The sequence below is a fragment of the Chryseobacterium sp. VD8 genome, from assembly GCF_037149975.1.
Classification (GTDB): domain Bacteria; phylum Bacteroidota; class Bacteroidia; order Flavobacteriales; family Weeksellaceae; genus Chryseobacterium; species Chryseobacterium indicum.
Map to the genome: position 1 here is coordinate 1 of NZ_JBBCQL010000002.1, position 57,671 is coordinate 57,671.

Sequence of the window (57,671 nt, forward strand, 5' to 3'; positions counted from 1 at the left end):
TCATTCTGGGAGTTTTTCTTATCGGAAAGGTGAGTTACAATGTATTTTTCAATTCGGATATTTACTGGCTTTCGTTTTATCTGTTTTTCTTTATTTTCCTTGCGAAATCTTTGATTTATTTTGGAATTAAATACTTCAGAAGTCTCGGAATCAATCACAGAAATGTTATGTTCCTGAGTGAAAACAGCTCTACAGAAGTTTTAAAGAATATTTTAAAGGATAGACGAGATTACGGTTATAAAATTTTCGACTATCAAAATGCAGAAATAAATGCTGAGGAACTGATTGATTTCTGGAAGACAAACGGAATTCATACTTTATTTATTCCGACTGAAAACAGATATGATGAAAAGCAGGAAAGGGAAATTTTTAAATTGGCTGAAGCCAACAAAGTGCATATTTCTCTGATTCCGAGTATTATTCAGAATAATTTTTTTCTGTATGATATTGGCTATATTCAGACACAACCGATTCTCAATCAGGCAAAATATCCTCTCGATTACTACTCCAATTTTTTACTGAAAAGAACCTTTGATGTTATTTTTTCGGTAATAATTTTAGTGGGAGTCTGTTCGTGGCTTTTTCCGATTATCGCCATTTTAATACGGTCTTCATCGAAAGGTCCCGTCTTTTTTATTCAGGAAAGATATGGTTTTCATGAAGAAGTTTTTAAATGTATTAAATTCAGAACCATGGTTGTGAATGATGAATCTTCCACGAAAACCACTTCAGAGAATGATTCAAGGATTACAACGATCGGGAAATTTTTAAGGAAAACCAGTCTGGATGAAATGCCACAGTTTATAAATGTTCTGAAAGGTGAAATGTCGATTGTAGGACCGCGGCCGCATATGTTGGCTGTTGACGATTATTACAAACCTAAAATCGGAAGATACAGTTTAAGAAGTCTTGTAAGTCCCGGAATTACCGGGCTTGCTCAGGTAAACGGGCTTCGCGGAGATGCCGGAGATGTGGAAGTGGAAATGAACAAAAGGGTTTTAGCAGATGCCTTCTATGTAAGAAACTGGAGTTTTGTGCTGGATCTTGTGATTATTTTAAAAACAGTTTTGCTGGTTCTTACAGGAGATAAAAATGCAAAATAATGTTTTTGGTCTACATTGTGATATACTAAAATTTAATGTTGAAAGTGAGGCTTCGTTCGGGTCTCAACTTCAATCTAATTCAATAAAAAAAGTCTAATTTAGCAGAATGTTAAAAAAGTTTTTTACAGCTGTAGGAGAATACATCCTTCTTCTTGGTAAATCTATTCAGAAGCCTCAGAAAATGAGGGTTTTCTGGAAGCTGTTTATGAGAGAAATAAACGATTTGGGAGTCAACTCTTTTGGGTTGGTGATCTTCACTTCAATATTTGTGGGAGCAGTTGTTGCGATCCAGATGTTCAATAACTTCGATGCTTCATCTTTCCCGATTCCTCCTTCTTTCGTAGGATATGCCACGAAAGCGGTTTTGGTTCTGGAATTTTCCCCGACTATTATCAGTCTGATATTAGCCGGAAAAGTAGGCTCTTACATTGCTTCCAGTATCGGAACAATGAGGGTTTCCGAACAGATTGATGCTTTGGATATTATGGGAGTAAATTCTCCCAACTTTCTGATTTTCCCTAAAATTATTGCCTGTGTAATTTTTAATCCTTTATTAATTGCCATTAGTATTGTTTTTGGTATCGCAGGAGGATATATTGCAGGAATTTTAACAGGAAACTGGACGACAAACGATTATGTTGTGGGTATCCAAATGTATATGCCTAATCTGTTTATTTATTATGCATTTACCAAAACTATTGTTTTTGCCTTTATCATTGCAACAGTTCCTTCTTATTTCGGATATAATGTGAAAGGAGGATCGCTGGAAGTTGGTAGAGCAAGTACACAGGCTGTAGTCTGGACAATGGTATTTATTATCCTTTCGGAATTGTTATTAACCCAATTAATTTTAAGCTGATGATTGAGGTAAAAGATCTTAAAAAGAGTTTTGATGAAGTTGAAGTACTTAAAGGAATTTCAACCACTTTTGATAAAGGAAAAGTAAACTTAATCATCGGACAGAGTGGCTCCGGTAAAACGGTTTTCCTTAAAAGTTTATTGAATGTTTATCAGCCAACATCGGGAGAAATTCTTTTCGACGGAAAAGATATTAACGTAATGACGCGTGAGGAAAAACAACATCTTCGTTCAGAAATCGGAACCGTATTTCAGGGAAGTGCCCTATTTGATTCTTTAACGGTGGAAGAAAATATTATGTTTCCGCTGGATATGTTTACAAATTTAACATTCAGAGAAAAGAAAAAAAGGGTGTTTGATGTTATCGGAAGAGTGCATTTGGATAAAGCCAACCGAAAATTTCCATCTGAAATTTCCGGAGGAATGCAGAAGCGTGTGGCGATTGCAAGAGCTATTGTAAATAATCCGAAATATCTTTTCTGTGACGAGCCCAATTCAGGTCTTGATCCTTATACGTCTAATGTAATTGATGATCTTCTGCTCGAAATTACCAAAGAATATAACACGACAACGATTATCAATACCCACGATATGAATTCTGTAATGACAATTGGCGAGAAAATTGTTTATCTGAGGCTTGGTATCAAAGAATGGGAAGGAAATAAGGATGTTCTGATTACGGCAGGCAATAAAAATCTCATTGATTTCGTTTATTCATCAGAGTTATTTAAAGAACTAAGAGAATATCTGCTTGAGAATAATAAAACGATTGATAACACAATTACAAAAATAGAAGATAATGAAAAAGGCATTTAGTATAGCGTTAATAGGTTTTTCTATGTTGGCTTCCGCGCAGATTTCACTTGCGGGAAAAGCAAATTTAATTTTTCCTACAGGTTCTCCTTCGTGGAAAAATATTAAAGGAACCGTAAATCAGGCAATTGAAGGAGAGGGCAAAAATAATGTAGGTTTCAATATTGGTCTTTCTTTAAAGGCAAATCTTCCTGCCTCGTTCTTTCTAATGCCGGAATTGTATTATACTACTTTTAAAAGTGATTTTACAGATCCTGCATCAAATACCACTTTCGATATTAAAAATAACCGTCTGGATTTACCTGTATTAATCGGGCATAAAGTTTTAGGTGATTTTCTGGGAGTGTATGCAGGTCCGGTAGCGAGCTATAATTTGAGTAAAGAAAATACCTATAACGATTTTCAGGAAAACGCAAAAGACAATTTTACAGTAGGTTACCAGTTCGGAGCTCAGCTGGAAATTAAAAAATTTCTTGTGAATGCAAGATATGAAGGTGCTTTCAGTAAAGATTCCAGAAATTTTATCAACAAAGTTTCCGGACAGGAAATCCGATATGATAACAGACCGAATTTATTTATGGTAGGTGTCGGATATAAATTTTAACTGACGAAAATAACAACTTAATAAAAAAATCCTCAGATCATTAGATTTGAGGATTTTGATTTTCACGACTGCGAAGTTCTGCTTCACGTCTTGCAATTTCTGCCGCCTGTTTTTCCAGATCTTCTTTATCTTTTTGCAATTGTTTAAATTCTTTTCTTTTCTGCTCAGCTTTTATCGCACTTCCTTTACTTACATAGCCTACCATTCCTCCGATAATTAAACCAATTCCGATTCCGCCCAGAATTCCCATGATATGAGACATCTGAAGATCATTTATTGTAAAATTATTAGATGTTAAATAAAACAGCAGTATAGACAAAGCTAAGAGCACAAGTCCGATGATGGTTAAATTTTTCATAGTGTTGTGTTTAAGTGGTTTAAATTAAAAAGCCCTATCAAATTTATTAAAATTCAACAAGGCTTTACTCAAGATTAAAATTTTGTATAATTTACATTTTACCTCCTGCAGCCTTGTAATATTCCAAAGCTTTAGGCAGGTTTTTATTAATATCTGAAATTCTTGTCTCAGGATTCGGGTGAGTAGAAAGGAATTCCGGTTGTCTGGCTCCGGTAGATGCAGCTTCCATCCTGTTCCAGAACGGGATTGCTTCTCTAGGATCGTAACCAGCCATTGCCATCAGATATAATCCCATCTGATCTGCCTCAGACTCCTGATTTCTTCCGTATTTTAATAAGGCTACCTGAGAACCGATAGGGTAAACCTGCTGAAAAACACTTGCCCACTGGGAATTTGAGATAGATCCTCCCAAAATCTGTCCGCCGTACTGTGCAATCATAGCCTGAGAAATTCTCTCATTTCCGTGTCCTGCCAAAGCGTGAGAAACTTCATGTCCCATTACGACAGCCAGTCCGTTTTCATTCTTTGTAACCGGTAAAATCCCTGTATAAACGGCAACTTTTCCGCCCGGCATACACCATGCGTTCAGTTCGTTACTCTGAAGAAGATTAAATTCCCATTTGTAGTTCGCAAGATCTGCAGAACGCCCAATTTGCTGATAATATCTTTCGGCAGCAGACTTTATTCTGGAACCTACACTTACCACTCTTTTTGCATCTGCAGTTCCGGAAATCACTTTGGATTTCCCTAGTGTTGTTTTGTATTCCTGAGCAGACATGGTCATAATTTCCGAGTTATTTGCCAACTGCAGAGAAGATCTCCCCGTAATAGGGTTTGTAGTACAGGCAGCGACCGACAGAGCTATGGCTCCGATTCCAAAAATGTGTTTTATTTTCATAGTGCGAGTGTATAAGTTCAAGCTTTACAATTTTTGTTCCAAAATAATTTTAAAGAATATATTTGCATATAATTTGCTATCTAAATTTAACAATTATTTTAGTAACATGAAAAAGTATATTTCAATCATATGTATTTTTGGATTTCTGATGATCTTTCAGAACTGTTCTTCCCAAACCGCTACCGATTCTCAGAGTGTAACAGCCCTTATTAATTCTGATGATTTTTCTTTCCGTGCAGAAAGAGCAACACCCACCAATTATGACGTTATCAACATTATGAGCTCTATGCCGAATGCTACGGCAACCAGAATTCTGGATCTTTCGGGAAGTAATTATTCTATTGATCTGAGAAAGGATAAACTTGAAGTAACACTTCCTTATTTCGGAAGAGTTTTTAACCCTACTTATGGAAACACCACTCAAAACAGTTACAGATTTACTTCAAAAGATTTTACAGTGACTAAATCTCAAGGAAAGAGAGGAAAATCGCTCATCAAAATTAAAGTAAATGACCAGAGTTCGGTAGATGAAATTAATATTGAGGTTTTCAAAAACGGAAAGGCATTTACATCCATCAGAAGCAACGACAGACAGCCGATTTCTTACGACGGATACATTACAAAAAATGAGGTGCAGAAAGAAAAGCTTTAATTTTACTGCTCAGATAAAAATTTTTCAACAAATAATTTTGCTTCGGTACTGGGATTAGAAATCATGGCTGAAGCATTTTTTTTGTGCTGAATGTAGGCTTCTTCGATAGAATTATTTTTTTTCATCATTGTTAAAATATATTCCTGAACCCAATACTCAAAACGCTTTTCTGCCTGTTGAATTCTTACTTCAGCAAATCTTTCGGTTTTCTTTTTGAGGGTTATAAAATCATTAATTTTATTAAAAACATCGTTCAGACCTTCGTTATGTAAAGCAGAACCCAGCAAAACAGGAACTTTCCAGTCTTTTTCTTTTGGCGGAATAAAATCTAAGGCTCTTTTTAATTCCAGTCTGGTATTTTTGGCCTTCTGAAGATTCTCCTGATCGACTTTATTGATGAAAATAACATCTACCATTTCCATAATTCCGCGCTTGATGCCCTGAAGTTCATCTCCGCCGCCAATTATTTTTAAGAATAAAAAGACATCCGTAATATCGGCAACCAAAACTTCAGACTGCCCTACTCCAACGGTTTCGATGAGAATGTAATCGTAACCTGCCGCTTCGCAGATCATCATGGTTTCAAAAGTTGTATTCGCTACTCCGCCCAAAAATCCGGAGCTCGGGGAAGGTCGTATAAATGCATTCTCTTCTTTGGCAAGTTCTTCCATTCGGGTTTTATCGCCCAAAATACTTCCTTTATTGATGGCTGAACTCGGATCTATAGCCAAAACCGCTACTTTTTTACCATTGGCAATGGCAAGTCTCCCAAAATTTTCAATGAATGTAGATTTTCCGGCTCCCGGAACACCTGTTACTCCTACTCTAACCGAATTTCCCGTGAAAGGCATGATTTGTTTGAGGAGTTCTTCTGCCTGTGTTCTGTGTTCGGCTTTTTTACTTTCGACTAATGTTATGGCTTTTGCGATCAGGCGTTTATTACCTGATCTTATTCCTTCTATTAGCTCTTCTGTAGAAAATTTCATTGTTTCAAAAATAAGGATTAAAGAGTGAATGGTCAATAGTGAATTCATTTCATTTGTCAATTTTTTTAATGCTGAAAATTGACTTTTTTCTTACAAAACCTGCAGTTGGAATTTGAAGGAAAATTCTATGAATTGATGACTGTACACCTAGCCCCGATTGACGCGACATCCTTTTTTTGTAAGGGAAAGAGTAATGGCAAAAAAAGATATAGCAGAAAGCGGGATTAAGCTTCTAAAACTGTAATGATAAAATTGTTTTTAATCACCATTCAAATGTAGTGAGAATTTTCGCTCATTTTAAAAATTCACAATTTACAAGTGAAACGGATTTCACGATTTACACTACTATTATTTGTATTTCTTCTAAATTATGTGCAATTTCATCAATGGAAACGGGAATTTCCTACATTTGTTTGAATAAACAGTTAAAAAACATGAAAAAACTTATCGCTGTAGCATCATTTGCTGCCGTTTTACTGGCTTCCTGTACTCCAAAAGCTTCCACAGCAGCCACTCCCGTAGCTTCCACTTCTACAGCAGAACAAATTGCACAAGGAAAAACAATTTTCGAAAACTCTTGCGGAAGATGTCACAAATTACCAAATCCTGCTTCTCATACTTCGGTTCAGTGGGTAGGAATTATGAATTCGATGGCGCCGAAAGCGAAGCTTACAGATGAACAGCATCAGTGGGTTTACGATTATATCGTATCTGCTAAAAAGTAAATCACAACAAAATATTTTTATGAAGAAACTGATTTTAGGTATTGTTTTAAGCGTTGCGGGAATGTTAATTTCCTGCGGACCAAAAAGTACAGCGGTAACAGGACCGAAATATACTTCATCCGAACAATTGGCACAGGGGAAAACAATTTTTGAAAACTCCTGCAACAGATGTCATAAATTGCCGGATCCTGCAAAACACGACGATCAGGGTTGGATAAAAACATTAAGCAGAATGGCTCCGAAAGCGAAATTATCGGAAGACCAGCATCAAATGGTTTATGATTATCTGATTTCAGCAAACAAAAAATAGGCTTCACATGAAGTCTATTTTTGTTTTTGATTCTTCTTTATATTTTTAACACAAAAAGCGCGAAGTTTTTTGATTTCTAATCTGTTTATTTTTCGTTCGCAAAAGCGTTTCACTCAGCGAATGAAAGCACTGAGAGAAAAAATTGATAAGCAAAGCGGATTGACGATTTATTGTTCACTTATTTAATCACAATTCCTAAACCTGGTTTTGTAGATAAAATAATTTTTCCGTTTTTAACTAAACTACCTGTCGCATAGTCATTTGAGATTAAATTCGCGCCGTCCAGATCGGCATAATCAACAAGTCCGGTAAGATTGCAGGCAGCAGAAATTCCGACGGTAGATTCTGTCATACAGCCGATCATGATTTTGTAGTCTAATTTTCTGGCTTTTCTGATCATTTCCAAAGCAGGGGTTAATCCGCCACATTTCATTAATTTGATGTTGATGCTTTTATAATAGGGAGTTAATTTGTCTAACGATTCTAAATTCTGACAATCTTCATCTGCCATCCAATTGGCAAAGCCTTCTTTTTCTAAAATTTTATAATTATTGATTGGTCTTGGCTGTTCGAGATAGGAAAATTTTTGATTTTCAGAATGATTTTGAAGCCAAATACAGTCCTCATCGGTAAAACTTGCATTGGAATCTAAAGCAATATTTCGGTTTAACTGTAATAATTTTTCAACTTTGTTTTTATCTAAGCCTTTGCATTTCACTTTGAATTTATTCCATGAGCTTTTTTCGATTATTTCAATCTGATGATCGATTTCTCCAACAGAAATGGTAATGGAACTTTCAACTAATTTATCTGACGGAAAATGATTTAATTCAATAAAACTTTTGTTTTCCAGCTTACCGAAAAGATCCCAATACGCACAATCCAATGCAGAAAGTAAAAACGGAGGCAGATTTAAATTCGATAAAAATGTAAAAAAATCTTTCGGATGAATTATCTCCTGACTTTCAATGAGAATCTGAATTTCTTTTAATTTTAAAACAAAACTTTGAAGATCAATCCTGTAATAATCGATGGCTACACATTCTCCGTAACCTTTACATTTCTGATGAGATAATTCTATGAGCAAGGCTTCTCTTTTATCATAGTTCCCGTAAGCAATTGAAAATGTTTCTTTTAAATATAACGGTCTGCGTTCAAATCTTAATTCCATTATTAAAAATACGAAAAAGGAGACTTATTTCGTCTCCTTCTCTTTTTTAGTTTTCTTTTTTTTCGGCATTTTTGATTTGACGAATTTCTTGCGGTCTTTCACCACATTCAAACTGTATTCTGTAAAACAGTATTTTGCAGATTCATCCAGAAATTTCAAAGCATTGGCAAAACTTCCTCTTTTTTCGGAAAGTAAAGCTCTGTAAAACCATAAGGTTGCTTTGTCAATTCCCTTGATTTTCAAAGAATAATGGATCAGTTTTTCTGCTTCCTGATAATCTTCGTTGTCCAGAAGACATTTAATATAATATTGCGGTGTATTAAGATTCGTCACGTCACACTGCATAGCTTCTTCAAAGTACAGTTTTGCCTTTTCATAATCGGATAACATTTCGCTGTAGATTCTCCCCATCAGGCATAGGCTGTCTGCATCTTCAGGATCATAAGACAACGCATAGTTTAATGCTTCCAGACACTCCGGCAAACTGTACGGATAGTTGTCTAAAGCCTCAAAATAGTATTTATTTTTAGTTAAGGTCATTTTTGTAGTTTTTTAATTCATTTTTGAGCTGACTTCTCTGTTTTTTGAATGATTTGTCTTCATAATTCTTTTTGAAATCGGTTCCGGAAAATGTACGGATCGGATTTCCGCGCTGAACATTCAGATGATTGTTCCATGTTTCCTGCATTCTCTTTTGAAGCTGAATGATGTTATGTTCCAGGACTTTTGCTTTAAGTCTTTCAATCGAAAGTTTTTTATTTTCCAACTGTGAACGCGAATCCTGAACGAAAACACTTTGTCCTGTCGGAATATGCGTTGCCCGAACCGCGGTATTCACTTTGTTTACATTTTGCCCGCCGCTTCCCTGACTTCTCGTGGTCTGAAACTGTATCTCTTTTTCATTAAAATTAATTTTATTCAATCCTTCCAGTTCAAAAACGCCGATAAACCAATTGCTTCTTTTATGCAGTTTCCGGAATGTACTTTTCCCGATCCAGCAAATGCTTCCTAACCAGCTATCTAAAAATTCATTAAGATTTCTTGATCGTAAAAGCAGGGTCACCGATTTCAAAGTGAGGTTTTCATCGCCATTTTCACGGTGAATGATTTCGTAATCTATATTGTTATCTTTTGCCTCTTCGAGAAAGGCCTTCAGAACTTTTGCAACTACCCATTGGCATTCTAAAGGTCCTCTTCCTGAGGTTATTTGTATGAGTTTTTCCATTTTTGTAAAATTTTTAAAATTGCCTCTCTGTTTTTGGCTTCTTTAATAAATGTTGGTAATCTTTCTACCATCCGCATTCTGTACGGCAGTCTCGTTCTTAAATCTGATGAAACATAATTTTCCATTTCCAATACATGCTCTCTGTTTCTCGCCCAAAATAATTTCCCTTTAAAATCTGCCTGAAAATAATACGGACAACCGAAAACAGAATCGTGAATTAAACCTTCTTCTTTAGGAAAAGAATTCAAATACTTTTCAGTTTTTGGCTGAATCTGAAATTGAGAATCACATGCATCACATTTTACATTACTGATTTTAGGTTTCTTTTTTAAGTTGCCTTGCTCATAACGAATGGGATGTGCACAAATCGGACAGTAAAGGTTGACAAAAGCTTTGTAAACCACAAGATCTAATGCATTCTTCTGTAAATCGCAGTGTCTGCATTTCAGAGTTGCCTCTTTATAATTGTGTTCATTTTCTACAACAGCATCTTCACCACAATCCGGACAGACTACGAGAAGATTTTCGTAATATTTGAAATGTTGCTGTTTGTATATTTTTTTCATTTCAATCTATTTTGGCATTTCACTTAATTTCGGATGACCAATAGGATTAATTCTTTTCTCCAGTAAATCTTTTGCAGCCATAACTGCCCAACATTTATCGCTGGAATGAATGTTTCTGTAGAACGTGAGCAAAACTTCAGGCTTTACAACGGTAAATCCATTGGCTTCAACAGTTTCAAGATCATTTCTTTCAAAGAAATCGATTGTAATCCTGTGGAATTTTCCGTTTTTCAGCTCAACTGTTTTCTCATATCTTCGGAAATTCTCTTCGCTCTGAAGATGATCGTATCTTGTCCAGACCTTTTGGAAACCTTCTTGCTGTAGGATGATGACAACTTCTGCAACGTTTTCTTTTTTCACAAAAACATCAATATCCTTATGGTCGTGCGCGTGTTTGTATTCCGTATGTCCGGGTTTAGACATAAAATGCCACGCCCAGCCTCCTGAAATAATAATTTTATCTTTTAATTTTTCTAAAATTTCGAGTCCGCTTTGAATCCTGAATTCCGGCCAGACTTCACCGTATCTTTTTATATTATGAGGTGCTCCCATTTCTTTTGTTTTTTGTTGATTGTTACAGAATGATAGTTGCTGGTTAAAAATCTATCAACCAACAACTAAAATTCATAAACTATTTTACCTGTCCATCCTTACAATTCTCGGTTGGAAAGTTCCCAGAATATCCACCAGTTCACTTTGTGCATTCATCACTTCGTTGATGTCTTTGTACGCCATCGGTGCTTCTTCTGCATTTCCGCCCATTAAGGTGACATTCTTTAATTTTAATTCTTTTTTAATGTCATTTTGAGTAAAAAGACTTCTGCATTCTCCTCTTGAATGCGCTCTTCCGGCTCCGTGAGAAGCGGAATTCAGAGAATCCTGATTTCCTTTTCCGCGAACGATGAATCCTTTTGCCGTCATGGAACCGGGGATCATTCCCAATTCGTTTTCATTTGCCGGAGTTGCTCCTTTTCGGTGAACGATTACTTCTTTTCCGTTGTGGATTTCTTTCCATGCAAAATTGTGATGGTTTTCGATCTTTGCTTTTACTCTTCCTCCGACCACTTTTACCAGTCTTCTGTGAATATCGTCATGACAGGCTGAGGCGTATTCTCCAGCCAGATTCATTGCCGTCCAATATTCTAATCCGAGATGAGTATTGAGATCCAGCCATGCAAACTGTTGCGCTTCTTTCGGCAACGGACACTGTTCTGCTGCAACTCTGGAATAATACTGGGCGATTTCTGCTCCCAATCCACGCGAACCGCTGTGCGAAAGAATTCCGAGGTATTTTCCTTTCGGAAGCCCGATCTGTTCGTCTTCTTCCGTAATTTCAACTTCTCCGAATTCTACAAAGTGATTTCCGCCGCCGGAAGTTCCCATCTGTTTGATGGCTTTTCCTTTTAATCTTCTTAAAATCGGAATGAGATCGAAGGTATCTCTGTCGAAAATCTCGTGGTCGACGTGAGATTTGTGGGTTTCGTACATTCCGAATTTTGTATGTTCGGCAAGGGCTTTTTCGTATTTGTCTCTTGCGCCTTCAAGATATGAAATCGGCGTATCCAAAATACTGAGACTCATTCTGCAGCCAATATCCATCCCGACTCCGTAAGGAATTACAGCATTTTCTACCGCAAGAACGCCTCCGATCGGAAGTCCGTATCCGCTGTGCGAATCGGGCATCAAAGCTCCCTGTGTTGAAATTGGAAGCTTGAGCGCGGTGTATAATTGATTTTTGGCTTCATCTGAAATATTGTTTCCGAAAATATTGAATGTCGCCCGATGTGTATTGAGCATCCTCTTTTCAGTTTTCTTGGATGAAAGCAAAGCTTCAGCAATCTGTCCGAAGGTTAAATCTTTTTCAAAATTTTCCGGATTCACCAGAATATCTTTTAAAATGGATTTGACGTGATGGATGTTTTTAGTGGCAAAGTTCCTTTTCATCACTTCCAGCGCAATGTTGACACTCTGGTTGTTCGGATAGCCTAATTTTAATATATCTTTTCCTTTAAGTTTTAAATTTCCCATTGTTTTTTGTTTTAATTGTCTTCCCAAATGACAAGGCATTTCTTATCCTGCCAGAATTTTTCTAATGTCATATTGGGATTTCCTGTTACTTTAATGGTAAGAGGACTAAGTCTTACACTGAGTTTATGAGATCTGCTTCCATACGTTCCTATGTCTACCATCTCATTACCCAAGAGTGTAAGATTTTTATTTTTTAAATATTTATAAATAGCAGGAATCTGTAAATCTGTTCCTCCCGTCATTTCCGCATGTGGATTCCGTAAGGCTTTGGCTGTATGAATAAGCTCTGATAAATCTTGTGGATGATTTTCGAAATGTTCTTCATAGCTTTTGTAATAGATGATTTCCAAAGCATCTTCCTGCGCTACAAATTCATTGTTTATAAAATATCCGATCTGCCAGTTTTCGCCATATTTACGGTTCCAATCCTGCTGTCTTTTCTGCTGCTGTTTTATATTTCCTGCTTTTCCTATTTTTCTTTCTGCAACTTTCCAGGTCATGCTTACTTTTTGTTGTTTAATGATTTATCTGAAAAATTAAAATTCTCCGTCTGTAAATATTTCTGCGATCTCTTCTGCGGAAATCCTGCAATGAAAATATTTTCTCACGTTAGTTTTCCTTTTGTATTTTTCCCTCCATTTATTGGGTTTCCCATAAATATTTTTATGAATAATTCCTATTACTTTGTGCTGATTTAAATAGGAATCTAATGCATTATATTCTCTTTCTAAATCCTCATCTAAAGGTTTATAGTGTGTAATCATATTGGGTTTTACTCTCAATACAAATCTCCACGGCTCGATGAATTCATAATATTCTTTAATCAGTCTTTTGTTATGAGCGTAATATTCTCTTTTTACAAAATACTGCCTTTCGCGTTCCGTTAAACCAAACTTCGGATTATCCCATTCCCAGGGCAGAACATTTGCTGTTTTTTGTTCTTTTTCCACGTATATTCTCCGTCCGGATTTTCTTTTCTTTTTTAGAAATTTTCGGGTGTCGGAGTACATTTCCGTATTGATTTTCTTTAAAAGATTTTCGAAGAAATCGCCGTCTTTTGAACGTTTTACATCATCTCTCACAACAAAGAATCTTACAAATCCTTTCTGGTAAGGTTTTTCCAGCGGAATGATCGGAATATTCCTTTTCTGCTTCCAGACTTCTCTATGACGTTTATATTTTTTACGTACTTGTTTTTCTACATCTTTTCTTATAATTCTTTTTCTGCTTCTCAGACTTCTTATCCGGAAATACAGAAGGTTATCTTTTTCCATTAATTTAGCATTAGAAGTGAGGTTCAGAAATGTTATTTTCTAAACTTCATATTACATTTCGCCAGGCAAAATATTGGCTGACTTTATCTAAACCTCATAGGTTTTAAAAACCTATGAGGTTTCTTCAATGGCATCTCTTTCTAGCCCAGATTGCAGCGGCATCCTTTTTTGTGGCGACCTGCGCTTCGCTCCGGTCGCCACAAAAAAGATACAGCGGAAAGCTGGAAATAGCTTCAGATAAAAATCATCTGCTAATTCGAAAGAAATCCTAAATACTAAAAAGATTTTTCGGGAAAACTGTTTTTGAGTTTGAAATATTGCGCAATAAAAAACCCGAAATCTCTACGACTTCGGGTTTTGATATTTCATTGTACTGTTATTCTAAGAGTGTACCAAACCACGAAGCCTCGCCTTTGCAAAAGGCAATCCTACTGTTGAAAGCTGATTGGATATGAACATTGCTTCGTTGTTTTTAAATGGTTAAACTTTATTTTACGTTGCAAATATATACATTTTTCTGAATATCAAAATTATTTTTTAGTTTTTTATTAAATCTATAATTCTTTTTTAATCGAAACTCCTTTTTTCATCCATCTCTTTTTCTGAATTAAAAGATAAACTGACATAAAAAATTAAATTTATTTTACTAAAATAAATAAAAAGGTACAATATTTGTCTATGTGTTTTTACATCTTAACAAATAATATTATGAGAAATTTCTTTAAACCTCTACTATTTTCGGGAGTTGCCATGCTGTGCATTATCTCCTGCGACGACAATGATGACAACATGATGACTGAGAAGACCACGTATGAACTGGTTTCTTCAGACAGTAATTTAAGCAGTTTAAAAGCTGCCATCGACAAAGCAGGTCTTTCTGCAACCCTTAACCAAAGCGGAACTTTCACATTATTCGCCCCAACAAATGCCGCTTTTGCAACTTTTTTACAGGCAAACGGATATGCAAGTCTTAATGACGTTCCTACGGCGGCATTAAAAACTTTGCTGATGAACCACGTTTTGAATTCTGAAGTAAAAGCAGCAGCAATTTCTACCGGCTATGTTTCTACTCTTGCTATGGGATCTGCTTCTTCCACAAGACCGATCAGTATGTTTATCAATACGAATGGCGGCGTAAAAATTAATGGGGTATCGAATGTTGTTGCCACAGACATTGATGCCAACAACGGAGTGATCCACAAAGTAGATGCGGTAATCGGTTTGCCAACTATTGTTACTCATGCAACGGCAAATCCTCAGTTTACGTCTTTGGTTTCTGCTCTTACAAGAAGTGATATGCCAAATTTTGTTGGAATTTTAAGCGGAACTGCCAATTCTCCGTTTACGGTTTTCGCACCTACCAACACAGCATTTTCTTCTTTGCTAACAGAAATCGGAGCGGCTAATCTTGCAGCCATTCCAAAAACGACTTTGGAAAATACTTTGAAATACCACGTCGTTACCGGAGCCAATGTAGGATCTAATAATCTTACAAACAATATGATAGTTCCAACTTTCCAGGGTGGAAGTTTTAAGATTACCACAACGGGCGGTGCAAAAATTACAGATAACAACAACAGAGTTTCTAATATTATTGTAACCGACGTACAATGCAGCAACGGAATTATCCATGCAATTGATAAAGTTTTGCTACCCTAATTGTTTTTTTTCATATAATATTTAGCAAAATAAGCTGCCTCATTTCTGAAGCAGCCTATTTATTATCGTATTTTTTAGCTCTTAATCTTTAGATCCCAGATCATCCATCGGGTCATCCATTCCTTTAATGATATTGGAATGATAAACTCTTTCTGATCCTAAGAAGTAAATATTGTGTCTTGCTTTTGCAATAATTCCGTTGTATTCCTCTTCCGTCATTCCTTCAGGAATATCTGTTTTTTCTTCCGCTGGTTTTCTGTATACCTGCAAAGCTCCGTTTTTATTCAGGATTGAATTTGCAGAAACGGCCTCTTCCAGATTATCCGCATATACAATCACATTGTTTTTTCCGATGCTGTGCTTTCTGTACGCATCAAGCATTTCATCATCATGCGCAAAAGTATATTCGAAAAATCCTTTGGTCTGCTCATCTTCCTGATAATTATCCGTTGACAGTCCGCTTTCAAGGTTTGATCTGGAAATAATGATATTTGCATCGTCAAAACCGTTGTTTTTTAAATCTTTTTTAATTTCTTCTGTATCTACCGTTACAGGAAATACCGAAACTACTGTATAAGCCATAATATTTTGTTTTTTGATTATGGATTACAGTACAAAAGCTGTGCAACTTATCGGCTGAAAAGGTTAATTTAATTTAAAAATTTATCCAGAATATCTACTGCACACTTCGGAAGATTGGTTCCCGGACCAAAAATAAAATCGGCTCCGTTCGCATACAGGAATTCATAATCCTGCTGCGGAATTACCCCTCCCACAACAATGGTAATATCGTCTGCTCCGAGTTTTTTAAGCTCCTCAACAACCTGTGGAACCAAAGTTTTATGACCTGCTGCCAAAGAAGAAACTCCCAGAATATGAATATCATTTTCTACCGCCTGTTTTGCCACTTCTTCCGGAGTCTGGAATAATGGTGCCACATCCACATCGAATCCCATATCTGCAAATGCGGTTGCGACTACTTTTGCTCCCCTGTCGTGACCGTCCTGTCCCATTTTAGCGACCATTAATCGCGGACGGCGTCCTTCTTCCTCCTCAAATTTCTGAGTAAGGTGTAAGGCTTTTTCAAAATATTCGTTTTTCCCTGCGTTCATGGCGTAAACTCCTGAAATTGTTCTGATATTGGCTTTGTATCTCCCGAAACTTTCTTCCATCGCATCGCTCATTTCTCCCAGCGTTACTCTTCTTCTTGCCGCTTCAATACATAACGCCAAAAGATTTCCTTTTCCAGATTTGGCACTTTCACGGATCTTATTTAAAATCTCATTCACCGCCTCAGAATTTCTTTCTGCTTTTATTTTATTTAATCTTTCAATTTGCTTTCTGCGGACTTCTGTGTTGTCGATATCTAAAATTTCAATGGCATCCTGCTTCAGGTCTGATCTGAAAGAATTAACCCCGATGATAAATTCTTCACCACTATCAATTTTTGCCTGTTTTCTCGCTGCCGCTTCTTCAATCCTCATCTTTGGAATTCCGGCTTCAATGGCTTTTGTCATTCCGCCTTCCTGCTCTACCTCATCGATGTATTTCATGGCTTCTTCAATCATCTGCTGCGTAAGACTTTCCACTAAATTACTTCCCCCCATCGGATCTACTACATCGCAGATTCCGCTTTCCTGCTGGAGAATAATCTGTGTATTTCTTGCAATTTTTGCTGAATAATCTGTAGGAAGGGCAATGGCTTCGTCCAAAGCATTGGTATGAAGAGACTGCGTTCCGCCCAGTGCAGAAGACAATGCTTCAATTGCTGTTCTCGTAATATTATTAAATGGTTCCTGCTCCGTTAAAGACCAGCCTGAAGTCTGTGAGTGGGTTCTTAAAGCTAAAGATTTCGGATTCTGAGGATTAAACTGCTTTAATAATTCTGCCCAGATATATCTTGCTGCCCTCATTTTGGCAATTTCCATAAAATGATTCATCCCGATTGCCCAGAAAAAGGAGAGTCTCGGTGCAAAATCATCGACATTCATTCCTGCTTTTATTCCTGTTCTTACATATTCCAATCCATCGGCAAGCGTGTAAGCCATTTCCAGCACCGGAGTTGCTCCTGCTTCCTGCATATGATAACCGGAAATTGAGATGGAATTAAACTTCGGAATATTCTGAGAAGTATATTCAAAAATATCTGCGATGATCTTCATGGAAGGTGCAGGCGGATAAATGTAGGTATTTCTCACCATGAATTCCTTCAGAATATCATTCTGAATGGTTCCTGAAAGCAAATCCTGAGAAACGCCCTGCTCTTCTGCCGCGACAATATAGAATGAAAGAATTGGCAGAACTGCTCCGTTCATCGTCATGGAAACCGAGATCTGATCCAAAGGAATTTCATTGAATAAAATTTTCATATCCTCCACAGAATCAATCGCTACTCCCGCCTTTCCAACATCGCCCACAACTCTCGCGTGATCGGAATCATATCCTCTGTGTGTCGCCAGATCGAAGGCAACGGAAAGCCCTTTTTGTCCCGCCGCCAGATTTCTTCTGTAAAAAGCATTGGATTCTTCTGCCGTAGAAAAACCTGCATACTGACGGATCGTCCAAGGTTTCTGAACATACATTGTAGAATACGGACCTCTTAAATAAGGCGCAATTCCGGGAGAAGTCTGCGTTAATTCCTGATTTTTAACGTCTTCTGCCGTATAAGAAGATTTTAACTGCAAGCCATCTTTCTCAAAAGGATAGACCTCTGTTTTCTTTTCGGTAATAGTGAATTGAGGAGTTTTATTCTGAACTGCCCTTCTCATAATTTCAGATTTAATAGATGGCTAAAATTACACATTTTTGAGGGAATATTTTTTTAAATAAAAAAAGCGAAACTGCAAAACTGCAAAATCGCTTTTTATGTACTCATTAATCGTCATTTTCCAATATCAATTAAAGAAATAAGTCAAAACTACAAACAACAGCTATAACCTTCTTCTGAAATTTAATGAAAGTGAAAAACTTTTCCTATCTGTAATGGCGGTTTTCATATCTGTACGTTATATTCTTGCGTCAGTAAGTTATATTCTCGCACCCGTATTTAATATTCTTGCACCAGTAGTTAGATTCTTGCGTCAATAAGTTAGATTCTTGCACCCGTATTTAATATTCTTGCACCAGTAAGTTAGATTCTTGCATCAATAAGTTAGATTCTTGCACCCGTATTTAATATTCTTGCACCAGTAAGTTAGATTCTTGCACCCGTATTTAATATTCTTGCACCAGTAAGTTAGATTCTTGCACCAATATTTTATATTCTCGCGTTTGTAAGTTATATTCTTGCACCAGCAGGTTTATTTCTTTTGTCTTGAATGAAGATCTGTACAATACTACTGAATCAACGTAGTAATGAATAATACATTAATTCAGTAGCTGTTCTCATGACTTATTTAGAATCTTAAGCAGAGAATTTTTATTTCTGTAGTTTTTTAATCCCCATTTCATACAGCGCAAAAGAAATCAGATCTGCATTTTCTCCGATCACCTGTTCTGTAGATCTTCCGGCTCCGTGACCTGCGTTTTTCTCAATTCTCAGTAAAATCGGGTTGTTACAAACCTGTTTTTCCTGTAATTCTGCACCAAACTTAAAAGAATGTGCCGGAACTACCCTATCATCATGATCACTGGTAATAATCATGGTTGATGGATAACACGTTCCTGCTTTTACATTATGAACCGGAGAATAAGATTTTAAATAGTCAAACATTTCTTTGTTGTCTTCCGCAGTTCCGTAATCATAAGACCAGCCTGCTCCTGCAGTGAATTTATTATACCTCAACATATCCAGAACGCCCACTCCCGGAAAGGCAACCCTGGCTAAATCCGGACGCATCGTCATTGTTGCTCCTACCAGCAAACCGCCGTTTGATCTTCCTGAAAGTGCCATAAACTGTTTGGAAGTATAGCCTTTGCTCTGTAAATATTCTCCTGCAGCGATGAAATCTTCAAAAACATTTTTTTTCTGCATTTTTGTTCCTGCATCGTGCCATTTTTTACCGTATTCTCCACCACCGCGAATGTTCGGAACGGCATAGATTCCGCCATTTTCCATCCAGATCGCATTTACCACAGAAAAGGCAGGCTGTAAACTGATGTTAAATCCTCCGTAAGAATAAAGAATCGTAGGATTTTTACCATTCAGCTTTGTTCCTTTCTTATAATTAATCATCATCGGAATTTTAGTTCCGTCTTTTGAAGTGTAGAAAACCTGTTCAGAAACATAATTTTCGGGATTGAATTTCACTTTTGGCTTCTGATACACTTCCGATTTCCCTGAATCTGCGTTAAATTTATATGTTGTTCCGGGAGTGATGTAATTCGTAAAAGAGAAGTACAATTCTTTCTCAGTTTCCTTCCCTCCGAATCCAGAAACGTTTCCTTTTCCGGGAAGAGAAATTTCACGGATCAGTTTTCCGGTTCTGTCATATTGTTTTACCTGATCAATCGCATCAATCATGTAGGTTGCAAAGAAATATCCTCCTCCTGTTGTAATGCCTAAAACATTTTCGGTCTGGGGAATAACATCTTTCCATGTTTCGGGAGCCGGATTTTTGATGGAAGTTTTTACCAGACGCATATTCGGAGCATCTTTATCCGTAAAAATATACAGATCATCACCCTGCGTATCAACAATGCTCACATTGATATCAAAACCTTTATTAATCTGAACAAAATCGCCGCCTTTTTTAAGATCTTTAATGTAAAGTTCATTTCCGTTGGTTGCGTTGGCTGCGGAAATAATCAAATATCTCTGATCTTCGGAAACTCCCGCCCCTAAATATCTTCTCGGTGTTTTGTCTCCTCCAAAAATTAACTGATCTTCAGATTGTTTGGTTCCCAGTTTATGAAAATACACTTTGTGTTTATCCGTCATTCCGGAAAGTACCGTTCCTTCTTTTGGCTTGTCATAGCTTGAATAATAGAAACCTTCATCACCCTGCCATGAAATTCCGCTGAATTTTACATCAACCAAAGTTTCATCAATCTGCTTTTTTGTAATTGCATCAATAATGATGATTTTGTTCCAGTCGCTTCCTCCTTCTGAAATGGAATAGGCAGCCAGATTTCCTTTTTTGTTGAAAGAAAGCTGTGAAAGTGAAGTGGTTCCTTTTTCAGAAAATTTATTGGGATCCAGAAAAACTTCCGTTGCCTTTGTTTTATTGTTTGTTCTGTACAATACAGACTGCGCCTGCAATCCGTCATTTTTATAATAATAGTTATACTCTCCTTCTTTGAAAGGAGCCGAAATCTTTTCATAATTCCAGATGTCTCTTAACTGATTCCTGATTTCGTCTCTGAAAGGAATTTTCGAAAGATAATCCTGACTGTGTTTTACCTCATCATCTACCCACTTTTTCGTGGCTTCAGAATCGTTCTCCAAATCTCGGTACGGATCTGCAACGGCAGTTCCGAAATAGGTATCGGTTTGTGTTCCTTTAACTGCTTTTGGGTAATTCATTTTTTGTGCATAAAATGTCGCCGAGAAAAGAACTCCGGCTGTTAGTAAAATGGGTGTGATTTTCATATTAAGCTATTTTCCCAAAAATAAGGAATCTGTTTCGAATAAAAAAAGCCGTCTGAAGACAGCCTTATATGATTAATTGAGATTTCTCAGATAAAATTCATTCATTTTCCAGTTCAGTTCCTGCGGTCCACCGTTCCAGTAATAAATATTTTCTCCAACTTTCACCTGATATAGATTGAATTTCTGTTCTGTAGAAACCAATTTGTCCGCTTTTTTTATTTCGTTGGTAACATCAATAAGGTATTTCTTCATTTCTCCTGCACCAATATTTTTAATATCTCCCATATTGAGCATCAGGTTATGAGAAGGCACATTAAAACTCGCTTCATAGGTCACCTCAGAAAATCCGTTTCCTTTCAATCGTTCATCATTTATGATTTTAATTTCTTTCACTCTGTATTTTGCATTGGCAAAATTCTGCATCAAAGCACTGAAATAATTTTTAACCTCAACCGAACATTCAGATGCTACGTTTACAGGAAGACCCGCAAGAAAAAGTTTCGTATACTCATCAATCTTTTCGTTGTAGGTGTCTTTAAGTTTCATTTTGTGGGTACTTTCTTTCCCAAGAAAATTAATAAGATAGCTGTTCAGTTCTTTTACAGACTCATCATCATATTTTACAAAAGAATTAAAATAAAGATTAAAAACATTCTCAGGTTTTAGAATATTTTGGGATTTTAAGCTCCCAAAAGAGAAGAGAAATATTGCCAGACAGACAATGTTAAGCATTTTCATAAGTACGGTACATTTTCAGTTTTAGTGTATAAAAAAACTCCTGAACCATCAAGAGTTAATATAAAAATACATTATTTATACCATGTAAACAGATTTTCACAGAATTATTTTTAAACAAGCATTACACACAAGATGTAAAATACTGATTAAAAGAAATTTAAGCCAACAATATTTTAAACATTCAGTTAAGCTCAAAATAAAAGTCTCCGAAATACTCCGGAGACTTAAAAAAGATTTTATGGTAAAGATTTTATAAACTTTCTTCTTCGCCTTTCATTTTTTCGGCGTTTTCTGCCATGATAACGGCATCGATCATCTCAGAAATATCTCCGTTCATGTATGCATCTAAGTTATACATAGATTTGTTGATTCTGTGATCGGTAACTCTTCCCTGAGGATAATTGTACGTTTTGATCTTTGCAGAACGGTCTCCCGTAGAAACCATGGTCTTTCTCTGCGCTGCAATATCTCCCTGCACTTCCTGCAACTTGATGTCGTACAATTTCGCACGAAGCATTTCCATCGCCAGTTCACGGTTCGCTAACTGGGAACGTGCCTGCTGACAAACCACCACCAATCCTGAAGGTTTGTGCGTAAGCTGAACTTTAGTTTCCACCTTGTTAACGTTCTGCCCTCCTGCTCCACCGGAACGCGAAGTCTGCATTTCGATATCTGCCGGATTAATTTCCACATCCACTTCTTCAGCTTCCGGAAGAACCGCAATGGTAATGGCAGAAGTGTGAACTCTTCCCTGAGATTCTGTTTCCGGAACACGCTGTACACGGTGAACTCCGGATTCGAATTTCATGATTCCGTACACGCCTTCACCTTCCACTTTCATGATGAGTTCTTTATACCCTTTCGCCGCTTCGTTAGAATCTGTAATCTCGTGTCTCCATCCTTTCGTTTTGAAATACATGGAATACATTCTGTAAATGTCTTCCACGAAGATGGCTGCTTCATCACCTCCTGTTCCGGCACGAAGTTCCACGATAACGTTTTTGTCATCTGCAGGATCTTTAGGAATTAATAAAACTTTTAATTCTTCCTCCAGTCCCGGAATTTTTTCCAGCGCTTCGTTTTTTTCGATTTTTGCCAGTTCCACGAAATCTTTATCAGATCCGTCAGCAATAATTTCGTCGGACTCTTCAATGGTATCCAACGCTCCTTTATATTGATCGTAAACTTTTACAATTTTCCCCAAATCGCTATATTCTTTGTTCAAAGAAGAATATCTTTTTTGGTCTGAAATAACATCAGGCTGTATAATAAGGTCTGCCACCTCATTATATCTCTGTTTTATAGCTTCTAATTTTGGAATTAATGATTTAGACATTATGAAAATTTTGTGGGTGCAAAGATACGGATTATTAATTCAATTTTAAAACTAATAGTTTGTCATCCTGAACGAAACATATGCGTATTGAAGAATCTTTTTTAACGAAATGTTCGCAATAGTTTTTGAATTAACCGCTTTCTCAAGCGCAAAGTTCTCAGAGTTTGTCTTTTAAATGATGATGATTTCGTTCGCAACGGCGTTTCACTCAGCAAGTGATAAGAACGTTTAAATGATTCTTTGTGAATGATACCTTCTTTAAATTAAGACGTCTCAAAATGATTTTAAAAAATATAATTCTACTATCACTTGCTGAGTGAAACGTCGTTGCGAACGGATTCTTTTCAAAGCTAGTCCAATTATCCTTGCGAACATTGCGTTAAAAACAATGATTAATTGTAATAATTTAACGTCAAGATTTACAAATCAAAAGTTCAAGTAATATTCTTAATGATTCAATTTTTTAACGCAAGGTCCGCTGAGACTTTATTTTTAAATAATTGCAATTACTTTTCGGTCGCAAAGGCGTTTCACTCAGCAAGTGATAAAAATGTATAAATGATTTCTTCGTAATAGCTTCTTGAAATTAAATCGCCTCAAATGATCTAAAAAATATATTCAGCTATCATTTGCTGAGTGAAACGCCCTTGCGAACATTTTTTTTCAAAGCTAATTCAATTACCCTTGCGGACTCTGCGTTAAAAACAATGCTTAATTGTAATAATTTAACGCCAAGATTTACAAATCATAAGTTCAAATTCACAAAACTTAACTTCTTAAATAATCTTAATGGTTCAATTTTTTAGCGCAACGTCCGCAAAGATTTTCTTTTAAATGATTGTAATTACTTTTCGGTCGCAAAGGCGTTTCACTCAGCGAATGATAAAATGTATAAATGATTTCTTACGTAATAACTTGTTGAAATTAAATCGCCTCAAATGATCTCAAAAATATAATTCTGCTATCACTTGCTGAGTGAAACGCCGTTGCGAACATTTTTTTCAAAGCCAGTTCAATTATCCTTGCGAACCCTGCGTTAAAAACAATACTTAATGGTAATGATACCTTCTTTAAATTAAAACGTCTCAAAATGATTTCAAAAATATAATTCTGCTATCATTTGCTGAGTGAAACGCCCTTGCGGACGGATTCTTTTCAAAGCTAATTCAATTACCCTTGCGGACTCTGCGTTAAAAACAATTTGTAATTGTTTTACAATTAATCTAAATCAACGGATAATTTCTTATCAATTAAATACAAAACAATTCCCACAGCAACAATTCCTAATCCGATGATGCTTTCTTTAGGATTATGAATCAACGTGAAATACAAAATGTATATACTGAATAACAAAAAAACCGTCGGAAAAATATAAAACAGATTGGATTTAAATATTTTCCGGTCTTCTTTTTTTATGAAATATGCCGTAGAAATTGCCAGAGTGGCAAATAACTGCAGAATAAAAGCGGTATAAACAAAGATCTCCTTAAAACTTCCCGTTAAAATTATCAACGTTGCAATCACGGCATGGGCAAAAATCGCACGGACAGGAATTCCCTTTTTATTTCCGACCGATAGAGATTTCCAGAGTCTGTTTTCTTTTGCAAAAGCCTGCGTCAAACGGGAACCTACCCACAAATAACCGCTGATTGTAGCGACTAACTGTAAAGCAATAAAAATATTAACTATTTTACCGAAAGTATTTCCCAGCATATTATTGGCGGCTTCCCCCATCACATCTTCTTTTCCCGCCAATTGATTTACCGGAGCATGTTTCAGCATGATAAAATTAACCAAGAGATAACAAACAGTTACGAAAACAGTTCCTACAATGAGTGATTTCGGTAGGTTTTTCTGAACATCTTTTATTTCTCCCGCAATGTAGGAAGCAGAATTCCAACCCGTGTAAGAATACGTTACAAAAACCAAAGACGTGGCAAAAGCAGGAAGCATGATTTCTTTCTGCCATGAATCATCAAACTTCAGGCTGTTTCCGATAGCTTCCGAGTCTGAAATTCCGATTCCTATAATGATGAGAACAATGATGAACGCAATTTTTATCAGTGTAAAAAAATTATGAAATCTGCTTGAAGCTTTTAAGCTGAATGACAAAAAAACGGAAACCAGAAAGATGATTCCGATGGCAAAGCTGTTTCCAAAAGAAACATCGAAAGCAGAAAGGTATTTCGACATTGCCAAAGCAGCCAGTGCAACGGGAGATGAGAAACCGATGATGAGAGAAATCCAGCTTACCAGATAGCCTAAAAGCGTATGATAGGTTTCTTTCAAATAAATAAAATCTCCGCCGTTCCCTTTGAAATGCGAACCTAATTCGGCATAGCAAAAGGCTCCGAACAAAGCAAGAATTCCTCCAATGAACCAAAGGAGGAATATGCTGTAAGTATTCGTAATGTCGGTAAGCTGAAAACCGAGTGTTGTAAAAATTCCGGTTCCGATCATATTCGAAACAACAATTGCCACTGCGGTTTTCCAGCCGATCTGATGTGAAGTTGAATTCATTAATTAAAATGTAAAATTAAGCCTTCCGAAAAAATAGTTTCCGAGAGTTCCCATCTGCACCGGAGCATATTTGAAAACCCCAAAATACGAATTTTCATAAATCTGAAGATCCGGAAAGACATCAAACACATTATTAGCTCCGACGGTTAAGTTAATATTTTTTGTGAAATCATATCCTATACTCACATCGGTTATTACTTTCGGATTAAATTCCTGAACTCCTCCAAACGGATATCCGTCACGGATTACTTTCCCGAAGTAAGTATTTCTTACCAGAAAATTAAATTTTCCGACTCCGTAATTCAATCCTAATGAAGCTTTGGTTTTGGGAGACAGGCTTTCGATGATATTAATCTGATCCGGTCCGAAAAATTCATTCTGCGGTGTCTGAAGATTAGCCGGGAAATGAAAATCTGTAATTTTTGTTTCGGTATAATTTCCGGCAAGATTGATATTTAAATTGCCTCCTCCAATTTTCCAGTCGTAGGCAACTACCAGATCTACTCCTTTGGTTTCCGTATCCACGGCATTGGCAAAAAATCTTCCGCTTTCCACCCCATAAACCGCCAATCGGTCGTCTGTAATATTACTTGTAATCACGATCCGGTCTTTTACTTTAATTAAATATCCGTCAACCGTAACAGAAAGTTTACTTATCGGCTTTAAAGTAAATCCTACGCTTCCGTTCACCGAAGTTTCCTGTTTTAATTTGTCGAAGCCAAGTGCTTTTGCGGCTTCGCTGTCGTTGTTAAAAATTCCTTTGGTAACAATTGAATTTCCTGTGGTGGAAATATCTGCATAAGAATTGTTAAAATACTGCTGCTGAAGAGATGGTGCTCTGAAGCCTGTTCCCACCGCAGCACGGATTGCATAATTTTTTGCAAACTCATATCTTACCGCTAATTTTCCGTTCAGTGTACTTCCAAAATCTGAATAGTTTTCGAATCTTCCGGCAAGATCTACATTTAACTTCTTATCCAGATCATAAGAAACGTCGGCATACACCGCAGTTGAATGTCTGGATTTTGAAAGTGCGTTTTGTGGTGAAAATCCAATAAACGACTGAGCTCCTCCTGCTCCGGTGATATTATCCGGATTAGCAGTCGCCGTTACAGGATTTCCGAAAATATCATATCTCATATAAGAAGCCTGATCTCCAGCTTTGATGTCGTACTGCTCAAACCTGAATTCTCCACCGAATGCAACATTAAAGTTTCTGATGTTTTTTGAAACGTCAAGATTAATTGTATTCTGAAGAAAACTGTGTGCTCCCGCATAAAAATCTGTTGGTGACTTAGCTCCTAAAGATGCATTGACGGTATTGCTTACATCATAATTGAATGTATTGCTTCCGAATGTATTGCTAAGATCAAAAAACCAGTCGTTTTTATTATATTTTGCTCCGATTGCATAAGAAATGTCATAGATTTTCGAGCCTAAAGTCGGCTGAAAACCGTTCGGATAAATAGAATACACATTGTTTGAAGTTTCGCTAGGCAATCTTCTGAAACCGTAACCCTGCCCTTCTTTGATACTGAAGCCTCCGAAGGAATATATTTTAAACTGATCGTTCAAAGGATATTCGGAATTAAAAAATAACTGCGCCTGCTTTATTTTTGCATCGCCGATCTGGAAATTAAAATCATCCCGTGTTAAACCATTGGCAAGAATTTTCTGATCGTCCAGCGCTTTTGCAGCATTAAAATCCGGAGCAAAATCATACGCGAAATTATCTCCGTAAATATCGAGATTATGATTCTGCGTTCTTGTTGTTTTTCCTCTTTGGTTTAATTGCAGGGACAAACTGATATAACCGTCTTTCTTCCCTAAAGAAGTTCCGTAGTTCGCTGCTGCCTGATACGTTTCACCATCATTTCTTCCGGAAATTCCGTAATTAAGGCTGGCTGTTCCGCCGAGATTCTTTTTAAGGATAATATTAATAACTCCTGCAATGGCATCAGAGCCGTATTGCGCCGCTGCGCCGTCTCTCAGAACCTCAATTATGTCGATTGCGATTACCGGAATAGTACTTAAGTCTGTTCCTACCGAACCGTTTCCGACTGTATTCTGATAATTAACTAAAGAAGTAGTATGTCTTCTTTTTCCGTTAACGAGAACCAGAACCTGATCGGGCCCCATTCCTCTCAAAGTAACAGGATCGATATGTTCTGTACCGTCTGAAGCCGATTGCCGGACTGAGTTGAAAGACGGGATAACATAATTCAGTAAATCCTGAACGGTAGTTTGCGGTGAAGACTGCTGTATTTTTTCGATGTTGATGATGTCTACCGGAACCGGAGTTTCCAGTTTTGTGCGTTTTGCATTTCGGTTTCCTACAATTACGACATCTTCTATCTGCTGTTCTTTTTCCTGTGCCGATAAAAATCCTATTGCCAAAAGGAGTACGCTTACGCTGAGTTTTTTCATTCTATTCAGTGCTTTAAAAAATTAATTTAAATGGTTTGCCGAAACAAACATAAAGACCTTCAAGAAGCTGGAATTCATACGGAATACTGACTCACTTATCTTCCCCCAATCGGGTTGGAATTAGCACCTTTTCATCAGAAAATGTAGGTTGCTAAGGTTTCTCTGGGCCAAATCCCTCCACCTTTCTCGATAAATCTACTGCAAAAGTAGACTAATAATTTTAATCTGCAAAAAAATTTGGAATTTGAATTTTTCAGAGTCATAAAAATTGTGAATAAGATGTGGATAACGCGTGAATTACCTATTAGCAATGCGTGAATTGGATGTTAGTATAGAAAAATTAATTGTCGATAAATAATTTTTCAATTGTGAGTAAAATATGAATAACCTATGAGTAAGGTATGAATAAGATATGAAAAACCTTCTTTTTTAATGTGGAAAAAATTGTGAATAAGGTATTGAAAAGCCGTTAGTATCATATTAACAACCTCTATTTTTACTGCGGATAAAATATGAATAAACAAAAAAAGAGACCGCTTTCGCGATCTCTTATTATAAACTTTTGAAGTTATCCACAGGTTATTTTACCATCATTTTCTGAATCGAAACTCCCGTATCTGATTTTAAATGAACCAAATACGTTCCTACCGGATAATTTGTTTTTAATTCGTAGGTACCGTTTTCATTATTCAATTTAAATGAATCCATTTTTTTACCGCTCATATCATAGATAAAAATCTCTCCGTTCTTCGCTTTGTGGTAAATTAATTTTGCCAGACCATTTTTCACAGGGTTATCCACAATCTGTAAAGAAAGCTTATTTTCAGCATTCACATCCACTGCGGATAAACTTCCCACATAATTTCCGAAAATCCTGAATTCTCCCGGCTGTAAAGTAATCGGAGCCGTTGTAGATGTTATATTAGATAAAGAATTATCCATTAAGTTCTGCCATTGCCCAACATATGGGAAATACGGAACTACACTCTGAACAGCCGTTGTATAATTTGCCAACACGACCACATTTTTCACTCCGTTAGTAATTGCGTTGTCGTACACATAAATCCTTGTAATTAATCCATTCGGATCATTTGCCAGATTATTTGATTCTACAGTATATGTTTTTGATTTGAAAACAGGATATACATTTCTTAAATTAATGATCTTCGCCCAGGTATCATAAACCGCTTTTCTGTTCACATCCGTATCGTATCCTAAAGTAAATGCAATTGGCTTTTCGTCGGTTCTGCAACCACTATTAATGGTTCCGTTTGCACATCTGTTGATACTGAATTCATAACCAAGCTCTCCGAACTGCCAAATCATTTTAGGACCGGGAATCGTGAAGAACGTTGCTCCGAAAGCTTTCATTCTGTCTAAAGCAGTATTAAGATTTTTAACATCATAGCTTCCGTTTACCGCTCCATAAGCAAGATTTTTAAACATTAACCTTTCCTCATCGTGACTTTCTCCGTAACCTACCGCTCTCATTTCAGAGAATCCATGCAGCGTATGATTCATTCTGTCGAAATTACTGTTTTCTTTATACCCCATTGTATTCTGGTTATAAGATCCGTTCTGGTTATTCCACATCATCACTCCTTTTCCTTCTGCAACTCTGTAGTTTGCCCACTGCTGCTCTTCCGCATCGGTTCCCAAATGTTCAAAAATCATGTAAGAATTCGGATCAAGAGCCCATTGCTTGTCTGCATAATATTTAAGGATATCAACTCTGTCCTGCTGATAAGCGTTTGTACAGGCTTCGTCGTTTTCAGAACAGCTTTGTGTAAATCCTTTGGTTAAATCCCAACGGAAACCATCTACATGATATTCCGTTAACCATTGCTGAAGACATCTTTCAACGTAATATTTAGTTGAAGAACTTGTATGGTTAAAATCATTAAACACATTATAAGAGTGTTTAGGAACCTGATTGAAGTAAGGATTATTGGCAGCGATGTCTCCATAACCATCTCCATCCGGATCAATATTCCAGAGTCTTGCGAGCGGAGAACGTCCGGTTGCATGATTGAAAGCAATATCCAGAATTACAGCAATTCCATTCTGGTGACACAGATCAATAAATTCTTTGAATTTTTCCGGTGTTCCGTACGCTTTATCCAATGCATAATGGAAAGAAGTATTATAACCCCATGAAAGATTTCCTTCGAACTCCATGATAGGAAGCAATTCAATCGCATTAATATTCAGATTTTTAAGGTATGAAATCTTATTAATTAAAGACTGCCAGTTTTTTTCCTGCGTAAAGTCTCTTAACAACAATTCATACACCACAAGATTTTCTTTTGCCGGACGCTGGAAATTCGTAACCTGCCAATTATAAGGAGTCTGCCCTGTTTTAAACATAGAAACCTCAAAACCCTGCCCAGCCGGAAACGCAGGTAAGTTAGGATAAGTTGTAGAAGAGATATACTGGTCATCGTAAGAAGACAGGATCTGTGGAGAATACGGATCTGCCACTTTTCTTAAATCATTGGTTCTGTACTGGAAAGTATACAATTGCTGAGGTGTTAATCCGCTTAGTTCAATCCAGTATAGATCCGGATTTGTTGTGTCTCTTTTCATTAAATAAGCATCATTCACCGCCCAGTTATTAAAACTTCCGATCACATGAACGAAATTTTTAGACGGAGCATACAAAGCCAGTCCCACTTTTGTGTTATCTGTAGGATGATAATTAATCCCTTGTCTTATCCATGATGGAATCGCCTCAGAAACCACATTTCTAGGAACCTGAAAAATAAAGGTAGAACTCTTTGAATTCCCTCCCTGCGTTGCGATCAATTCCATATTGGCATCTCCGGTTACCGTGTAATTGTAAGAATATGAAGTTGAAGCCGTAGAAGTCGAATTTACAACAGTCCCGTTAGCTTTAAGCTGAAAAGTTGCATTCACATTGGTGGTAGCCGTGATGTTAATAGAATTCCCCGTCGGAACAGACGTTAAGCTGTTTGCAGCAGGATTTGTCATCGTTAAATTAAGAATTCCTACGTTGACAAAAATATCCGGACTCGTCTGATGCGCACCGGTTTTATCTTTCAGTAAAAAGCCAAATCTACCGATTCCCGTTCTTGCGTAAAAAGTTGTGGGTGTAAAAGACAATGAATAAGTGTCTGTCGCAGCGTTATAACTTAATCGATTAAGTTCATTGGAATTGTTCCAACTCCCGTTTGTCGGGCAATCCTGACTGTTCTGATAATTGGTATCCAAAGACCATGTCCAGATATAAATAGCATTGTTTGAAACTCCCCACGCCGATTCATCAATCTGATTTCCGGGTACGGTTAATGTTATTGCATCCGTTTCATTAAACGGATTCGGGGTAATTGTATAGCTGATCTGCCCAAAGACATTGGCTAAGATAAACAACAATATACCGGAATAGAATTTTTTCATATAATTCGTCCTTTTAAGTTTAATTTAATACTAAAGTAATTTATTTTTTGAAAAATTTTCACCTTTTCATAAAAAAACAAAACTTTAAGTCAATTAAATACTATGCTTAGAATAATACCTGACAGGTGAATTATATGCACAAAAAAACCACTTAAAAAATTTAAGTGGTTTATATATGTTGTTTTGCTTTGATATTGCTTTCTCAGAATTCAGGTGAGAAAACAATGACAATCAATTAATGATGTCCGTGTCCGTGACTATCGTGTAAGAAAGGTCCGTTTCCTTTAGGATTGCTGTAGATTACTTCTACTCCTTTCTGCTCATTCAGCTGCTTGCTTCTGATATCTTCCGGATTGAAAGGTTTTACTTTTCCGAAATACTCTTTCAAACCTTCTGTTAGCCACATTGGAATTACCAACCCGAAGAACATGAAGATACACCAAAATCCTACAAGGAACATTGTAATGAAGAAAATTGTCCAAAGGAACTGGTAAAACGGCCAAAATGCTGATAAAATCGTTATCATTTTCTTAAAGATTTTAGGCAAAAATAGGACTTTTTATTTTTTTACACAAAAGATATACGTCCTATTTTATTATTTATTTTGATTTTAAACTAATTAGTGCGCAAGATCTGCAAAGAAATCATTCCCTTTATCATCCGTAATGATGAACGCCGGGAAATCTTTCACTTCGATTTTTCTTACGGCTTCCATTCCTAACTCCGGAAAATCTACCACCTCAACAGAAAGAATGTTGTCTTTCGCTAAAATAGCAGCCGGACCTCCGATGGAACCTAAATAAAAACCTCCATATTTGTTGCAGGCATTGGTAACATCTTTTGTTCTGTTTCCTTTTGCCAACATAATCATACTTCCGCCGTGGCTCTGGAATTCATCTACATAAACATCCATTCTTCCCGCAGTAGTCGGTCCGAAACTTCCTGAAGCCATTCCTTCCGGAGTTTTTGCAGGTCCTGCGTAATAAATCGGATGATTTTTAAAATATTCAGGCATTGGCTGTCCTGCATCCAGTAATTCTTTAATCTTTGCGTGGGCAATATCTCTGGCTACGATTAAAGTACCGTTCAGCTTCAGTCTTGTTTTGATCGGATATTTTGAAAGTTCTGCTAAAATATCAGACATCGGCTGATTCAAGTTGATTTCTACGGCTTCTTCCAAATGCGGCGGTGTTGCCGGTAAAAATCTTTTCGGATCCTGTTCTAATTGCTCTAAGAAAACTCCGTCTTTTGTAATTTTTCCTTTGATATTTCGGTCTGCTGAACAGGAAACTCCCATTCCAACCGGACAGGAAGCTGCGTGACGCGGCAATCTGATTACTCTGACGTCGTGTGTTAAATATTTTCCGCCAAACTGGGCTCCGATTGCACTTTCCTGACAGATTTTCTGAACTTTCGCTTCCCACTCCAAGTCTCTGAACGCCTGTCCTGCTTCATTTCCTTCTGTCGGAAGATTGTCGTAATATTTTGCTGATGCTTTTTTAACCGCCGCTAAATTGGCTTCCGCAGAAGTTCCTCCGATTACCAAAGCCAAATGATAAGGCGGACAAGCAGCCGTTCCTAAATCTGAAATTTTCTCTTTAATGAATTCTTCCAGAGATTTTTCGTTCAGTAAAGATTTTGTCTTTTGATACAAGAAGGTCTTGTTTGCTGAACCTCCTCCTTTTGTTAAAAATAAGAATTCGTAATAATCTCCCTTTTTAGCATAAATATCGATCTGCGCCGGAAGATTGGAACCTGAATTTTTCTCATCAAACATCGTTAAAGGAACCACCTGAGAATATCTTAAATTTCTTTTCTGGTACGTATTGTAGATTCCTTTGCTTAAATATTCTCCGTCATCAACGCCTGTGTAAACGTTTTCTCCTTTTTTACCCATTACAATTGCAGTTCCGGTATCCTGACACGAAGGTAAAGCTCCTTCCACAGCAACCGCTGCATTCTGTAATAAATTGTAAGCTACAAATCTGTCGTTGTCCGTAGCTTCAGGATCGTCGATAATTCTTCTTAAACTTTCAAGATGGGAAGAACGGAGCATGAAAGAAACGTCTGCCATTGCTTCTTCCGCCAGAAGCTCAAGACCTTTCGGATCAATGGTTAAAATTTCTCTGTCTCCTAATTTTTCAACTTTTACGTAGTCTGAAGTCAATTTTTTGTATACCGTATCATCCTTTAGAATCGGATACGGATCCTGATATCTGAAATCCATTTTACTTTTTTCTTTGGGTGCAAAAATACGGCTTACTCAAAAATGCATGAGTAAAATCAGTAACTTAGATTGATATTTATAATGATTATAAATTGCGAGGGTTTTCTTTTCTCATTAACTTTATATAAAGATATTTTAACCACAAAAGACGCAAAAGCTTTTAAACACTTTAGCTTTTTAAGTTTAATAAATAATGTTTTAGAAGAACACATTAGTTTTAAAAATCTTCGATTTTCATTTTGTGAAATTTGACATTTTTAAATTTAATAAATCTCTGTGCTTTTGGGGTTAAATCAAAACTAAACAAATTTCAATCACATGAATTACAGAATAGAAAAAGACACGATGGGAGAAGTGCAGGTTCCTGCAGATAAATTTTGGGGAGCCCAAACGGAACGTTCGAGAAACAATTTTAAAATTGGTCCGGAAGGTTCCATGCCTCATGAAATGATCGAAGCTTTTGCTTATTTAAAAAAAGCTGCTGCATTTACCAATACAGATTTAGGAGTTCTTTCTGCTGAAAAGAGAGATATGATCGCTAAAGTTTGTGACGAAATTTTAGAAGGAAAACTTAACGATCAGTTTCCTTTGGTGATCTGGCAAACCGGTTCGGGAACACAGTCGAATATGAACGTAAATGAAGTGATTTCCAATAAAGCACACGTCAACAACGGTGGAAATTTAGGCGAAAGATCGGAGATTCATGCGAATGACGACGTGAATAAATCGCAATCTTCCAACGACACTTATCCAACGGCGATGCACATCGCGGCTTATAAAAAAGTGGTGGAAACTACTATTCCGGCTGTTGAAAAATTAAGAGATACTTTAAAAGAAAAATCGGAAGCGTTTAAAGATATTGTAAAAATCGGAAGAACACATTTGATGGACGCAACGCCTTTAACGTTAGGTCAGGAATTTTCAGGGTATGTCGCTCAGTTAAATTACGGTTTAAAAGCATTAAAAAACACGTTACCTCATCTTTCTGAATTGGCTTTAGGCGGAACTGCGGTGGGAACAGGATTAAACACTCCTCAAGGTTATGATGTAAAAGTGGCGGAATATATTTCAAAATTTACGGATCTTCCTTTTGTAACCGCAGAAAACAAATTTGAGGCTTTGGCGGCTCATGATGCGATTGTAGAATCTCACGGAGCTTTAAAACAATTAGCCGTTTCTTTGTTTAAAATTGCTCAGGATATCCGATTATTAGCTTCCGGACCTCGTTCGGGAATTGGAGAAATTCATATTCCGGAAAACGAACCGGGATCATCTATTATGCCCGGAAAAGTAAATCCTACCCAAAATGAAGCAATGACGATGGTTTGCGCTCAGGTTTTAGGAAATGATACGACCATTTCTTTTGCGGGAACACAGGGAAATTACGAACTGAATGTCTTCAAACCTGTGATGGCTTATAATTTTTTACAGTCTGCCCAACTGATTGCCGATGCCTGTATTTCTTTTAACGATCACTGTGCAGTCGGAATTGAACCCAATCGTGAGAGAATTAAAGAACTGGTTGATAAATCTCTGATGCTGGTAACAGCTCTGAACACACACATCGGTTATGAAAATGCTGCAAAAATTGCTAAAACCGCCCATAAAAACGGAACTACCTTAAAAGAAGAAGCGGTGAATCTGGGACTTTTAACCGCAGAACAGTTTGATGAGTGGGTAAAACCTGAAGATATGGTGGGAAGCCTGAAATAAACTAAGAATTAAATTATTAAATATTGTAAAACCGCAGGATAAGTTTGTCCTGCGGTTTCCTGTTATATATGAATGTTACGTGTTTTTACCATTTGTAAGCAAGGCCAATAACCAGAGCTTTGTCATTTTCAAATTGGTTATCCTTGAAAAAATTGCCGAAATCTTTCTTCACGAAAATGCTAAAATCGCTGTAAGAAACGGTAAACTGCGCTCCGTAAATGAAAGGATTCACCTGATAATTCCCTCTTTCTCTCTGGCTGATTTCTTCGCCTTTAATAATGTTATTAGTAGACATTCTTACTCCTCCATAAACATTGGCACCTACTTTAAAACCTTTCTGATAATCTCTGTACTGGACATCCATTCCTGCACTTTTCAGTTTAGAAAAATTATACTGTAAACCCAAAGGAACGATAACGTAGCCTGTCCGCAATTTGCTTTTGCTTAAATTTTTATCATACGCCGAAAGATAAACATCCGAATTCATGTCTTTGGCAAAAAACCTGTTATTATCAATGTTTAAGGTTCTCCATGAAAATCCAAGTCCGGAAATTAATCCCCAATGACTGGTTCTGCTGAACTGATAATTGAATTTCAGCCCAAATTCAAGATTTCCCGCGTATCCTAAGTTTTTATCCAGATCATTATCTGCTTTATTGTTGGTGAGCATCATGGCTCCGTAAGAAAAATAGGCGGTGAAGTTCTTAGTCGGACGGAATTTCTTTAGAAGTTTTTCTTTAATTTCTTCGTTGGAAGTTACATCAGAATTCAGAAGAGAATATCTTACCTGCTTTTGAATCACAGAATCCAGATCAAAACCGAGTTCTTCAATTCGCTGATCAATTTTTTCCGAAAAACGATCGGCAATAACCGCCTTTTGTTTGTCGAATTCAGCTTTATCCAGATTTTTAGCCTGAAGAATCATCAGCTCTGCTTCCATCAGCTTTTTTTCTTCCTGAATAATTGAATCAATTTTTCGGGCGTATTCATCTACTTTTTCTTTTACTATCGGGCTTACTTCCGTATCTTCTTTAGGCTGAAGATTTAAGGTAAGATTTTTCTGAGAATAGGCTGTACCTGATAAAAGGCACAATAGTCCCATCATGATCATTTTTTTAATCATAGTATTATTTTTTTAGTTGTTAAAAATTTGAAGTATTATTTTCCGTTCAGATCAATGGTTGCTACATTGCTTTCTTTGGTTTTTTCGATAACGTCTTTATGTTCTACCGAGAAAAGTAATGTGGAAGGATCAACATATCTTTTTCTTTTCCCTTCAGTTTTTACCGAATCTGACTTTGCTATAATTTTTTCAGGCTCGGTTTTAGAAATATTGGCAATAATTTCAGGAGCGTTTTCTTTTGTTAAAGGCATTTGTTTTTGCTCTACAATAATTTGTGACTTTACAGCTTCATTCTTTTTTTCAGCCTGAATATTTTCTGCCGCAAAAGCTTCTTTCTGTTTCGAATCTGAAGTTTCAGGAGACTGTACTGTTTGTTCCTGAGTTTTATGCTGAATATCTGAATTTTTAATTTCAGCAATTACTGTAGATCTTTCGGTTCCTTTACTTTCTTTATTAAAAAACAGAACTGCTCCCAAGCTGAACGTTAAAACCAGACAAGCCGCCACCAAATACCAATTCATTTTTGTTTTTGAGTTTTTTCGTTCTGACTGGGCTTCAATTTCAGACCACAAATTTCTAGAAGGAGTAATTTCTCTTCCTGAAATCTGTTTTTTGATATAATGTTCTATATTATTTTTAGTAGTGTTCATTTTTCAGTGCTTTTTGTTGTTGAAAATAAATTTTTCTCATTTTTTCTTTTGCCCGAAATAATTGTGTTTTGCTTACCGCAACTGAAATCTGCAAAGTATCTGCAATTTCCTGATGCGAATAATCTTCAAGAACATAAAGGTTAAAGACCATTCTATACGCATCCGGAAGTTGATCCAGAAGTTCCTGCGCATTGAAATCAAAAGTGACATCTTCTTCATAAATTTCTTCCAGATAAGACTGACTGATGTCGTCCAGATAAAAAACGGTTTTGCGGCTTTTAATAAAATTCAGACATTCATTCACGACAATTCTTCTCGCCCACCCTTCAAAACTTCCATCATTTCTGAAAGTTTCAATACTTTTAAAAATTTTACAGAACGCTTTGATAACACAATCTTCTGCCTGATACAAGTCTGTAACATAACTTCTGCTGATGCTCAGAAATTTCTTTACATTCTGATCATAAAAAACTTTCTGCGCAGCCGGTTCCTGCCTCTTGAGGCGGCTCAACAAATCATCTTTTTTATTTCCGAACAAAAGCTTCATAATTATTTGTTTCTATTAGTAAGACAATTAAAAACGAAAAAGGTTACACCGTAAGAAATTATTTTTTAAAATTAATTAAAAATATTATTTAAATAATTTTTCATATTTTAGTGACTTATTACAAACAACTATAAAACAAAGTATTATGAAAAATCTAAAAAAAATTCAGAGAGAAAATTTAAAGCAGGTTTTAGGGGGTCATACCTGTCCTGCGAATACGTATCATATCACATATAACGGATATCATGCGTGCTGCCTTCAGATCCCAAGCGGAAATCCCTGCCTTTCTACAAAATGTCTCGTTCCGATGGAAATGTGCGATTCGGAAGTCAATTAAGACTACATACAAAAAGAAAACGGTCAGAAATTTATCTGACCGTTTTGTATTAAAAAAAGCCTAAGCCTAACTTAGCATTTTCTGTGCTTTTTTCACTCCTTCTATCAAAGCATCAATTTCACTGAATGTATTGTAAACAGCGAAACTCGCTCTTACGGTTCCCGCGATATTGAAGAAATTCATAATTGGCTGTGTACAGTGATGTCCCGTTCTTACGGCGATTCCCAGTTTATCCAGAATCATTCCAACATCCGAAGCAATTCCGATTCCTTCAAGGTTGAAAGAAACTACTCCTGTTCTGTTGGCTTTTTCCCCATAAATTTTAATTCCTTCCAGTTCCAAAAGCTGTTTTTGGGCATATTCCAGCAAAGCATTTTCATGATTCTGAATATTTTCCTGCCCTACTTTCAGAATAAAATCTACGGCAGCTCCCAAAGCAATGTTCCCACCAACATTGGGTGTTCCTGCTTCATATTTAAAAGGAAGACCTGCGTAAGTAGTTCCGTCAAAAGAACACGTGGCAATCATTTCTCCTCCTCCGTGAAATGGAGGCAGATCTTCAAGAATCTCCTGTTTTCCGTACAGAATCCCGGTTCCCATCGGAGCATACATTTTGTGTCCTGAAAAAACAAAAAAGTCGCAATCCATTTTCTGAACATCAAGAGTAAAATGAGGCGCAGACTGAGCTCCGTCGATAACGATGTAAGCATTGGTATTCTTTCTTGTTTTGGCAATGATTTCTTCGATCGGATTGATAATTCCTAATGCATTGGAAACCTGATTAACGGAAACTACCTTTGTTTTTTCACTCAGAAATGTTTCAAATACATCAAGCTGAAGAATTCCATTTTCATCCATAGGAATTACTCTTAGCTTCGCTCCTGTTCTTTCACAAAGCATCTGCCACGGAACAATATTGGAGTGATGTTCCAGATAAGAGATGATAATTTCATCATCTTTTTTTAATTTCTGGGTTAAAATATAGGCGATCAAATTGATTCCTTCTGTCGTTCCTTTGGTAAAAATTACCTCAAAATCATGTTCAGCATTGATGAGTTTCTGGATTTTTCTTCTTGAAAGCTCCATTTCTTCAGTCGCTAACTGGCTTAATGTATGAATTCCACGATGTACATTCGCATTGATTTCTGTGTAATATTTATTCCAGATTTCCAAAACGGAATCTGGCTTTTGAGAGGTCGCCGCATTATCCAGATAAACCAATGGTTTACCGTTCACTTTCTGATCTAATATAGAAAACTGACTTCTGATTTCCTGAATGTCAAACATTTATTAACTTTTTAATTAAACTGTTCTTATTTAGAACCCTTCAAATTTACGGCTTTTTTTCGGATTGTAGCTGAGAGTTGATTGTTGTTGGTTGATAGAAAAATTCGATGTGAAATATTCTTTTTACTTTTAATGCTAAGATCGCTGAGAATTTTCATTTTATTGTAGACATTTTTGGTTTGCAAGGGCGTTCACTCAGCGAGTGATAGCTCTGAAATGATTTAAATAAATTTGTTATTTTGAACACAATGGTTAAACAAAGCGATTCAATTATCAGGAATTCAGCTTTTAAGATATACAAAGGCGTTTCACTTATAAAAGATTAACCAAGATTTGAACTCATCATATTTACCTTTTAGTCATAAAAAAACCTGTCAAAAAATTGACAGGTTTTCTATATCTCAATAAGAAATTCTTATTCTGCTGCTGCTTCTGTAGCTTCAGGAGCTGCTCCTTCTTCAGTTGCAACTTCTTCTTCATCGTCATCATCCATAGCTGCCGCACCTCCTTTCATTGCATTTCTAGACATCTTAACAGCTACTACAACTGCGTTGTCCGGGTGCATGAAAGAGTATCCTTCAGTTTTGATACCTCCAACATAAAGTTTGTTACCAATTCTTAAAGGAGTAACATCTACAACGATCTCATCCGGTAAGTTGGCAGGGATTGCTTTTACTTTCAGTTTTCTGAAAGACTGACGAAGAACACCACCAGCTACAACACCTTTAGAACGACCTGTAATTCTTACAGGAACTTCCATGATAACTGGCTTATCGTCAGCTAACTGATAGAAATCTGCGTGAAGAATTTTGTCTGTAATCGGGTGAAACTGAATATCCTGAAGAACAGCCGGAATTGTTTGACCATCAACCTCAATAGATACCGTGTGTGCTTCAGGAGTGTATACCAAACCTTTGAAAGATTTCTCAGTAGCAGAGAAATTCAAAGGAGCTTCACCTCCGTAAACAACACAAGGAACTAATTCAGCATCACGTAAAGCTTTTGTAGACTTTTTGCCCACGCTTTCTCTTTTTGTACCTTGAATTGTAATAGATTTCATTTATAAAAAATTTAAAAAATTGTTTCAAATTAAATTTGCAAACCTCTAAATATCAGTTAAATAACAAACTTACTGCTAATCGACTGATGCTCGTGAACCATCTTCATAACGTCCGCAAATAATGGGGCGCAAGATAGCACTTTTATTTTAGATGACAAATTATTTTTCACAGGAATTGAGTCAGTTACAATAACTTCCAATAATTTTGAGTTCTCAATATTTTCGTAAGCCTTTCCTGAAAGTACTCCGTGCGTTGCCATAGCTCTTACAGATTTTGCCCCTTTTTCCATTAAGATGTCTGCAGCTTTGCAAAGCGTTCCGGCAGTATCAATCATATCATCAATAAGGATAACATTCTTTCCGTCCACATCCCCGATAAGGAACATTTCTTCCACCACGTTTGCTTTTTTTCTTTCCTTATAAGCAATTACCACATCCGCACCAAGGTGACCTGCATAGTTTTTGGCTCTTTTTGCACCTCCCATATCCGGAGAAGCGATGGTAAGATTTGCTAAATTAAGATCTCTGATGTAATCTACGAAAATAGTAGAAGCATACAGATGATCTACCGGAATTTCAAAGAAGCCCTGAATCTGATCTGCGTGAAGATCCATCGTCATAATTCTTGTAGCTCCCGCAGCGGTTAAAAGGTTTGCCACCAATTTAGCACCAATTGGAGCTCTTGGCTGGTCTTTTCTGTCCTGTCTTGCAAGCCCGAAATATGGAAGCACCACGGTAATACTTTTAGCAGAAGCTCTTTTAGCAGCATCAATCATCAGAAGAAGTTCTAATAAATTGTCTGCCGGCGGGAATGTAGATCCAATAAGGAAAACTCTTCCCCCTCTTACGGATTCGTCTAAAACAGGTTCGAATTCTCCGTCGCTGAATGTCTGAAAGTTGATTTTTCCTAATTCTTTCCCATAATTTTGGGCAATTTTCTCTGCCAAGTCCTTACTCGTCCTTGTAGAAAATAGATAACTTAACTGATCGGCCATTTTTACTTTTTAAAGATTTGCAAATTTAAAAAAAAACCACAAGAATTGCTCCTGTGGTTTCTAAGTTTTTATTTATCCTTTTATTATGGGAATTTTACTCCTGAATAATTGTTTGGATTTACCTGTGGTAATGTAGATTTATATTTAGCATTAATTGCTTTAATAAATTCATTCGCAATAATCGCATACCCTCTTCCTGTAAGGTGAACCCCATCAAGAGAGAAAGCTCCTCCTGTTACAAATTTTGCTGTATATCTTATTCCGTCATACAAAATTCCGGATTGGGAATTAAGCTCTACCATTTTAGCATTTGCATCTACAAAAGCAAGTCCTTTAGTATCCGCAATAGACTTAATGGCAGTATTATAGGCTGTCATAGCTGTTACTACGTTTGCTGCTTCTGCTTTTGAAAGTACATGCTGATTTTCTAAAGGATAAGAAATACCATATACATTAATTGAAGCCGGAGCATTTGGGTTGGTAGAACCAATTACTGCTCTCGTTGTAAGAAGGATATAATCTTCTGCGGTTGCCTGTCTCGCCTGTCCGTAGATCTGTCCGAAAGCGGCAGCTGTAGGAGCTCCTAAAGATGGCGTAAGTGCTGCAGTAAGCTGAGCCGACAAATTCGTTAAAGAAACATCTCTGATCAAAACAGGGTTTGATGAAGTAGACGATAATAGATTAATTCGGTCTCCTGCACCGAAAGCGGTAAGCGCCTGCTTAAGCGGACCGTATAAGCTTGTGTTAAGCGTAGTAAGATTAGATCCTAAAGCAGCAGGAGTTAACGGATTGTAAGGAACCGTTGTAAAGAAAGGAATCGCTGTTACACTTGGTATATTGGCAACTACCCCTTTTGCACCGTTTGCCGTAAGAGCCGTTACATAAGAGTTGATACTGGATGCAACTACATTTGGATCAGAAATATCATTAGATCCGTAAGTTGCCGGATTAAGATTCCCATTCTGAAATACTGCAGGTGTATAAGTTGTAACACCTCCTGTTGTCGTAGAGTTCGTTCCTCCACTTGTAGCATAGCTTAAAATATCGTTATTTCCAATCCATAAAGAGAAGAATGTAGGATTTTGAGCTACCGCAGCTGCCACAGGACTTACCCCGGTAGAAAATCTTGCATAAAAAGGATTAAGCATCCCGTAATTAGAAAGACCTAAGTGGAATGATTTTGCACCCGGAACCCCTAAATTCTGATAAGGTGCTCCCGAAGAAATATTATCAAGCGCTGCTGCAGGAGCAGAAGCAACTGGGGTTAAAGAGCCATTCACAACGCTCAGAACCAATTTCCCCGGAAATCCCGGAACATTATTAAACCCTCCGATATTATTCGGCATTAAAGGCTGTTTGAAATCACCTCCTCCTGCAAGCTTCATCTGCATTGCAATCATTGATGGATAAGATTCGTTTTGTCCGTCCGAATAAAGCGCTCCGTCTCTATAACCCGATGTAAGAGAATTACCTAAAGATACATATTTAGAAAAATTGGCTTCTCCGGAAGTTACCACCACGTCCTTTACATCAGTATCAAAGTCGGTATCACAACTTACATTTAGTAATAAAGCTGAGACAGCGAATGTAGAAATTAATATTTTTTTCATAATTCTTGATTAAAAATTAAAATGCGTTATAAGACAAACCTAAACCAAAGTAAAATGCTCTTGCTTTAGCCTGTCCGTAAAAATTATAAAATGCATTGCTTATATCTCTCGATTTTTGAAAACTGTAAGCTCCAGAAACATCTACACCCAGCTTATTGAATTTAAATCCAAGCCCCCCTGTCATCACATTAGCATCGAAAGACGGTGTTTCAGGACTGAAATGAGCGTTATCATAAGGTGATTCGTCATGGTAATATCCAAGTCTTCCAGCAATTTTATCAGTTATCATATATTGAGTACCGATTCTGAAAGCTTTTGAATTATGGAAGTTTTTAGGTGTTATATTTTTTGTAGGATCATCTGCCTGATTTCCTGCCAATGCGTTTTCAAAATCCAATGTAAGTTTATTGTATTTTTCCCAACCGTAATAATTGAAATCTCCGGAAACCTGCCATTTTGGAGTTATTTTATAAGTTACCCCGATCGTATATTCGTCAACCAAAGGAAGAACTGCTTTAAAATTATCCTGTCCGTTAGCATCTAGCTTTACTGAGGAGTACAACGCCTGAGAAATATTAAATGTAGCCTTTCCTTTATCTGCATTCATGTAAACCGGTGATCTGTAAGCAATACTTACATCAAGTTTTTCTTCAGGTCTGAAATAGAAGCCTAGTCCAAAACCATGTCCAGAAGCTTTATCATCCTTTAGATTTAAATTACCTCCTAACTGCGTAACTGCTTTAGTCCAGTCTACAGTTCCTTTAGCATAAATATAACTTGCTCCTACGGACACCCAAGGAGATAATTTCACGGAAACCATTGGCTGAAAATAGAATGCCTTCAACTCAATATTCTGCACGATTTCCTTTCCGGCCCAGTTATCCGGCCACTTTACAGAACTACCGTATGGTGTTGAAAAGTTAAACCCTAAAGAAAGGTTATCTAAAACCTTATAAGCTACAGCAGCGTAAATAGGTGTTCCCATAGGATTGTCTGTAGAATAAGATTCCAGTGTTGAAAGATTCTGGTACGTTACTTTAGAATTGATACCGAATCCACCTGCTGCAACACTTAGTTTTGAAGGAATAAATGACATACCTGCAGGGTTGAAGAACGTTACACTTGCATCTTCAGCGTGTGCACTGGTATGAGCCATTGCCAACTGTTTTACCCCCTGAAGAGAAACTCTGAAGCCTCCTGCATAAGATAATACGCCTGCCAATAAAGCTGTTGATATTACTATTTTTTTCATAGACTATTATTATATAACCCAAATATAAAATTATTTTGGTTACATCTGTTAATAAATCATAAAATTTTAAACGTCAATGCAAAAGAAAATTATGTTTAAAATAATACTTTAAATAAGATCATATCTAAAATTATCATTATTAAACGATTAAGCAGATTTATTTCATCTGCATTTCATTTTGTTTAGTTTTAAACAAAGGGATTCCCGAATATTTGATTATTTTAGACCTCATAAAGATAAAAATCATAAATTTGCAAATTAAATATATAATATATGAGTTGTGGATGTAAGACATCCGGCGATTCTGCACATTCTTGCGGACCCAAGAAAACCGCGAATGGCTGTGAAAATGTAAATACCTGTGGTAATAGTTATAAATTAAGTGTTTTTGACTGGCTTTCTAACATCAACAATCCCGCACCGAACCGATGTGATTTTGTAGAAGTTAGATTTAAAAATGACAGAAAATCGTTTTATAAAAATGTAAATAATATTCCGTTACATATAGGTAGTGTAGTAACAGTAGAATCGAGTCCCGGACACGATGTAGGTGTGGTAAGTCTCACCGGAGAATTGGTAAAGATTCAGATGAAAAAGAAGAAATGTTCTGAAGAATCGGCACTAAAAATATACAGACAGGCCAATCAGAAAGATCTGGAAGTCTGGCAGGAAGCAAGAAAAAAAGAAGATAACGTAAAAATAGAAGCCCGAAAAATTGCACACAGACTGGGTCTTGAAATGAAGATCACCGATGTGGAATATCAGGGAGATGCCTCTAAAGTTACTTTTTATTACACGGCGGATAACCGTGTGGATTTCAGGCAACTGATTAAAGAATATGCCGGAGCTTTCCGTACAAAAATCGATATGAAACAGATCGGTTTCAGACAGGAAGCCGCAAAAGTAGGCGGAATCGGATCTTGCGGAAGAGAGCTTTGCTGTTCCACATGGTTAACGGATTTCAGATCCGTAAACACCAATGTTGCAAGATATCAGCAGCTTAGCATCAATCCTCAGAAACTTGCCGGACAGTGCGGTAAGCTAAAATGCTGTCTAAATTATGAACTCGACAGTTATCTGGATGCTTTAAGTAATTTTCCTTCTTCTTCTACCACTTTGGACACCGAGAAAGGAAGAGCTTTCTGCATTAAAATCGACGTTTTCAAAAAGAAAATGTGGTTTGCTTATGTAGAAAATTCAATTGCATGGTACGATTTTGATATAGATCTGGTTAAAAAACTGATTTCTAAAAATAAACGTGGCGAGAAAACACTTCCGCTGGAAGATCTTAAGCAGCCCGAAACGCCTTTTGCAAGCATTGATTTGATTCAGGAAAATAATGTAGACCGTTTCGAAAAGAAGAACAGAGGAAACAGGAATAAAAATCAGAACAGACCGAATAACAACAATCAGAATAACCAAAATCAGCAAGGTCAGAAGAAGAACAACAACCGACCTGAAAGACAGGAACGTCCTGAAAGAAGTGAAAAATCTGCTGAAAAGCTTCCGAGACAGGAAAAACAGCAACAAAACCCAAAAGCCAATTCTAACAATAACCAACCGAGACAGCAAAAGCCTCAACAACCGAAAGCCCAGTTGGAAAAAGCAGAAGCTGCTACTACAGGCGCTGAAATTGAGAAAAAACCAAACCCGAATAAAAAGAAATTTAAAAAGAAGTTTCCTCCAAAAAAAGATAACAATGCGTAAAATTTTAGGATTATTTACACTTATTCTTTTCTTTAGCTGTAATTCTTCCACCGAAGGAGAAGTTTTTATGAATTCCGTTGATAATAAATGGAACAAGAAAAGTGAACAAAAATTTAATCTTGAAATTTCAGATCCTCAAAATCCGAAAAATATTATATTTGTTGTAAGAAATAACGACAATTATCCTTACAGCAATATAAGGTTCATCGTCAATTTCACCGACCTTCAAAGTAAGAAAAAGCAAACCGATACGTTGAATTATGTATTGGCAAAACCTAACGGAGAATGGCTCGGGACAGGTTTTGGGGACACAAAGGAAACTTTGTTTCAATATAAACTGAATTATAAATTTCCGGCAAAGGGAAAATATGAAATCGGTCTTACTCAGGCAATGAGAAACGACAACCTTACGGGAATTGAAGACATTGGAGTAAAAATAGAAACGGCTAAACCGTAATCATCAATGGAAGTGAACAAACAAAATACTGGGAATAAAGGGAAAACCTTCCCTCTTCCACCTAAAAAGAAAGATACTACCTGGAAAAGGTGGGTAAAATTTATCTGGATCGGATTCTTTGCTTTGGTTTTAGGAATTTCAGGGCTTTTCTTTGCTGTATCGCAAGGTTTCGTAGGAGAAATGCCGGATGTAAAAGAACTTGAAAATCCCGACATTTATGTCGCCTCACAAATCTACTCTTCAGACGGAGTTCTTTTGGGTAAATTTGAAAAGGAAAAAACGCAGCCTATTATTTATAAAGATCTTCCGCCTTACCTAATCTATGCTTTACAGGCTAAAGAAGATGAACGTTTTAAAGAACACTCCGGAATTGATTTACAATCAATTGCGAGAGCTATAGCTTATGGAGGTAAAAGAGGTGGTGGCTCTACAATCACCCAACAGCTTGCAAAATTACTTTTCACTGGAAATGCTTCTCAAAACAGAATTGAAAGAGCATTCCAGAAATTAAAAGAGTGGGTTGTTGCCGTAAGTCTTGAAAAAAGATATACGAAAGAAGAAATCATAACACTGTATTTCAATAAGTTTGATTTCTTATTTAATGCTAACGGAATTGAAATGGCTTCGAAGATTTATTTTAATAAAAAAACTTCTGAGCTTACTTTACCGGAGGCAGCAACATTTGTTGCCATGCTTGAAAATCCAAGAAAAAATAATCCATACAGAAATCCTGAAAGAGCAAAAACAAGAAGAGATGTTGTTTTGGATCAAATGCTGAAAACAGGATATATCGATCAGGCAACCTTTGATAAAGCTACAGCAACGCCAATTACAGTTGATTTTCATCCTATAAGTAATATTACAGAAGGCTATTCCGCATATTATAAGTTTTATCTGAAAAAAGAAATCGACAAATATCTTGACGATTACGAAAAAGAAACCGGTAAAAAATTAAATCTTTATAAAGACGGTTTAAAAATATATGTAACTCTTGATTCCAGAATGCAGAAATATGCAGAAGAGGCAATCAGAGAGCACTTAACGGATCTTCAGAAAAGATTTGATGCCGAACAGAGAGGAAGAAAAAACTGGCCGTTCTATTACCTGAATGACAAGCAGGTGAATGATCTGATGCTTCAGGCAATGAGAAGAACAGGACGTTATAAGCTTCTTAAAGCGGACGGAATGCCGGAAGATTCCATTCTAATGGAATTTAAAAAACCTGTTAAAACATCAAGATTTACGTGGGCTGGAGAAGAAGAGGTAGAAATGTCTCCTTGGGATTCTATCAGATGGCACAAGAAAGTGGCGCAGGCCGGATTGATGTCTGTAATCCCGGGAACAGGAGAAATTAAAGCATGGGTTGGAGGAATCGATTGGCAGCATTTCCAATATGACCACATTAAGCAGGGTAAAAGACAGGTAGGTTCAACCTTTAAACCTTTCGTTTACGCAACTGCAATTATGAAATTAGGTTTAACACCTTGTTCTACGATATCTAATGCAAGCTTTAACAAAGGAACTTATCATGTTCCGGGAAGAGGCGGAATGCTTACTTTAAAAGATGCATTGGCGCACTCACAAAACCCTGTTGCGCTTCGTCTTGCCGAAATGACGGGAACACAGAGCGTAATACAAACCGCGAGAGATTTGGGAGTAACAGAAGAAATCTCCACAAGTTTACCAATGGCTCTAGGAGCTTCGGATATTACCATCTACGAAATGGTTGGAGCTTACAGTACTTTTGCAAACTATGGTAACTACAACAAACCGGAAATGATCTGGAGAATTGAAGATGCCAACAGCCGCGTAATTAAGGAAGTAAATGTAGAACCTAAAGAAGTGATGAATCCGCTGTACGCTTATACCATGATCGAACTGATGAAAGGTGTGGCACAATACGGAACCGCTTCAGGGGAATTGGGAAGAAAAGGAATTTCAAAAGATATCGAAATTGCAGGTAAAACAGGAACAACCCAGAACAACTCAGACGGTTGGTTTATGGGAATCGTACCGAAACTGGCAACCGGAGCATGGGTTGGATGGGAAGACAGAGCCACCCACTTCTACGGAACCGGAGAAGGACAGGGAGCTAAAATGGCATTACCAATCTGGGCAATCTACATGAAGAAAGTATGGGCAGATAAAAGCTTAAAAATCTCTCCAGATGATAAATTCGTAAAACCTTCGGAGTGGAAAGACGGCTGTTCAAACCTTAAAGGATTAGGAGCAGGTTATGGAGATGATGGCGGATTACAGACGCTTGATGAGATTAAAAATCCGAAACCGGCAGATCCAAGCGGACCGAAAACACCGGGTAAAAAAGAAGAAAATGTAAACGAAAACCTGAATACAGGGGAAGACATAGACTTCAATAATAAATAAATTCTTTTTTAGAAATACACAAGACCTTTCAATCATTTGGAAGGTCTTGTGTATTTAATTTATACCTTTGAAGGATGAATATCGAAAATATACTGCAACCCTTTATAAAAAAATTTCCAGGAGATTTCTCAGGTAATACCCTACAGAGAAACACGCCCAAAGTCTTATTCTCCACCGTTGAGCCAGTAGGTTTTAACAACCCTGAATTAATTGCTTTCAACGAAAAACTTTCAGAAGAAATCGGACTTGGAAAATTTGAGGATAAAGATCTTAATTTTCTTGCCGCAACCCATCTACCGGAAAATATCAAAACCTATTCCACCGCTTATGCAGGGCATCAGTTCGGGAACTGGGCTGGACAACTAGGGGACGGAAGAGCCATTCTTGCCGGAGAAATTGAAAACAATTCAGGAAAGAAAAACGAAATACAGTGGAAAGGAGCCGGAGCAACGCCTTATTCCAGACACGCAGATGGAAGAGCCGTTTTAAGATCATCTGTTCGAGAATATTTAATGAGTGAAGCAATGTTTCACTTAGGAGTTCCGACAACCAGAGCATTGAGTCTGGTATTTACCGGAGAGGATGTCGTAAGAGATATCATGTACAGTGGAAATCCGGAACTGGAAAAAGGAGCGGTAATCATAAGAATCGCGGAAAGCTTCCTCCGTTTCGGTCATTTTGAATTGTTATCTGCTCAGCAGGAATATAAAACATTACAGGAACTTGCAGATGACACCATTCATCATTACTTTAAAGAAATTTCTTCGGAAGGGATCCAGAAGTACAAAGATTTCTTCGAAAATGTGTGCAGGAGAACGGCAGATCTTATGGTGGAATGGTATCGTGTGGGATTTGTTCATGGGGTGATGAATACCGACAATATGTCAATTTTAGGTTTAACGATCGATTATGGACCTTATTCGATGATGGATGAATACGATTTAAATTTCACTCCAAACACCACCGACCTTCCCGGAAGAAGATATGCTTTCGGAAAACAGGGACAGATTTCCCAATGGAACTTATGGCAACTGGCAAACGCACTTCATCCTTTAATTAAAGATGAAAAATTTCTGGAAGATATTTTAAATGATTACGGAAGCTATTTCTGGGAATCACATGACAGGATGCTTTGCAGAAAATTTGGTTTTGATCAGTTACTAACCAGCGATGAAAAATTTTTTACAACATGGCAAAGTCTGATGCAAGATCTTCAGCTAGATTACACTTTATTTTTCAATGAGCTTGAAAAATATGATGACCAAAAAGATCTCAGACAACAATTTGAAAACGTTTCTTACACATTTTTAAATGATGAAAAGCTTTCGAAACTGGACGATTTTATTAAAACATATCAGTCAAGGTTAGAAAAAAATATTATTTCAAGAGAAAAATCTTTGGAAATAATGCATAAGACCAACCCTAAATTTATTCTTAGGAATTATCTGCTGTATCAATGCATTGAAGAAATTAATAACGGTAAAACCGATTTGCTTACAAAACTGACTCACGCTTTAGAAAATCCGTACCACACCATTTATCCTGAATTTTCAGTGAAAAGACCTTCCGGCTATGATGGCGTTTCGGGATGCTCGATGCTTTCCTGCAGTTCTTAATTTTAAAATCATAAAATCAATACAAAAACTCATCAGAATTGGTGGGTTTTTTATTTTACTTTTGCAGAAAGTTTTTGCAGGTGTCAAAATTCAAAACAAAATTTATCGGCTTTTTTAAATTGCTTTTTCCGTCAACGGGAATTGAACTTATTGTTTTTCTTTTCTTTCTCGTCGCTTACGGATATATGGGATCATACATTGCGATTCATCACAAAATTATCTTTGACGGAAGAATTCCTTGGGATGCATATTTCAGCTTCGATAACAAATCTATTGTAATGACTGGCGGAAGTTTTGAAAGACACCCGCTCTCCTATTATTTTTTTAACTGGATCCGAGAACTGGCTTTACTTTTCTCTAATGGCAAAATGGATGGAAATTTTCGTTTTGCTTTAGCCTGGATGAGTAATCTCGCGGTAAGCCTAAGCGTTCTTCAGGTGTTTAAATATCTCAAGAATATTATCCGGCTTCCTTTAACTTTAAGCATCTTATTAATTTTGTTTTTCGGAGCATTTTCAACGAATATTCTCCTTTCTTTTACACCGGAAAATTTTACCTATACCTTGTTTTTTCTAACGCTATTTAATCATTATTCCGCAATAAAACTAAAAAAAGAAGAGAGAATTCCGGCTTTGGCACTGGCTTTTTCAGGAATTACCATAGGAGGTTTAACGGTAACAAATATTGTAAAAGTCTTCATACCCGTAGCTTTTGAAAAGAGCCTTTTTAAAGACTGGAAAAAACTCGGGAATGCAGTTTTAAGAGGAGTTTTTACCTGCATATGTTTCATTTTGCTTTATCTGAACAGAATTAATTTCAACTACGAAAACATCTTCAGCAAAACCAATGAACAGTATGAAAAATTCTCCAATGTAAATTCTACGCCGACCTGGGATATGATTCTTTCGTACTTTTTTGGCGGAAATATTCTGTTTTCAAATTTCCTGATCCGCGACAAACACAATATGAGCGGCTATCATTACAAAGGGATTATAATGACCGTTTATTCATCATGGATTCCCTATATTTTTATTGCCGTTTTACTGACATTGATTTGTTGGAGTTATTTTAAAAATTTCAGAAATAAACTCGTTCAGGTTTTAATGATTTCATTCCTGTTTGATGTTATCATTCACTGCGTTATGCGTTTCGGACTCCACACTTCTTACATCTACGGAGGTCACTTCGTTTTTATTTATCCTCTATTAATTGGATGGCTGTTTTTTGCTTATAAAGAATCGCCAAAAGTATTGTCGTTTTTAACAGCTGTTTTCATCATTCTGTTTGCTTATCTTATCACGAATAACTATTTAAGAATGACAGAATTCTTTTGGTTTTTAAATAAATTTTATTAAAAATTAAATTTTATAAACATAACAAAAAAGCTGAGAAATAATTTTTCCCAGCTTTTTATTTTGTATGGATAATTTTAAATTATTTTGCTTCCGCACAGAAAATTCTGTACTGCACCGCAACCGCCGATTTAAAATATTCTTTTACCTTTGAAAGATCGGAAGCTGCACTTTGCTTTGTGAAATAACTTCCTGCCAGAATTTTATAATTCGGTCTCAGAGAAGCATCTGTTTCCACCTTCAGGTTAGGGAATCTCTTTCTGAAATAAGCTTTTACCTCATTGGCTTCCTCATTACTCTTCACTGTTGTTATCTGAATTTTAAAGCCTAAAATTCTGGGGTTTTTTCTGCATATTTCAGCGTTGGTAAGCTCTCTGTTAGGAACATAAATTTTAGTAGGTTTTGATGGAGTATAATCCTCATCATCACTTCTTAAAGGAACTGACGAAGCTGTTTTGGAGCATTTATCTTCGATACTTTCCAAAGCAGTATTTACCTTAGCATCCATCGTTATAGTGAGCTCTGTTCCTGATAAAGTATCTTTTTTTACAACCTGTTGTGCATCAACACCATAAAATGCAAGCACAGAAACCACCGAAATTATTTTGATTAAATTTTTCATTTAAACTTGTTTCCGCAAATTTATACAAATTAAAAAATTATACCAAACGTGGTTATTTAGAATAATTACAAATTAAAAGGAAATGACATTTTCCCCTTTCCATATACCGTTAAATTCCTGTTAAATATATTATTTTTGCGGGATTGATTGAATGTTCAATATTTACTAACATAAGATAATTTAAATGATTAGTTGGAGAAAGCATTATAGACAGACGTTGATCGCAATAGGCTTATTGCTATCGACCAGTGCTTCAATTTACGGGCAGGACGGTGATCCTAAGAATGGTGAAAAGCTTTTCAAAGCGAATTGTACTGCATGTCACGCACTAGACAAACAAGTTGTAGGACCACCTCTGAAGGGTGTTGTAGAACGAGTAAAGACGGAGGGTGGTGTAGACAAAGACTGGCTTCACAAGTGGATCAAAAACAACAAGGAACTGAGAGCTTCTGGAGACAAGTACGCCAATGAAATTTTCGAAAAATTCAACAAGACTGAGATGCAGGTCTTTCCAAATCTTACAGATAAGGATATAGACGATATCTTAGCGTACACAACTAATCCTCCGGCTCCTGAAGAGCCTAAAAAGGATGCTACTGCACAAGCAGGCACAACAGACGGTGCACAGGCTGCACCTCAAAGCTCTACAACTACAAACGTAGTAATCATTTCTCTTTTAGCAATCGCTGCTTTATTGGTTTGGATCTTATTAAAATTAAGACAATTAGTAAAACTGGGGCAATCTGAAGACTTAGCTGGTCTTAACGAAACAAGAGTTAAATCCTTCAGCGAAATCTATGCAAAATATCATTATGTAGGAAAAGGATTAATTGCAATTCTTGCGCTTCTGGCAACCTATGGAATCTGGAACTGGATCATGTGGATCGGGGTTTACAAAGGATATAAGCCGGAGCAGCCTATCTATTTCTCACATAAAATCCACGCGGGAGAACAGAAAATCAACTGTCAGTTATGTCACTCCAGTGCAAAATACGGTAAAGTATCTGAAATCCCTTCTATGAACGTTTGTATGAACTGCCACAGAACAATTTCTGAATATAATGCGCAGCACTATATGGAGCCTGGTAAAGACAAGGCTTTCTATGACGGAGAAATCCAGAAAATCTATGCGGCTACAGGCTGGGATCCTGCAAAACAACAGTACACAGGAAAAACACAGCCGGTTGAATGGACAAGAATCCACAACATGCCGGACTTCGTATACTTCAACCACGCACAGCACGTTGTAGCAGGTGAACAGGCAATCATTAATTCTTTCAACAAAAAGAACCCTGACAACAAAATAGATGTTGTATGTAAAGCTTGTCACGGAAAAATCGACACAATGAATGTTGTCCAGATGGCTAACGACTTTACAATGGGATGGTGTATCGAGTGTCACAGAACTACAGAAGTTGACATGAACAACGGTTATAATAAAGAATACTTCAAGAATCTACACGACAAGTTGAAAAAACAGTACCCTAAAGATGGTGGTAAGATTACGGTAGATGCTATTGGAGGTCTTGAGTGTGGTAAATGTCATTATTAATAACTAAAAATTAGAAGTATCAAATGGCTTCAAACAAAATACAATTCAGAAGTATTCACGAACTTAAAGATCCGGCTTTAAACAATAAGCTGGCTCAGAAAGAGTTCCAGGAAGAAATTCCGGTAGAAGATTTCCTTGATGATGCGGAAAAGAACGGTTCTGCTACTTCAAGAAGAGATTTCTTAAAACTATTAGGTTTCTCTACTGCAGCGGTAACATTGGCTGCCTGTGAAGCTCCGGTAATCAAAACGATTCCTTATGTGGTAAAACCGCATGAAATCATTCCGGGGATTCCTAACTATTACGCTTCGACGTATTTCGATGGTTTCGATTTCGCAAGTGTTTTAGTAAAAACAAGAGAAGGAAGACCTATCAAAATTGAACCAAACCCGGCAGCAGGAGATTTAGGTAAAACTAATGCAAGAGCTCAGGCAAGTGTACTTTCTCTTTATGATAATGATAAAGTAAAACAGCCTAAATTTGAAGGAAAAGACGAAACTTTCGACAAAGTAGACAGCTTCGTTATCAAAGGACTTGAAGAAGCTAAAGCTGCAGGTAAAAGAATCGTTTTATTATCCCATTCTTTTGCTTCTCCTACTTTCAAAAAATTATTTGCAGATTTCAAAGCTAAATATCCTACAGCGGAATTAGTAACCTATGATGCTTATCCTTATGCTGCAGCATTAGACGCAGCTCAGGAAGTTTTCGGAACAAGAGCATTGCCTGTTTACGACCTTAAAGGAACGGAATTGGTGGTTGCATTCCAGGCTGATTTCTTAGGAGATTACAACGCAGGAGGCTTAGAATCTTCTTACGCAGTGGCAAGAACTCCGGGAAAAAATATGTTGAGACACATTCAGGTTGAATCCAATATGTCTTTAACAGGAGCAAACGCAGATTCAAGAATCAGGCTAAAACCAAGTCAGGTAAACAAGACTTTAGTTGAAGTTTACAACGCGGTCGTTGGTGGTGGTACTTCTGACAAAGCTGCATCTGAAATCGCAAAAGAATTATTGGCAAAAGGAAGCAAAGCAGTTGTTTTCGCTGATGGTTCTAAAGGAGCTCAGGTTTTAGCTCACTTAATCAACCAAAAATTAGGATCTGTAGCTTTCACCGGGAAAGCCAACTTCTTAAAAGATTTTGACAAAGCAAGATTCGAGGAATTCCTTGGATGGGTAAACGGAGGACAGGTTGGCGTATTGATCGCAAACAATGTAGATCCTATTTACTCTTACCACAAAGGAGAAGATTTCAAAAAATCGTTATCTAAAGTTCCTTATGTAATTGCAGTTGCAGATAAGAAAAATGAAATGTATAAAGCAGCGAAAGCTGTAATTCCTGTAGCCAACTGGCTTGAATCTTGGGGAGATCTTGAACCACAGACAGGAGTATATTCATTAATGCAGCCTACGATCCAGAAAATATACAAATCAAGACAGATTGAAGAATCTTTATTGGTTTGGAAAAATGGTAAAAACAATGCTGCTAATAATTATTATGATTATTTAAAGGCAAATGCCACTTCTATCTTAGGAGCAACTTCTTTCAACAAAGCTTTATATAACGGTATCAATGCTTCTTCAAATGCGACAACATTATCGTACGCAGGAGGAAACGGTGCACAGGCTGTTGCTGAATTAGGAAGTTTCAAAGCTTCAGATTTAGAATTGGTATTGTATACGAAGACAGCAATGGGAGACGGAACTCAGGCAAACAACCCTTGGTTGCAGGAATTACCGGATCCAATTACAAGAATGTCTTGGGATAACTACTTAACAATGTCTCCGAAAGACGCAGAAAGATTGGGTATTGATAACGATCTTAACGCGAGAATGCAGTTAGACGGTTCTCTTGTAAACCTTACTGTAAACGGAGTAACAATAAAAGACGTTCCTGTATTCGTACAACCGGGACAGGCAGACGGATCAGTAGGTCTTGCGCTTGGATACGGTAAGAAAAACTCAGGAGCTACAGCTGACACCGGTGTAAATGCTTATCCTTTATTTGACGGTTCTAACTTAGTAGTTTCTAATGTTAAGATCGAAAAAACAGGAGAAGATCACGAATTCGCAGGAATCCAGCTTCAGAATACATTAATGGGACGTTACGAAATCGCTAAAGAAGTACCTTTGGCTGAGTTCTTAAACGTAGCATTTGATGATGAACACAAAGGATGGAATAAGCCTTTGGAATACCACACCATCAGTGGGGCACTTCCTGCAAGAAAAATCGATCTTTGGGATGCATTTGATGACACCGATGGTCCTCACTTTAACTTATCGATTGACCTGAACTCTTGTACTGGTTGTGGAGCATGTATCATTGCTTGTCAGGCAGAAAACAACGTTCCTGTTGTAGGTAAGGAAGAGATCAGAATGTCCAGAGATATGTACTGGTTAAGAATTGACCGTTACTACTCTGCAAGACAGAAGGTAGAAGTATACGAAGGATTGAAAGAAGGAATGGCAGTTCCTGAATTATACGGAACAGCTTTCAACAAAGAAGGTGGTGCATTGAATCACCCGGCTGATAATCCGGATGTAATCTTCCAGCCAGTAATGTGTCAGCACTGTAACCACGCTCCTTGTGAAACTGTATGTCCGGTAGCGGCAACTTCACACGGTAAGCAGGGACAAAACCACATGGCTTATAACAGATGTATCGGTACGAGATATTGTGCAAACAACTGTCCTTATAAAGTAAGACGTTTCAACTGGTTTACTTATAACCTGAATGACAAGTTCGACTTCAACATGAATAACGATCTTGGAAGAATGGTTCTGAACCCGGATGTTGTGGTAAGAACTAGAGGGGTTATGGAGAAATGTTCTATGTGTATCCAGATGACTCAGACTACTATTCTTGAAGCTAAAAAAGAGAATAGAATCGTGAAGGACGGAGAGTTCCAGACAGCTTGTTCTAAAGCTTGTTCTACAGGTTCAATCAAGTTCGGAGATATGAATGACAAAGAATCTGAAGTGAGAAAGCAATATGCTTCAAACAGAAGATATTATTTACTGGAAGAGATCGGAACAAAACCAAATGTGTTCTATCACACTAAAGTAAGAAACAGAGTAGAAAAATAAAGTTTAAATAATAAATAGGTAAAAAATGTCAGGACATTACGAAGCTCCGATAAGGGAACCTCTAATTATTGGTCACAAAACTTATCACGATATCACGGAAGATATTGCACGACCTATCGAAGAAAGAGCAGGTAAATTATGGTGGATTTCATTATATGCAGCCTTAGTTCTATTCATCTATGGATTCGGATGTATCGCTTACACTATCGGAACAGGTATTGGAGCATGGGGACTAAACAGAACTATTAACTGGGGATGGGATATTACTAACTTCGTATGGTGGGTTGGTATCGGTCACGCCGGAACCCTAATCTCAGCGGTATTATTATTATTTAGACAGAGATGGAGAATGTCTGTAAACAGATCTGCAGAGGCGATGACGATCTTTGCGGTTGTACAGGCGGCAATCTTCCCGGTAATTCACATGGGTAGAGTTTGGGTAGGATATTGGGTATTCCCTTTACCAAACCAGTTCGGTTCTCTTTGGGGGAACTTCAACTCTCCTCTACTTTGGGACGTATTTGCGATCTCTACGTATTTCTCGGTATCAACAGTATTCTGGTTCATGGGATTGATCCCTGACTTTGCAATGATCAGAGACAGAGCGAAAACGCCTTGGACTAAGAAAATTTATACTTTCCTTGCATTCGGTTGGGGTGGTAAAGCAAAACACTGGCAAAGATTCGAAGAACTATCTTTGGTTCTTGCAGGTTTGGCAACTCCACTTGTATTCTCTGTACACACTACCGTATCTTTTGACTTCGCAACTTCGGTTATTAAAGGATGGCACTCTACAATCTACCCTCCTTACTTCGTTGCCGGTGCGATTTTCTCAGGATTCGCAATGGTACAGACGTTATTGTTAGTTGCAAGAAAAGTATGTCACCTTGAAGAT

General features: G+C 37.0%; 48 protein-coding genes and 1 riboswitch (1 of these 49 running past the window's edge). Of the genes, 18 read left to right on the forward strand and 30 right to left on the reverse strand.

Translation table 11 applies throughout. The features are described 5' to 3' along the window. From WFK35_RS00270 to WFK35_RS00285, 4 genes are all read left to right on the forward strand, one after another. Nucleotides 1-1,103: exopolysaccharide biosynthesis polyprenyl glycosylphosphotransferase (locus tag WFK35_RS00270; RefSeq protein ID WP_336730817.1), on the forward strand; the 1,103-nt coding region annotated here is incomplete at its 5' end. 106 nt (nt 1,104-1,209) lie between these two features. Next, nucleotides 1,210-1,962 carry an MlaE family ABC transporter permease gene (locus tag WFK35_RS00275; RefSeq protein WP_235131997.1) on the forward strand — a complete coding sequence of 251 codons (753 nt, stop codon included), beginning with the start codon at nt 1,210-1,212 and terminating at the stop codon, nt 1,960-1,962. Beyond that, on the forward strand, nt 1,962-2,777 hold the full coding sequence (locus WFK35_RS00280; RefSeq protein WP_214587603.1) for an ABC transporter ATP-binding protein: 816 nt from the start codon (nt 1,962-1,964) through the stop codon (nt 2,775-2,777). Before WFK35_RS00275 ends, WFK35_RS00280 begins: the two co-directional genes overlap by 1 nt. Next, nucleotides 2,761-3,378, forward strand: coding sequence for an outer membrane beta-barrel protein (locus WFK35_RS00285; protein WP_214587604.1), 618 nt, complete (start codon nt 2,761-2,763; stop codon nt 3,376-3,378). The genes WFK35_RS00280 and WFK35_RS00285 overlap by 17 nt, the downstream gene beginning before the upstream one ends. A 40-nt stretch (nt 3,379-3,418) precedes the next feature. Here the strand turns inward: WFK35_RS00285 and WFK35_RS00290 are convergent, their stop codons facing one another. Next, nucleotides 3,419-3,736 (reverse strand): hypothetical protein, encoded by a 318-nt coding sequence (locus WFK35_RS00290; RefSeq protein WP_214587605.1) that lies wholly within the window; start codon nt 3,734-3,736, stop codon nt 3,419-3,421. A gap of 91 nt (nt 3,737-3,827) precedes the next feature. Continuing rightward, on the reverse strand, nt 3,828-4,634 hold the full coding sequence (locus WFK35_RS00295; protein WP_235131999.1) for a M48 family metallopeptidase: 807 nt from the start codon (nt 4,632-4,634) through the stop codon (nt 3,828-3,830). 106 nt (nt 4,635-4,740) lie between these two features. On the opposite strand from WFK35_RS00295, the gene WFK35_RS00300 reads away from it, so the two are divergent. Beyond that, nucleotides 4,741-5,286, forward strand: coding sequence for a DUF4251 domain-containing protein (locus WFK35_RS00300; protein WP_214587607.1), 546 nt, complete (start codon nt 4,741-4,743; stop codon nt 5,284-5,286). A 2-nt stretch (nt 5,287-5,288) separates the two neighbouring features. On the opposite strand, the gene meaB is transcribed toward WFK35_RS00300, so the two are convergent. After that, nucleotides 5,289-6,272, reverse strand: a complete 984-nt coding sequence (gene meaB, locus WFK35_RS00305) for a methylmalonyl Co-A mutase-associated GTPase MeaB (RefSeq protein WP_336730868.1) — start codon at nt 6,270-6,272, stop codon at nt 5,289-5,291. Between the two features lie 434 nt (nt 6,273-6,706). Between meaB and WFK35_RS00310 the strand changes: the two genes are divergently transcribed. Both WFK35_RS00310 and WFK35_RS00315 read left to right on the forward strand, forming a co-directional pair. Further along, on the forward strand, nt 6,707-6,997 hold the full coding sequence (locus WFK35_RS00310) for a c-type cytochrome (RefSeq protein ID WP_235132000.1): 291 nt from the start codon (nt 6,707-6,709) through the stop codon (nt 6,995-6,997). 19 nt (nt 6,998-7,016) lie between these two features. After that, nucleotides 7,017-7,307, forward strand: coding sequence for a cytochrome C (locus WFK35_RS00315; protein ID WP_336730819.1), 291 nt, complete (start codon nt 7,017-7,019; stop codon nt 7,305-7,307). 178 nt (nt 7,308-7,485) lie between these two features. Here WFK35_RS00315 and WFK35_RS00320 read toward each other — a convergent pair whose 3' ends face one another. From WFK35_RS00320 to WFK35_RS00355, 8 genes are all read right to left on the reverse strand, one after another. Further along, nucleotides 7,486-8,478, reverse strand: a complete 993-nt coding sequence (locus WFK35_RS00320) for an enolase C-terminal domain-like protein (RefSeq protein ID WP_336730820.1) — start codon at nt 8,476-8,478, stop codon at nt 7,486-7,488. 24 nt (nt 8,479-8,502) lie between these two features. Further along, nucleotides 8,503-9,018, reverse strand: a complete 516-nt coding sequence (locus WFK35_RS00325) for a tetratricopeptide repeat protein (protein ID WP_336730821.1) — start codon at nt 9,016-9,018, stop codon at nt 8,503-8,505. Further along, nucleotides 9,005-9,703 carry a peptide chain release factor H gene (gene prfH / locus WFK35_RS00330; RefSeq protein ID WP_336730823.1) on the reverse strand — a complete coding sequence of 233 codons (699 nt, stop codon included), beginning with the start codon at nt 9,701-9,703 and terminating at the stop codon, nt 9,005-9,007. Before prfH ends, WFK35_RS00325 begins: the two co-directional genes overlap by 14 nt. Then, nucleotides 9,682-10,269, reverse strand: coding sequence for a hypothetical protein (locus WFK35_RS00335; RefSeq protein ID WP_336730825.1), 588 nt, complete (start codon nt 10,267-10,269; stop codon nt 9,682-9,684). The genes prfH and WFK35_RS00335 overlap by 22 nt, the downstream gene beginning before the upstream one ends. Nucleotides 10,270-10,275: 6 nt before the next feature. Further along, nucleotides 10,276-10,821: a hypothetical protein gene (locus WFK35_RS00340; protein WP_336730826.1), complete on the reverse strand. Its 546-nt coding sequence runs from the start codon at nt 10,819-10,821 to the stop codon at nt 10,276-10,278. Nucleotides 10,822-10,905: 84 nt separating this feature from the next. Continuing rightward, complete coding sequence (locus WFK35_RS00345) at nt 10,906-12,297, reverse strand: RtcB family protein (RefSeq protein ID WP_336730828.1); 1,392 nt, start codon at nt 12,295-12,297, stop codon at nt 10,906-10,908. Between the two features lie 11 nt (nt 12,298-12,308). Beyond that, complete coding sequence (locus tag WFK35_RS00350; RefSeq protein ID WP_336730830.1) at nt 12,309-12,797, reverse strand: hypothetical protein; 489 nt, start codon at nt 12,795-12,797, stop codon at nt 12,309-12,311. A gap of 36 nt (nt 12,798-12,833) precedes the next feature. Next, nucleotides 12,834-13,571, reverse strand: a complete 738-nt coding sequence (locus tag WFK35_RS00355; RefSeq protein WP_336730832.1) for a hypothetical protein — start codon at nt 13,569-13,571, stop codon at nt 12,834-12,836. 708 nt (nt 13,572-14,279) lie between these two features. On the opposite strand from WFK35_RS00355, the gene WFK35_RS00360 reads away from it, so the two are divergent. Next, the gene (locus tag WFK35_RS00360; protein ID WP_336690240.1) at nt 14,280-15,230 is read left to right on the forward strand and encodes a fasciclin domain-containing protein; all 951 of its coding nucleotides are present in this window, start codon (nt 14,280-14,282) and stop codon (nt 15,228-15,230) included. A gap of 81 nt (nt 15,231-15,311) precedes the next feature. Here WFK35_RS00360 and WFK35_RS00365 read toward each other — a convergent pair whose 3' ends face one another. The 10 genes from WFK35_RS00365 to WFK35_RS00410 all read right to left on the reverse strand — a co-directional run bounded on the left by WFK35_RS00365 (nt 15,312) and on the right by WFK35_RS00410 (nt 33,425). Next, nucleotides 15,312-15,812: a hypothetical protein gene (locus tag WFK35_RS00365; protein WP_336730833.1), complete on the reverse strand. Its 501-nt coding sequence runs from the start codon at nt 15,810-15,812 to the stop codon at nt 15,312-15,314. A gap of 68 nt (nt 15,813-15,880) precedes the next feature. Next, entirely contained in the window at nt 15,881-17,998 is a 2,118-nt protein-coding gene (scpA, locus tag WFK35_RS00370) for a methylmalonyl-CoA mutase (RefSeq protein ID WP_336730834.1), read from the reverse strand. A gap of 650 nt (nt 17,999-18,648) precedes the next feature. Next, nucleotides 18,649-20,694 (reverse strand): prolyl oligopeptidase family serine peptidase, encoded by a 2,046-nt coding sequence (locus WFK35_RS00375; RefSeq protein WP_336730870.1) that lies wholly within the window; start codon nt 20,692-20,694, stop codon nt 18,649-18,651. 138 nt (nt 20,695-20,832) lie between these two features. Beyond that, on the reverse strand, nt 20,833-21,498 hold the full coding sequence (locus WFK35_RS00380; RefSeq protein WP_336730835.1) for a hypothetical protein: 666 nt from the start codon (nt 21,496-21,498) through the stop codon (nt 20,833-20,835). Between the two features lie 250 nt (nt 21,499-21,748). Next, nucleotides 21,749-22,834 carry a peptide chain release factor 1 gene (gene prfA / locus WFK35_RS00385; protein WP_214587623.1) on the reverse strand — a complete coding sequence of 362 codons (1,086 nt, stop codon included), beginning with the start codon at nt 22,832-22,834 and terminating at the stop codon, nt 21,749-21,751. A 1,218-nt stretch (nt 22,835-24,052) separates the two neighbouring features. Continuing rightward, nucleotides 24,053-25,354, reverse strand: a complete 1,302-nt coding sequence (locus tag WFK35_RS00390) for an APC family permease (protein WP_336730837.1) — start codon at nt 25,352-25,354, stop codon at nt 24,053-24,055. Nucleotides 25,355-25,357: 3 nt separating this feature from the next. Continuing rightward, entirely contained in the window at nt 25,358-27,781 is a 2,424-nt protein-coding gene (locus WFK35_RS00395; RefSeq protein ID WP_336730838.1) for a TonB-dependent receptor plug domain-containing protein, read from the reverse strand. Nucleotides 27,782-27,873: 92 nt separating this feature from the next. Continuing rightward, a riboswitch (SAM riboswitch) is annotated at nt 27,874-27,977 on the reverse strand. A gap of 383 nt (nt 27,978-28,360) precedes the next feature. After that, the gene (locus tag WFK35_RS00400) at nt 28,361-31,198 is read right to left on the reverse strand and encodes an alpha-amylase family glycosyl hydrolase (protein WP_336730840.1); all 2,838 of its coding nucleotides are present in this window, start codon (nt 31,196-31,198) and stop codon (nt 28,361-28,363) included. A 235-nt stretch (nt 31,199-31,433) separates the two neighbouring features. Continuing rightward, the gene (locus WFK35_RS00405; RefSeq protein ID WP_235132019.1) at nt 31,434-31,724 is read right to left on the reverse strand and encodes a hypothetical protein; all 291 of its coding nucleotides are present in this window, start codon (nt 31,722-31,724) and stop codon (nt 31,434-31,436) included. A 93-nt stretch (nt 31,725-31,817) separates the two neighbouring features. Then, a complete protein-coding gene (locus tag WFK35_RS00410; protein WP_336730842.1) occupies nt 31,818-33,425 on the reverse strand; it encodes a fumarate hydratase in 1,608 nt (535 codons plus the stop codon). A gap of 318 nt (nt 33,426-33,743) precedes the next feature. On the opposite strand from WFK35_RS00410, the gene fumC reads away from it, so the two are divergent. Next, nucleotides 33,744-35,138, forward strand: a complete 1,395-nt coding sequence (fumC, locus tag WFK35_RS00415) for a class II fumarate hydratase (RefSeq protein ID WP_336730844.1) — start codon at nt 33,744-33,746, stop codon at nt 35,136-35,138. A gap of 85 nt (nt 35,139-35,223) precedes the next feature. Here fumC and WFK35_RS00420 read toward each other — a convergent pair whose 3' ends face one another. Genes WFK35_RS00420 through WFK35_RS00430 form a run of 3 tightly spaced genes read right to left on the reverse strand, consistent with a single transcriptional unit; the run spans nt 35,224 to nt 37,458 of the window. Continuing rightward, nucleotides 35,224-36,261 carry an outer membrane beta-barrel protein gene (locus tag WFK35_RS00420; RefSeq protein WP_336690246.1) on the reverse strand — a complete coding sequence of 346 codons (1,038 nt, stop codon included), beginning with the start codon at nt 36,259-36,261 and terminating at the stop codon, nt 35,224-35,226. Nucleotides 36,262-36,296: 35 nt separating this feature from the next. Beyond that, nucleotides 36,297-36,911: a hypothetical protein gene (locus WFK35_RS00425; protein ID WP_336730845.1), complete on the reverse strand. Its 615-nt coding sequence runs from the start codon at nt 36,909-36,911 to the stop codon at nt 36,297-36,299. Beyond that, on the reverse strand, nt 36,898-37,458 hold the full coding sequence (locus WFK35_RS00430; RefSeq protein ID WP_336730847.1) for an RNA polymerase sigma factor: 561 nt from the start codon (nt 37,456-37,458) through the stop codon (nt 36,898-36,900). The genes WFK35_RS00425 and WFK35_RS00430 overlap by 14 nt, the downstream gene beginning before the upstream one ends. A gap of 145 nt (nt 37,459-37,603) precedes the next feature. Between WFK35_RS00430 and WFK35_RS00435 the strand changes: the two genes are divergently transcribed. After that, complete coding sequence (locus tag WFK35_RS00435) at nt 37,604-37,795, forward strand: bacteriocin-like protein (RefSeq protein WP_087708149.1); 192 nt, start codon at nt 37,604-37,606, stop codon at nt 37,793-37,795. Nucleotides 37,796-37,861: 66 nt separating this feature from the next. On the opposite strand, the gene WFK35_RS00440 is transcribed toward WFK35_RS00435, so the two are convergent. From WFK35_RS00440 to WFK35_RS00460, 5 genes are all read right to left on the reverse strand, one after another. Next, nucleotides 37,862-39,082 carry an aminotransferase class V-fold PLP-dependent enzyme gene (locus WFK35_RS00440; protein WP_336730849.1) on the reverse strand — a complete coding sequence of 407 codons (1,221 nt, stop codon included), beginning with the start codon at nt 39,080-39,082 and terminating at the stop codon, nt 37,862-37,864. A gap of 415 nt (nt 39,083-39,497) precedes the next feature. After that, a complete protein-coding gene (locus tag WFK35_RS00445) occupies nt 39,498-40,142 on the reverse strand; it encodes a 50S ribosomal protein L25/general stress protein Ctc (protein WP_336730850.1) in 645 nt (214 codons plus the stop codon). Nucleotides 40,143-40,198: 56 nt separating this feature from the next. Further along, entirely contained in the window at nt 40,199-41,137 is a 939-nt protein-coding gene (locus tag WFK35_RS00450) for a ribose-phosphate pyrophosphokinase (protein WP_214587636.1), read from the reverse strand. An 83-nt stretch (nt 41,138-41,220) separates the two neighbouring features. Next, nucleotides 41,221-42,747 carry a G-D-S-L family lipolytic protein gene (locus tag WFK35_RS00455; protein WP_336730851.1) on the reverse strand — a complete coding sequence of 509 codons (1,527 nt, stop codon included), beginning with the start codon at nt 42,745-42,747 and terminating at the stop codon, nt 41,221-41,223. A 16-nt stretch (nt 42,748-42,763) separates the two neighbouring features. Beyond that, the gene (locus WFK35_RS00460) at nt 42,764-43,999 is read right to left on the reverse strand and encodes an OmpP1/FadL family transporter (protein ID WP_336730853.1); all 1,236 of its coding nucleotides are present in this window, start codon (nt 43,997-43,999) and stop codon (nt 42,764-42,766) included. Between the two features lie 273 nt (nt 44,000-44,272). Between WFK35_RS00460 and WFK35_RS00465 the strand changes: the two genes are divergently transcribed. From WFK35_RS00465 to WFK35_RS00485, 5 genes are all read left to right on the forward strand, one after another. Then, nucleotides 44,273-45,706: a PSP1 domain-containing protein gene (locus WFK35_RS00465; RefSeq protein WP_336730854.1), complete on the forward strand. Its 1,434-nt coding sequence runs from the start codon at nt 44,273-44,275 to the stop codon at nt 45,704-45,706. Continuing rightward, entirely contained in the window at nt 45,699-46,163 is a 465-nt protein-coding gene (locus WFK35_RS00470; protein ID WP_336730855.1) for a gliding motility lipoprotein GldH, read from the forward strand. The genes WFK35_RS00465 and WFK35_RS00470 overlap by 8 nt, the downstream gene beginning before the upstream one ends. 6 nt (nt 46,164-46,169) lie before the next feature. Continuing rightward, nucleotides 46,170-48,548: a penicillin-binding protein 1A gene (locus WFK35_RS00475; RefSeq protein ID WP_336730856.1), complete on the forward strand. Its 2,379-nt coding sequence runs from the start codon at nt 46,170-46,172 to the stop codon at nt 48,546-48,548. A gap of 74 nt (nt 48,549-48,622) precedes the next feature. Beyond that, on the forward strand, nt 48,623-50,164 hold the full coding sequence (locus WFK35_RS00480; protein ID WP_336730858.1) for a protein adenylyltransferase SelO: 1,542 nt from the start codon (nt 48,623-48,625) through the stop codon (nt 50,162-50,164). 80 nt (nt 50,165-50,244) lie between these two features. Beyond that, nucleotides 50,245-51,519 (forward strand): DUF6080 domain-containing protein, encoded by a 1,275-nt coding sequence (locus WFK35_RS00485; RefSeq protein ID WP_336730860.1) that lies wholly within the window; start codon nt 50,245-50,247, stop codon nt 51,517-51,519. Nucleotides 51,520-51,598: 79 nt separating this feature from the next. On the opposite strand, the gene WFK35_RS00490 is transcribed toward WFK35_RS00485, so the two are convergent. Further along, entirely contained in the window at nt 51,599-52,138 is a 540-nt protein-coding gene (locus tag WFK35_RS00490; RefSeq protein WP_336730861.1) for an SPOR domain-containing protein, read from the reverse strand. A 184-nt stretch (nt 52,139-52,322) separates the two neighbouring features. Here WFK35_RS00490 and WFK35_RS00495 point away from each other — a divergent pair, with 184 nt between their 5' ends. The 3 genes in view from WFK35_RS00495 to nrfD are tightly spaced (at most 25 nt apart) and all read left to right on the forward strand, a layout consistent with a single transcriptional unit that may run on beyond the window. After that, nucleotides 52,323-53,690, forward strand: a complete 1,368-nt coding sequence (locus tag WFK35_RS00495; protein ID WP_336730863.1) for a c-type cytochrome — start codon at nt 52,323-52,325, stop codon at nt 53,688-53,690. A 23-nt stretch (nt 53,691-53,713) separates the two neighbouring features. Next, nucleotides 53,714-56,776, forward strand: coding sequence for a TAT-variant-translocated molybdopterin oxidoreductase (locus tag WFK35_RS00500; protein WP_336730864.1), 3,063 nt, complete (start codon nt 53,714-53,716; stop codon nt 56,774-56,776). A gap of 25 nt (nt 56,777-56,801) precedes the next feature. After that, nucleotides 56,802-57,671, forward strand: the 5' portion of a protein-coding gene (nrfD, locus tag WFK35_RS00505; protein WP_027381049.1) for an NrfD/PsrC family molybdoenzyme membrane anchor subunit. Its footprint extends 528 nt past the window's final position; 870 of the gene's 1,398 nt are visible here — the first part of the coding sequence; it begins with the start codon at nt 56,802-56,804; the stop codon falls past the right edge of the window.

Bases quoted from the DNA above. Each gene is read 5' to 3' on its own strand.
- WFK35_RS00275 (WP_235131997.1), top strand. From the start codon at position 1,210: ATGTTAAAAAAGTTTTTTACAGCTGTAGGAGAATACATCCTTCTTCTT.
- WFK35_RS00280 (WP_214587603.1), top strand. From the start codon at position 1,962: ATGATTGAGGTAAAAGATCTTAAAAAGAGTTTTGATGAAGTTGAAGTA.
- WFK35_RS00285 (WP_214587604.1), top strand. From the start codon at position 2,761: ATGAAAAAGGCATTTAGTATAGCGTTAATAGGTTTTTCTATGTTGGCT.
- WFK35_RS00290 (WP_214587605.1), bottom strand. From the start codon at position 3,736: ATGAAAAATTTAACCATCATCGGACTTGTGCTCTTAGCTTTGTCTATA.
- WFK35_RS00295 (WP_235131999.1), bottom strand. From the start codon at position 4,634: ATGAAAATAAAACACATTTTTGGAATCGGAGCCATAGCTCTGTCGGTC.
- WFK35_RS00300 (WP_214587607.1), top strand. From the start codon at position 4,741: ATGAAAAAGTATATTTCAATCATATGTATTTTTGGATTTCTGATGATC.
- meaB (WP_336730868.1), bottom strand. From the start codon at position 6,272: ATGAAATTTTCTACAGAAGAGCTAATAGAAGGAATAAGATCAGGTAAT.
- WFK35_RS00310 (WP_235132000.1), top strand. From the start codon at position 6,707: ATGAAAAAACTTATCGCTGTAGCATCATTTGCTGCCGTTTTACTGGCT.
- WFK35_RS00315 (WP_336730819.1), top strand. From the start codon at position 7,017: ATGAAGAAACTGATTTTAGGTATTGTTTTAAGCGTTGCGGGAATGTTA.
- WFK35_RS00320 (WP_336730820.1), bottom strand. From the start codon at position 8,478: ATGGAATTAAGATTTGAACGCAGACCGTTATATTTAAAAGAAACATTT.
- WFK35_RS00325 (WP_336730821.1), bottom strand. From the start codon at position 9,018: ATGACCTTAACTAAAAATAAATACTATTTTGAGGCTTTAGACAACTAT.
- prfH (WP_336730823.1), bottom strand. From the start codon at position 9,703: ATGGAAAAACTCATACAAATAACCTCAGGAAGAGGACCTTTAGAATGC.
- WFK35_RS00335 (WP_336730825.1), bottom strand. From the start codon at position 10,269: ATGAAAAAAATATACAAACAGCAACATTTCAAATATTACGAAAATCTT.
- WFK35_RS00340 (WP_336730826.1), bottom strand. From the start codon at position 10,821: ATGGGAGCACCTCATAATATAAAAAGATACGGTGAAGTCTGGCCGGAA.
- WFK35_RS00345 (WP_336730828.1), bottom strand. From the start codon at position 12,297: ATGGGAAATTTAAAACTTAAAGGAAAAGATATATTAAAATTAGGCTAT.
- WFK35_RS00350 (WP_336730830.1), bottom strand. From the start codon at position 12,797: ATGACCTGGAAAGTTGCAGAAAGAAAAATAGGAAAAGCAGGAAATATA.
- WFK35_RS00355 (WP_336730832.1), bottom strand. From the start codon at position 13,571: ATGGAAAAAGATAACCTTCTGTATTTCCGGATAAGAAGTCTGAGAAGC.
- WFK35_RS00360 (WP_336690240.1), top strand. From the start codon at position 14,280: ATGAGAAATTTCTTTAAACCTCTACTATTTTCGGGAGTTGCCATGCTG.
- WFK35_RS00365 (WP_336730833.1), bottom strand. From the start codon at position 15,812: ATGGCTTATACAGTAGTTTCGGTATTTCCTGTAACGGTAGATACAGAA.
- scpA (WP_336730834.1), bottom strand. From the start codon at position 17,998: ATGAGAAGGGCAGTTCAGAATAAAACTCCTCAATTCACTATTACCGAA.
- WFK35_RS00375 (WP_336730870.1), bottom strand. From the start codon at position 20,694: ATGAATTACCCAAAAGCAGTTAAAGGAACACAAACCGATACCTATTTC.
- WFK35_RS00380 (WP_336730835.1), bottom strand. From the start codon at position 21,498: ATGAAAATGCTTAACATTGTCTGTCTGGCAATATTTCTCTTCTCTTTT.
- prfA (WP_214587623.1), bottom strand. From the start codon at position 22,834: ATGTCTAAATCATTAATTCCAAAATTAGAAGCTATAAAACAGAGATAT.
- WFK35_RS00390 (WP_336730837.1), bottom strand. From the start codon at position 25,354: ATGAATTCAACTTCACATCAGATCGGCTGGAAAACCGCAGTGGCAATT.
- WFK35_RS00395 (WP_336730838.1), bottom strand. From the start codon at position 27,781: ATGAAAAAACTCAGCGTAAGCGTACTCCTTTTGGCAATAGGATTTTTA.
- WFK35_RS00400 (WP_336730840.1), bottom strand. From the start codon at position 31,198: ATGAAAAAATTCTATTCCGGTATATTGTTGTTTATCTTAGCCAATGTC.
- WFK35_RS00405 (WP_235132019.1), bottom strand. From the start codon at position 31,724: ATGATAACGATTTTATCAGCATTTTGGCCGTTTTACCAGTTCCTTTGG.
- WFK35_RS00410 (WP_336730842.1), bottom strand. From the start codon at position 33,425: ATGGATTTCAGATATCAGGATCCGTATCCGATTCTAAAGGATGATACG.
- fumC (WP_336730844.1), top strand. From the start codon at position 33,744: ATGAATTACAGAATAGAAAAAGACACGATGGGAGAAGTGCAGGTTCCT.
- WFK35_RS00420 (WP_336690246.1), bottom strand. From the start codon at position 36,261: ATGATTAAAAAAATGATCATGATGGGACTATTGTGCCTTTTATCAGGT.
- WFK35_RS00425 (WP_336730845.1), bottom strand. From the start codon at position 36,911: ATGAACACTACTAAAAATAATATAGAACATTATATCAAAAAACAGATT.
- WFK35_RS00430 (WP_336730847.1), bottom strand. From the start codon at position 37,458: ATGAAGCTTTTGTTCGGAAATAAAAAAGATGATTTGTTGAGCCGCCTC.
- WFK35_RS00435 (WP_087708149.1), top strand. From the start codon at position 37,604: ATGAAAAATCTAAAAAAAATTCAGAGAGAAAATTTAAAGCAGGTTTTA.
- WFK35_RS00440 (WP_336730849.1), bottom strand. From the start codon at position 39,082: ATGTTTGACATTCAGGAAATCAGAAGTCAGTTTTCTATATTAGATCAG.
- WFK35_RS00445 (WP_336730850.1), bottom strand. From the start codon at position 40,142: ATGAAATCTATTACAATTCAAGGTACAAAAAGAGAAAGCGTGGGCAAA.
- WFK35_RS00450 (WP_214587636.1), bottom strand. From the start codon at position 41,137: ATGGCCGATCAGTTAAGTTATCTATTTTCTACAAGGACGAGTAAGGAC.
- WFK35_RS00455 (WP_336730851.1), bottom strand. From the start codon at position 42,747: ATGAAAAAAATATTAATTTCTACATTCGCTGTCTCAGCTTTATTACTA.
- WFK35_RS00460 (WP_336730853.1), bottom strand. From the start codon at position 43,999: ATGAAAAAAATAGTAATATCAACAGCTTTATTGGCAGGCGTATTATCT.
- WFK35_RS00465 (WP_336730854.1), top strand. From the start codon at position 44,273: ATGAGTTGTGGATGTAAGACATCCGGCGATTCTGCACATTCTTGCGGA.
- WFK35_RS00470 (WP_336730855.1), top strand. From the start codon at position 45,699: ATGCGTAAAATTTTAGGATTATTTACACTTATTCTTTTCTTTAGCTGT.
- WFK35_RS00475 (WP_336730856.1), top strand. From the start codon at position 46,170: ATGGAAGTGAACAAACAAAATACTGGGAATAAAGGGAAAACCTTCCCT.
- WFK35_RS00480 (WP_336730858.1), top strand. From the start codon at position 48,623: ATGAATATCGAAAATATACTGCAACCCTTTATAAAAAAATTTCCAGGA.
- WFK35_RS00490 (WP_336730861.1), bottom strand. From the start codon at position 52,138: ATGAAAAATTTAATCAAAATAATTTCGGTGGTTTCTGTGCTTGCATTT.
- WFK35_RS00495 (WP_336730863.1), top strand. From the start codon at position 52,323: ATGATTAGTTGGAGAAAGCATTATAGACAGACGTTGATCGCAATAGGC.
- WFK35_RS00500 (WP_336730864.1), top strand. From the start codon at position 53,714: ATGGCTTCAAACAAAATACAATTCAGAAGTATTCACGAACTTAAAGAT.